Raw genomic sequence first — 50,617 nt, 5'->3', positions numbered from 1 at the left:
ACCAGAGATAAGACGGCAAAGGCATTTCATTTTTCTCCACCTGAGTTACAATTGATTGCAACAGTCGCTCCTGTTTTCCACTATAATAGTTGCTCCATTCGCTAAAATTCAGATACTGTTTTCCATTGGTAATATGCAATTCAATGAACATTCTACCAGGCTGGATATAATCAAACCATTCATATTTTGTATTATTACTGTGGCAGTTATAACAGGAATTTTCCAAGATTTTACTTACTGCTTTTGGCGAATTATATACTTTTATAAAATCAGTCGCTTGAACCCGCCCATGATACACATAGGAGCCAGGCTGATAAAACTGAATAATAACAAGCACCCCCAGAACAGATAGGGCTATCATCTTCCACTTGGGTCTTTGTTTCATCTTATTGTTACCTATTTAATGATGATGTTCGTTTGAAACCATTCCTTTGGTCTCATTCATCATACTTTTTTTGCCTTCCAATTGTGCACTGGCATCAATAGAAAAAGCTCCATTTGTTACCACTTCATCACCATTCTCAACACCTGAAAGGACTACATAGCTATCGCCCAATGAAGCTCCCAAATCAATTTCTCTCATTTTGAAAGTGGGGATGGAAGTCCCATGTTCTTTCACATAAATTACCGAGCGTTTGCCTGTCCACAGGACTGCTGATTTGGGAACCACAATATCTTTGCCAGAGCCTCTAACCGGTGCATTAACCACTGCGGTAGCATACATTTCCGGCTTGAGTAAATTTTGGAGATTGTTAACCTCCACTCTTATTTTGGCAGTGCGCGATGCAGCATCCACAATAGGGTTTATGAATACGATTTTTCCTTTAAAAGTCTTGCCTGGCAGGCTTTGCAAAGTATATTCCAACTGGTCGCCGACTTTGAGAAAGGGTAAATCGCTTTCATAAGCATCAAAAACAGCCCATAAACGGTTTAAGTTTGCGATATTATACAACACTGTACCCTGACTGATATAATCACCCTGATTCACATTTTTACTAACAATTACGCCACTTGTATTGGCATAAATAGTTACATAAGGAGAAACAGTTTTTGAACTCAGTACATTGGAAATTTGCTCCTCAGTCATCTTCCACAACTTCATTTTTTCCTTAGCTGCTGCCAGCAAGCCCGGTTGCAGATCGTTTAATTTAGCTGCTTCCAGCAACTCCTGTTGTGCCGTCATCAAATCGGGAGAGTATATTCTGGCAATGGCTTGTCCTTGTTTTACAGGTTCTCCCGTAAAGTTGGCGTATAATGCTTCTATGCGACCATTGACGTGTGAAGTTTGAGAGTGTTGCAAACGCTCGTCAATCTGAATGGTTCCGTACAACTGCATGTCTTTAATTGCCTTTTGATGGCCAACGACCGTAGTTTGTACATTTGCCAATGCAATGGCTTCCGGGGTCATCTGGATGGCATCTTCATCCACTTCATGATTGGAGTGGTCGTTGTGATCGTTTGTTTTTAAAGGAATTAAATCCATACCGCAGATAGGACATTTACCGGGCTTGTCCATTCTGATTTGAGGGTGCATAGAACAAGTCCAGATAGTGCCGCTTTTTTCGGATGCCGCTACCTCTGTTGAATGGTCGTGGGTTTCAGTTCTGCCAAATACCAACCATCCTAATAAAATGCCTGACAACAGAATGAGTACAAACTGTGAGGCTCTGTTTTTAAATATATTTTTTAATTTTTTCATTTCTTTTATTTTTGATATGTATTAAAAGAGGTTAATTTTTCAATTGAAACTGCCATTGAATTATAACCTGCTATGGCTTCGGCTTTCTTCAATTGGTAATCCAACAACTGGCGTTGCACCTGAATAACATTGGTTAAATCGCCTTTGCCCGTTACAAATTCCTGCACAGTCAGGTTGTAAGTGGTAAGTGCCAGTTCTGTTTGTTTTTCATAAAGAGCAATGGAGCGTTCGGCATCGTCCAATTGATTTTTAAAACCATATAAATCACTTTTGAGATTATTAAATGTGTTCTCTCTTTTTTCCTTATTTGACTGCTGCCATAGTACGCTCTCATTTTGTTGTGCATGGTATTTTTTGCGGAATAGAGGTAAAGAAACCGACACCATAGGCATGACCATATCTCTGCCGTTCATGCTCCCCATTTTAAACATCTCTTCATTCGTTTTGCCGATGAGCATATACTGAACGCCAATGCCAAGCATCGGATAGCTCATTTTTTTGTCTTTTTCGGCTTTGGCTTTATATGCCATTATTTCTTTTTCAATCATCAATAAATCCGGATTGTTGGCATCAATTGACTTTAGGATGTCTTCAATCTGAAACAAGAAAGTTGTTTTGAAGATAGCGTTACCGATATTCACCGTTTCGTTCACATCTCTGTTTAAAAGCATATTAAATTTTGCTTTTTCCGACCTTAGTAATGCCTTTAGACTTTCTATGTTATTGTCAACTTCTGCCTGTTCCAATCGTATTCTAAGCACATCCGACATACCGAGTGAGGCGCTACCTGATGGAGAAGAATATTTCCTTAATGCAAGTTCTTCCAGATTTTTTAAAAACTTTTTTTGCTCTAAATTATTATTAATCTGTTCGTTCAATTTTTGCATTTCATACCATTGCAGAGAAACCTGTAATATAAGGTTATCCATTTCAGATTTGTACTGCTGAAACTGTATTTCAGATTCGTAACCTGCCTCCATGCGTGCTAACTTTCTTGTGCCAAACCAGGGAAATCTTTGCATTACACTGAAGTTGGCAATTGAACGACCACCAATTATGTTCATTGGAGAAGGGTAAAATTCTCCGGTAAACTCGGGGTCGTCAAAAGCACCCGCTTGCGGTATTTTCTCCAAATAAGCTTCATAAGCCAATTTTTGAGCCTTCGTTCCCGGGTTATTTTGAACTGCAACTGCTATATAATAATCTAATGAATCTGTTGCCGTGCTTTGTGCCAACAATAGTGTGGGAAAAGCAATGGTTGTTAATACTAACATGATTAAACAACCGATATTTTTAATTTTATTTTCCATTTTATTTCTTTTTTATTTTTCGGTTGGATGTCCTTTGCGAATTGCCCACTCTCTCCACCAACATTGAAATACAGGCACCACAAACATGGTCATGGATTGTATCAACATTCCACCAAATGTGGGGATAGCCATTGGTACCATAATTTCAGCCCCCTTTCCGGTAGAAGTCAATACGGGCAATAGTGCAATCAATGCGGTGGCGGTGGTCATTGAGGCCGGTCGTACCCGTTTTAAACCTGCATAAACAACGGCTTCCCTCACTTCTTCTTTTGTTTGAGGATTGCGGGCAATAAAGGTGTCGTGAATATAAGTACCCATAATGACCCCATCATTAGTTGCCAATCCAAACAGTGCGATAAAGCCCACCCAGACCGCAATACTCAAATTAATGTCGTGCATCTGAAACAAATCTCGCATATTCATACCTCCGACTGAAAAGTTCATAAACCAGGGTTGACTGTATAACCACAACAAAATAAAACCACCTGCAAATGCTACAAACACACCTGAAAAATGAATGAGTGAAGCCGTTACGGTTTCAAACTGAAAATATAAAATCAGTAAGATGGCAAGTAAGCTGATTGGAATAACAAGCATCAGCCGTTTGGTGGCATGTTCCTGTTGCTCGTAGTTACCGGCAAATTTATAGCTCACACCTTTGGGCAATTTTAATTCACCCGAAGCTATTTTTCCTTTCAATATTTTATCTGCTTCGTGTACTACGTCAACCTCCGCTTTTCCGCTGATTTTGTCAAAAATTACATACCCGATTAAAAAGGTGTTTTCGCTTTGTATCATCTGAGCGCCTTTTGCGTACCCTATATGGGCTACCTCTTCCAGAGGTATCTGCGTTCCCGTTCCGGTAGGAATTATTATTTTTTTCAATGCCTCGGGATGGTCTCTCAGTTCACGTGGATAGCGAAGCCTTACCGGAAAACGTTCCCGACCTTCTACGGTAGTGGTTAATGTCATTCCGCCAACAGCCGAACTTATCACTTCCTGTAAATCTTCTACTGTGATGCCGTATCTCGCCATTTTATTTCTGTCCAAATGAATCTCCACATAAGGTGCACCGATAGCACGATCATAAAACACAGTAGATGGGATAACAGATGGAACTCCTTTTAGAGCCGTTTCCAATTCTTTTCCGGCAGTTGCAATAGACTCCAAATCCGGTCCTGAAATTTTCAACCCCATGGGTGCACGCATTCCTGTAGCAAGCATAACTAATCTTGCTTCTATGGGTTGAAGTTTGGGAGCAGAAGTCATCCCCGGTAAATGCGATGCGTTGACGATTGCCTGCCATATATCGTCAGTTTTCTTTATTTCAGGTCGCCATTGTCTGAAAAATTTGCCGTTTTTATCTGTGATTAAACTGTCTTTAGGTATTTTTCTGAACCCGCTTTCAGGATTGTATGTTTGACCCCCGATTAATTCATATTCTCCTTTTTTATTTACCTGAAATCGCTCCCGGTGTCCTTCTTCATTTAAAATGTATTCCGGAATGTAGTTGATGGTATTTTCAAACATTTGTGTGGGAGCGGGGTCTAATGCAGAATTTACACGTCCCCATTTTCCAACCGTAAGTTCTACCTCGGGAATATTTTGAATACGCCTGTCCAAAGTTTGAATATATTGCAGATTCTGTTGAACACCTGTATGGGGCATAGTTGTGGGCATCAGCAGAAAAGAACCTTCGTTTAAACTCGGCATAAATTCCTGTCCCATACCGGGAAACATTTTGGTTGACTTTTGCCAAAAACCAGTTTCCTTAAAACTTTTCCAGCCGGCACTTTCAAAACCTTTGGCGACAAAACCAAAAGTTTTGTCCGTTCCCTGCCAGGCAAGCATACCCCAAAACAATGTCAGGATTGGAATTGCCATAAATTTCCAACGGTGGGTCAATGCCCATCTCAATATCTTTTCATAATAAATAACCAATAACCAAAGGAGTCCGAGTACAAAGGCAATCGCCATAAATACAAATACAAAATTTGTGGATAATTTCGCCTGAGTGCCCAACGGCAGCCATTCTTCTGAAAGATAGGAGAGAACTACTACCAGTGTAATAGCAATATTGACGTAATTGGCAATGCGTTCTCCTTTCCACCGGCTGATGAAAAGGTTATTTAACCCGATAAATGTCAAAGCTACAGCTGCAAAAACTCCGCTGTAAATCCACAAAGCAATACCCAATACCACTAAGATATAATTCATTATCCTTCTTAGTTTTTTCCGTTCAATTTTTATTGAAAAAACATAGTAGGCAATCGTTGGTATCACTATCAATCCTAAAATGAATGCAGATGTAATGGCAAAAGTTTTGGTAAATGCCAATGGGCGAAATAGTTTACCTTCCTGTGCTTCCATAGCAAATACGGGCAGAAAGCTGACGATGGTGGTGAGCATCGCAGTAGTGATGGCGCCCGATACTTCAGAAACGGCTTTTGAGATTAAATTTACAAATGCCTTTCCTTTGCTTTCAATACCTTGTTTCCGTTCTTCTTCCATGTAGCGGATTATGCTTTCCACAAAGACAACCCCCACGTCAACCATCACTTCGATAGCGATGGCAATACCCGAAAGGGCTACAATATTGGCTTCTACTCCAAGATATTTCATAAATATAAAGGTTGCCAATACGCCAAGTGGCAGAATGCTGGAAATGATCAAAGAAGCTCTGAGATTAAACACCAATACGATAACCACAATAATGGAAATCAGTATTTCGTGAGCCAATGCAGATTCCAATGTACCAATAGTTTCATGTATTAAACCGGAGCGGTCATAGAAAGGCACTACGGTAACTTTGGATATAGAACCGTCGGACAACGTTTTTTGCGGAAGCCCGGCTTCCATCTCAACTATTTTTGCTTTTACATTGTCAATTACCTCCAGCGGATTTGCACCGAAACGGGCAACAACAACGCCACCAACAGCTTCCACGCCTTCTTTATCCAATCCCCCTCTGCGTGGAGCTGGTCCCAGATTGACAAAAGCTACATCTTTGATTTTGACCGGAATATTATTCCTTACTGTTACTACGGCATTTTCCAGGTCTTCTACCGTTTTTATATAGCCCAATCCACGCACTAAATATTCAACCTTGTTTACCTCTATCGTTTCAGCACCGATGTCTAAATTGCTTTTCTGAATAGCGGTCATCACATCCATAATTGTCAGGTTGTATGCCCGCAGTGCATCGGGATTGATGTCCACCTGATATTCTTTGATAAAACCACCGATAGAAGCAACTTCCGATACGCCTTCAGCAGACGAAAGGCTGTACTTGGCGTAGAAATCCTGAATGGTTCTTAGTTCATCGGGATCCCATCCTCCGGTTGGCTTGCCTGTTTTTGGGTTTCTGCCCTCTAAAGTGTACCAAAATACTTGTCCAAGTGCAGTTGCATCAGGGCCCAAGGTGGGTGTTACACCAGTTGGTAAAGTTCCTGCCGGAAGGGAATTGAGTTTTTCAAGAATACGGGAACGGCTCCAATAAAATTCTACATTTTCTTCAAAGATGATATAGATAAAGGACATCCCGAACATAGAGGTGCTCCTTATCGTTTTCACTCCGGGCATGCCCAAAAGTGAAGTGGTAAGCGGGTAGGTTATTTGCTCCTGAATATCTTTTGGCGACCTGCCCATCCATTCAGTGGCAACAATCTGTTGATTATCCCCAAGATTGGGAATGGCATCAACAGGGACAGGGTTATTGGGCAACAGATTTTGGTGCCAGTTAAAAGGTGCAGTTACCAAACCCCATATCAGCACGGTGAGTAACAATAACAGGGTAACTACCCTGTTATTTAGAAAGTAATTAATGAATTTGTTCAGCATAACATACGTTTTTATAGTTAGTGAAAGCTATAACTGGTCAAACTCTTTTACCACTTCTCCACAGCCCAACATGGCATTTCCGAAATAAGGATTTTTAACTTCTTTGCTATCGCTTATCCAATCTGCCCCTTTTTCATTACTTGCCATTGGACAATGGATTTGATACAGCTTTTGGGGCGCACCGAAAAGAGTAATCAGGTCCAGTATGTCTTTACTTAAAAACTCTAAATGCTCTCTTTGGTGGTCAATTTTACCTGCATTGTCGCGAATATGTTCTGCGTTTTCTTTTACATCAGCAGCTAATTCCATAAACTGCTTCATTTTGTTGGCAGCAATGCTATTCATGTCCACATTTTCCAAACCGTCAAGAATTCTTTTTCCGGCTTCGGCAGCAGCTTTGCTGTCATCGGATGCAAGTGCATTATTCAATGCCAGATAGCCTGATAAAATTGGTGCAATTCCATCTTTTCTGACTTCTGTTTTTTCAGATGTTACGCTTGTTGTATCAACGGCTGAATCCTCCTTATTTGAAGAATTATTGCAAGAAACGACTGTGGCTGCTATAAGAACCAATGCTATAATTTGAATTTTAATATTTTTCATTTTTCTAAATTTTTAATGTTGTTTATTTTTACTTAATTTTAAAAGTGTGGCATTAAATGCCACTATAATAGTGCTTAGGCTCATCAATACTGCACCCATAGCGGGACTTAAAACAAAATTCGGGTAGAGAACACCTGCTGCAAGCGGAATAGCAATAATGTTGTAGCCTACTGCCCAGATAAGATTTTGAACCATTTTTTTATAAGTCCGTTTGCCGAAATCAATCAATTTTACTACATCTTCGGGATTACTATTTACCAAAATTATATCGGCTGTTTCGGCAGCCACATCTGTACCTGAACCTACGGCAATCCCCACATCTGCTTGTGCCAGAGCTGGTGCATCGTTTACACCATCACCTGTCATTGCTACGATTTCGCCTTTCGCCTGAAACTCTTTTACTTTTTCCTGTTTTTGATGGGGAAGTACATTTGCTAAATAACCATCCATACCTAATTTATCAGCAACAGCTTTGGCTATATACTCATTATCGCCTGTGAGCAAAAATGATTTGATAATCATTTTTCGCAATTCGTCAATTGCCTGTTGAGAGCCTTCACGAATACTGTCAGCCAAAGTAATGATCCCAATTATCTCATTATCTATTAAAACAAAATTTACGGTTTCAGAATGTTGATTGATTTCTTTTGGAATTTCAGGAATTGTATGATTATTCTCTTTGAAATAATTTGGTCCTGCTGCTACAACTTCCTTTCCATTTACACCCCCTCTCACACCAATACCTTGCATATAGTTAAAGTTTTCAGACTTCCATAAAGTAAGATTCTTCTCTTTTAACGTCTGCATCACACCTTTTGCAATATGATGTTCTGAATTTTGCTGAATAGCTGCTGCATATTGAATAATTTCATTCGCAGAATATTTATCTGTCATTGGAAAGATATTTTCCACCCTGTGAGAACCTTCGGTAAGTGTTCCTGTTTTGTCAAAAATAACAGTAGATAATTTTCGTGTGGTTTCAAATGCAGTTCGGTTGCGAATAAGTAAACCGTTGGTTGCCGAAAGCGTTGTGGAGATAGCAACTACTAACGGTATAGCTACCCCTAATGCGTGAGGACAAGCCGTTACCATCACCGTAACCATTCTTTCTAAAGCAAAAGCAATATCGCCACTACTGCTATACCAATAAATGAAGGTGCTAATTCCAATGGCAATGGCGATGAAAGTAAGCCATTTGGCTACTTTGTCGGCAAGATTTTGCGTATTGGATTTTGCTTCCTGTGCAGCTTGAACTAGATTGATTACCTTATTGAGATAACTGTCTTTTCCAACGCCAGTTGTTTTTATCTTCAACGCACCGTCACCATTGATAGAACCCGCAATTACTTTTCCATCCACTTCTTTTTTTACGGGAATACTTTCTCCCGTAAGCATACTTTCGTTTACAGAAGAAAATCCTTCAATTACTAATCCGTCCGCAGGAATTTTTTCGCCAGGTTTAATGATAACCTTTTCGCCATTTTTCAGTTCTTCGAGTTTTATTCTTATTGCTTCACCGTTACGCTCTACGGTAACATCGTTTGGTAATAAGGCTACTAAAGATTGTAATGCCTTTGATGCTGCCATTTGAGAACGCATCTCTAACCAATGTCCCAAAAGCATAATGACAATAAGCGTTGCCAATTCCCAGAAAAAGTCCATACCCTGCAAGCCAAAAACAACAGCAACGGAATAGATGTAAGCAACAGATATGGCTATGGCAACAAGTGTCATCATTCCTATGGCTTTGGCTTTGATTTCGCCAATCATTCCTCTAAGAAAGGGCATTCCTCCATAGATATAAATGGCTGTTCCCAACGTTAGCAACACATATTTATCTCCCGAAAAAGAAATATGAAATCCTATCCAAAGTTGTATCATTTCTGAAAGCAAAAGGATTGGAATAGTCAATATCAGCGATATCCAAAAGCGTTTCATAAAATCACTTGTATGGTGTCCTTCGTGTTTGTTATAGCCATTTTCTGAATGATGGCTATGATTAGAATGTTCTTTGTGTGTGTGATGAATGTTCGATTGATTTTTAGAGCTACCCATCGGCACTAAATCCATTCTGCAAAGCGGACATTTACCCGGTTCGTCCTTTATCACCTGTAGGTGCATCGGGCAAGTATATTTTTTCATCGTTTCATTGATTTAAAAGTGTTAACAATTACTTTAATGTTTCTACTGTGCTACCGCAAGTCAACATTTTTGAACCGTAATACGGATTTTTGATTGCATTTTCTTTACTTAACCAATTTGCGCCATTGCCACCGTTTGCCATTGGACAATGTTGGTAGTAAATCGGGGCATCCTTCCTAGACACTTTTGCCAATTCATAAATATTCGTTGATAGAATGACAAAGGCTTCTCTTTGTTTGGTAATATCTTTGGAAGTAGCCATCTTTTCGGTATTTGCCGTTAAATCTTTCATTACTTTCATCCAAACTGTATGTTCGTCAGTCGAAAGTTTGGTCATCTCTACCGCTTTGATAGCTTTTAGCAATTCTGCAGCTTTTGTAGATGAAGTACCTGCATCGGCTTTTACCAAAGCATCTTTTACGGCAAAATAACCTTCAAAAACAGCTTTTAGTTGGTTTATTTCCTGCTTTTCGGTTGTTGCCGTATGGTTTGAATGGTCGTGTGTTTCAGTTTTTGAGTTTTTAATTTGAGCATTACTAACTCCGAATGACAGCATTACCAATGCGGTCATTAAATATTTTAATGATTTACTCATAATGATAACATTTTGAGAAGCGGAATTTGTGAACTCCGTTTAATTATTGAAATTTCTAATTTTTATTAATATACTAATTCTGAAAGCATTTATTTTGCTTTCAACAGAACAGTCCTATGGCTGTTAAGTCAAGAATTTAGCTTATTTTTGGCGGTTGCCAAATAGAACGGAAACCCGAAGAGATGTAGGTTTCTGTATAGAAGAAATTCAGTTTTTTAGCGTAGAAAACGCTATGTTTCAGTTCGGGAAAAATAGGTAGTGCAATAGTGATGTTTATAGTTGGGCAATGGCAAGATGAATTTCCACATTGTCCGTTACAGTCGTCATCGTTTTTGTCATCTTGTGAATGACTTTTTTTGCAACAGTCTTTCGAATTACCTGTTTGTGAAGTGCTTTTCTCGCAACAAGATTTTTCTGTTTTTTCAGTCTTTTTTCCACAAGCATAGGTTAATGTTGGTGTCAGAAAGAAACCAAGCATCATAATCAGCAATATGGAAATTTGTCTTGTCATAAATTCAACAACGCAAAGTTACAAATATTATTTTATCGAGCGTAGGTAAAATTCAAGCTCTTTTGGTTTTTTAGTTTGAACTTTGCGTGTCGGCAAAAAACCAAATGTGCTTGAATGTGCGGTCGGCTTTTTTACAATGAGGCATAACGGTTTACGTATTGGCGATGGTGGGGCATTTGAAAAACTTCAGCTCAATATTTGTACAAATGCACAATAGAAATACAAATGTCGAGTTTACAACTGTCAGCCCCACTATTGCCAATACGATGTACCTGTTGCACGACTCAAAAGTAAAATAAAAATTAGAATACAAAAAATGTCATAACAATTTGATAATTAGTTAAATATGTATATTTTTGCACTATGCAGGGACATAAAAAATTCAATCCGCAACTCTTTTACGAACTCAGCTTAGACGGCTTGGTTCCTCAAGACAATTTCTACCGCAAAGTAAACCGTGAATTAGAGTTTGGATTTTTATATTCCGAAACCAAAAAATACTATGGTACAGAAGGTCAGCAGAGCATTGATCCGGTAGTTTTCTTTAAGATATTATTAGTTGGCTATTTGAACAATATCAACAGCGACAGGGCTTTGCTTCGCTATTGCAGCAACTGCTTAGATGTGCGATTGTTTTTAGGTTACGACTTGAATGAAGAGTTGCCTTGGCATTCCACTATATCAAGAACAAGACAGCTATTGGGCGAAGAAGTATTTCTGGAATTGTTTCGTAAAATACTTTCAAAATGTGTAGAAAAAGGGATGGTACGCGGCAAACGCCAAGCAGTGGACAGCGCCTACATTAAAGCCAATGCCAGTATGGATAGTTTGGTAGAAAAGCTTGTGGTGAGCGAAGTCGAATCAGAAGTATTGGAAGATGCCTCCGCCTTAATAAAGAACTGAAAGAAAACAGTGAGTTTAAGGTAACAACAGAAAGGAAAAAGTTGGTAGAGCGGCATCACAAATGGAAAGAAGAAGCCTACAAAGGCATGCCCGCAACACCAAGAGCGAGCGCAAAAGATGAAGACGGGAAGAAATACGCCCTAAATTCCTTTCCAACCACACGCATTATTCACCCACCGGCCCGGATGCGAAAATCAGTGTAAAAGCCCGAAAGCCAGCAACTGAATTACGCAGGACAATTAGCCGTTGATGATGCCCACCATGTGATTACAGGCGCTTGTGCCAGCACTGCAGGGAGTAAAGACAGTGCAATTTTTTCCAGAAGTAATGGACCAAACCATAGAGAACTTTGAACAAAATCATTTGCAGTTAGATGAAGTTTTGGCTGATGCCGGTTACAGCAGTGGTGAAGCATTGCAGTATTTAGAAGAAAAACAATATCAATGCCTACATCCCCAAACTTTGGTCAGTACAAAGCAGAACGAGAAGGATTTATTTACAACAAAGAACAGAACCAATATGAATGTTATTAAAACAGGCGGCAACAAAGCCATACTCACCTTCAAAGGCATTAAAACCGATAGCAAAGGATATCAAAAAGAAAGTATATCGCAGCAGCGAAAGGTAGTTGTGGGAATGTCCTTTGGGAAGCTTGTTGTGGCAAGGTAAGTAAGTTCAAGAAAAATCGATGACAGCATTCATAAACCGCTCTACGACAAGATGCATGCAAAGCTGAACAAAGACAAAAACTACACCCGTTTTCTCACCAAACGCAGAAGTAGCACGGTAGAACCGTTTTAGGCACACTCATCAACTTTATGGGCATGAAAAAAGTATATGCACGGGCATGAAAGCAGCCAATAAACATGTGTTGATGGCAGCTTTAGCCTACAACCTGAAAAAACTATTGAAATTTGTGCCTAAAAAAGTCCGGAGCAATGCCCAAGAATTAGCAGTTCCGCAAGGAATATTCGGGTTTATTGAAAACACGCTGCTCCAAATTGAAATAAGTCTTTTTAGCGCCACCCAAAAACACAGCTATTTTTCTCTGCTCCTCAACTAAACCTTGCTTAAATCGCTTCTAATAAAGCCGTTTTTTAGGCGTTTTTGATACTGGTTTGCTTAATGAGGTGGTTGTGCAACGGTTACCCATGTTAGCGGTTCGTTGTTGTTTTCGTGTATTTTTTTATTCGTGATAACCCTTTTTTACTTGTCGTTTTGAAATCCACCAATAATTTCCACAAGGGTCAATTATACCCGATTGTCTGTCTTCGTATGGCATATCTGCTGGTTCAAATTCAATTTTCGCTCCATTGTCAACGGCTCTTTGATGAACAGCTTCTACATCGTCAACGAAAAGATAAAGTGCTGTTCTCATTCCTTCAAATTGTTCTCTGGCTTGACTAATCATAAAGCAAGTGTCGCCTATTTGCAGAATACAGTTTGCTATATCTCCATTGGTTGGGTTTACAGAACGGTTAATTTCTTTCGCAAAAAAGGCATTTTTCAGAAAGTCAATTAAGAGTTGTGGTTTGTCAACAAAAAGATATGGAGTAACTGTATGAAAGTTGTCAGGTTTGTATGTATTAAGTATGTCGTTCATTTTTTACATTTTTAGGTTTAGAATTTACTTATCTTTTTTATTCAGTCATTTTTAGGGGTGCGTTTTTCTACAATGACCGCTAACTCCTAAATATGCGCAATACTAAATCAAACCTTCCATTCACGCAAGTGAATTTATTTTTTGACAGAAGTCTGGATTCTGCTTCATTGTTATTGATTATATTTGCAGATATTTTTAAAGCGAATAAAATTAGATATTTAGTAGAGGAAAGAATATGGATATTAAGAATTCGAAAATTGATTTGATAAACCCCAATAGTATTGGAGTTGTTTTTGAGGCCGGAAAACACAAAGGACAAAGTGTAATTTGGATTCGGTTTGAAAAAGACATGAAATTAGTAGCCCAGTTGAAAAACATGTTACCTATGAGGTGGTCACAATCTCATAAATATTGGTATATGCTGAATAATAAATCAAATAGAAACCGAATTGGGTGGGAAAGTAATGTGGTGGGGGATGAAGTGCTGAACAAAATTGGGGAAGTTAATAAAGCTGAGTTTACTAAGTTTCAAAACCTATTGGAACTTAAATCTTATTCGCCCAATACGAAAAGAACATATTCTACTGAGTTTGCCCAATTTCTTGGGGTATTAAAAAATGTATCGGTTTCCCAAATAACACCGGAACGCTTACAAAGTTATTTTTTATACTGTGTGCAGGATCTTAAATTGTCTGAAAATACCATTCATAGTAGAATCAATGCTATTAAATTTTATTTTGAACAGGTATTGCACAAGGATAAGATGTTTTTTGATATTCCTCGACCCAAAAAACCTTTTCAACTCCCCAAAGCACTAAGTATGAATGAAGTAAGAAAAATTATTGAGATTACTCAAAATAGTAAACACAAGCTAATCCTCAAACTATGTTATGGCATGGGACTTCGTGTAAGTGAGCTTGTGAATCTCAAAATGGAACATATAGACAGTCAGAACAAGATTGTTTTGATAAAAAATGCAAAAGGGAAGAAGGATAGAATGGTAAAATTGCCTGATTCTGTTTTGGAAGAGATGAGGCAGTATTATTTGGAGTATCGTCCGGAGGATTATTTGTTTGAAGGAAAAAACGGTGGGCAATTTTCTGTGAGAAGTGTGCAGCTTGTGTTTAAGAATGCGATGAAAAAAGCTGGTATTAAGAAAACTATTGGAATCCATGGATTAAGACATAGTTATGCAACTCATTTGCTGGAAATGGGTACTGATATAAGTTTGATTCAAAAACTCTTAGGACATAAAGATATTAAAACAACCTTGATTAATACTCAAGTTACGGATAAAAGTATTACTAAAATTAAAAGTCCATTGGATAATTTGTAGATTTATCATTTCATTTATAAAGCTTGCCCCGCGAACGCATTCGTCAACACAGCCGAGTGTTGTTGGTGTTATTGCCAAGCAGCCCCGGTTGGAACAAGCCAACTAAGACGGGATGTGCTTATCCAATTTTAAATGCTTGCGTAAGTATATCAGCAAGCTCTTTCTCATGTACGGATTTTAATCCGGTTGAAGGGCTGGCACTGGCTTTGCGTCCAATGTATGCAAGAGGGTTGCTCAATTCTTGTTGCATCATATAAGTCCATGCGCCCATATTTTTGGGTTCTTCTTGCACCCAATAAAATTTGGCATCTTTATAGGACTTCATAATATCTTCAATTTGTTTTTCAGGAAGAGGGTATAGCTGCTCTATGCGAACAATGGCAACATCTTTGCGATTATCTTCTGATTGTTTTTGGAGTAAATCATAATACACTTTGCCGCTACAAAACAAAACTTTCTTTGCTGTTTTTGCTGTTGCAAATACATCTGTAATCACTTCTTGAAACTGTCCTTGCGTAAAGTCGGCTAATTTGCTGACACACAGTGGATGTCTTAATAAACTCTTAGGTGTGAAGATAATGAGAGGCACTCTAAAATTGCGTTTCATCTGTCTTCTGAATACATGGTACAAGTTAGCAGGCGTTGAACAATTAACAATCTGCATATTGTAGTTTGCACACATTTGCAAAAATCGCTCAGGTCTGCCCGAAGAGTGTTCAGGTCCTTGTCCTTCATAACCGTGTGGAAGCAACATTACAAGCCCGTTTTGTCGTCCCCATTTAGCAAATCCGGCAGATATATATTGGTCTGTGATTATTTGACCTCCATTTGAAAAATCTCCAAACTGAGCTTCCCATAGTGTTAGTGTATTAGGCGTAGCAGACGCATAACCAAATTCATAAGCCAACGCTGCATATTCGCTGAGCAAGGTATTATAAACAAAGAAATGTCCTTGTTTTTCGCTCACATGACGTAATGGGATATATTCTTCCTCAGAATCTTCTTTTTTTACTACGGCATGTCTATGAGAAAAAGTGCCTCTTTCAGAATCTTGTCCGGCAAGGCGTACTGAGTAACCTTCGTCAAGTAGGGTTGCATAACCCATCAATTCTCCCATTGCCCAATCATAGTTGTCAATTTTTATCATCTCTTGTCTGTGATGATAAACTTGTTCAATCTTCTTGAACAAAGGGTGGTCTTCAGGGATTGAAGTTGTTTTCCGTGCAATTTCTATCCATCTTTTCGGGTCAAATTTTGTATCAACCGGTTTGTTAAAAGTTTGGGTGCCGGGTATGTCAAATTTAGCCCATTGATTTACCACACCTTGTTCTACCTCTTTTATTGGCTTTTTTGCAGTTCGTACTATATCCAATTTTTCTTGCAATAGACTTTTGAACTTGATTTCCATGTCTTTTGCAAGTTGGGCATCAATCTCTCCGCGTGCAAGGAGTTTGTTCTTGTATATTTCTCTCGGATTGGGATGCTTTGCAATGATTTGATATAGCAAAGGTTGGGTAAAACGTGGCTCATCTCCCTCATTATGACCATATTTTCTATATCCTAATAGGTCTATGAAAATATCCGAATTAAAATGATTGCGATAGGACATGGCTATTTTAATAGCGTGTACAACCGCTTCTACATCATCTCCGTTCACATGCAATACCGGACAATGTGTAACTTTTGCCACGTCTGTACAATAGGTGCTGGTTCTGCCGTCAAGGTAATTGGTAGTAAAACCTACCTGATTGTTTGTAACAATGTGAATTGTACCCCCGATTTTGTTTGCTTCAAGTCCACTCATTTGAACGGTTTCATACACGATGCCCTGGCCGGCAAGTGCCGCATCTCCATGAATGATAATGGGACAAATTTTGTCAAAATTTCCTCTGTATCTGTTGTCCAATTTGGCACGTACCATGCCGCCAACAACCGGAGCAACGGATTCAAGGTGAGAAGGGTTGGGAGACATGCTCAAATGAACTTGTTTGCCGCTTTCTGTTACGACATTGGATGAATAGCCAAGATGGTATTTTACATCGCCTTCAAAGATTTCATTGTTATAATCCTCTGTTTCAAATACTTTTCCTTCGAATTCGGAAAATATTTCTTGATAGGTTTTATGAAAAATATTTGCCAACACATTCAAACGCCCTCTGTGAGCCATTCCTATAATAAATTCATCTACACCCAACTCCGAACCGTAATGAATCACAGAGTCTAATGCCGGTATTAAACACTCAAGCCCTTCAATGGAGAATCGTTTTTGTCCGATATATTTGGTATGCAGAAAATTTTCAAAAACAACAGCCTGATTTAGTTTTTCAAGAAGACGGGTTTTTTCTTTTAGGCTGAGATTAGGTTGGTTTTTGGTGGTTTCAAAAATATTCTTCAGCCAATTGAATTTATCGGTATTACGTATGTAAATATATTCAATTCCGATTGATTCACAGTATGTGGTTTGCAGATGGGCAATAATGTCTTTGAGTTTAGAAGGTCCAATACCCACATCTACACCGGCATTGAATGTTTTTTCTAAATCTGCTTCTTCCAACCCGAAATTTTGAATGTCGAGGGTGGGAGTGTATTTCCTGCGGTCTCTGACGGGGTTGGTACGGGTAAATAAGTGTCCGCGTTTGCGATAATCGTTTATCAAATTTAATACATTGATTTCTTTCAATGCATCTTCCGAGATTGCTTGATTAGACAAGTCTTTCCCTTGACCTAACTCAAATCCTTCAAAGAATTTTTGCCACCCGAAATCTACGGATGTTTTGTCACTCTGGTATTGTTTATAAAGGTCGTCTATATAGTTTACGTCAGCGTTGTACAAATAACTTTTTACGTTCATTTCGAATTATAAAATATTATGGTCGCAAATATAGCTAATATATGAGTGACAACTAAATGAAATAAGGGGCTTTGGTACAAAACCACTAAAAGAACTTATGTAATTCTCTTGTGTAGTCTTATATGTGGATTTTAGCCCACTATTTCCTTTGCAGTCTGGATTAATTTAGCTTTGACAGTGCTATTGACCGCATATAGCGGAGGTCTTACGTCTGCTTCGCAAATTCCCATATAGTGCAATATTTCTTTAATACCACCGGGACTGCCGTCTGCAAAAATGAGATTCATGCTGTCTAATAATTGATAGTGTAAGGTGCGTGCTTCATCCATTTTATTTGCCAAAGCTGCATGTACCATTTGTGCAAATTGTTTTGGAAATGAATTGCAGATTACGGAGATAACCCCATCCATACCCATAGCAATAAAAGGAAAAGTGAACGCATCATCGCCACTGATAACCATAAATCCTGAAGGTCGGTGTTTGATAATTTCCATACATTGAGCAAAATTGCCACTGGCTTCCTTCACGGCACAAATATTCTTGTGCTCTGCAAGTCTGAGAGTAGTTTCAGCATTAACGTTTGATCCTGTTCTGCCCGGTACGTTATAAAGGATAATGGGGAGTGGGGAAGCATCAGCCAAAGAGCTATAGTGATGAAAAATACCTTCTTGATTGGGTTTATTGTAGTATGGGCTTACACTCAAAATAGCTGAAAATCCTTTTAAATCCAGTGTTTTCAATTTGTCCATTACACCCATTGTATGATTTCCTCCTACACCCAGTACCAGAGGAAGTCTATTGTTGTTTGCTTCTTTCACAGTATCCACAATCAGATGGATTTCATGCTCTGAAAAAACAGGACTTTCGCCCGTTGTACCCAATACAACTAAATAGTCTGTACCATTGCTGCATTGATGTTCAACTAATCTTTTGAGCGCAACTGTATCAATGCTTAAATCCTTCTTAAAGGGTGTAACAAGTGCCACTCCGGCACCTTTTATTTCATTCATTTTTCTAATTTTATTTTGGTTAAATAATTACCTGACATGTGCAGAAATTCTTCTGTAGTAATTTCTCTATCTATTGAGCCAAATGTAATCCTATATAGCGGTTTGCGTGTCAATTCGGCTCTGCCTATCTTTATTTGTGCTTTACTTTTTTTGATAAAATTTTCAAGTCTTGGATTTCGATTCTTCAAAAAAGAAAACAAGAAATCATAATTCATGCCCGCTTGTCGCTTTGTCAAAGACGAGACCGGTTGTTTCATCAAATTGAAATCTTTTTTGCAAATATGAATATCAAAGGATTTGACGAAAGTGCCATCCGGTACTTTTTTGAAATCATGGTAAATCAGAAAAAAGACATCTTTTCTTTCTGCCTTCAATTCATTGGCAAACTCTTGAATCATTTCAATGTCTTGCTTGGGCAAAGAAGTTTCATAAACAAACAAAAAAGACCGTACTTCTGCAAAACCAGCCATGTTTTAGATATTATGCATCAATATTTGCGTAGCGTGCATTTTTTTCAATGAATTCTCTGCGTGGTGGCACTTCATCTCCCATTAACATGGAGAATGTATGATCGGCTTCTGCTGCGCTTTCAAGCGTAACTACTTTAAGTGTTCTGCGAGTAGGGTCCATCGTAGTTTCCCATAATTGTTCCGAGTTCATCTCTCCCAAACCTTTGTATCGTTGAACACCCACTGTGTCAAGACTTGCATTACCGGCAAATTCACGTATCAAAGCATCTCTTTGAGCGTCTTCCCATGCATAAGCTATGTTTGTTCCTTTCTTTACTTGATAGAGTGGAGGGGTAGCTATGTAGATATATTTGTTCTCAATCAGTTTTTTAAAGTATCTGAAAAATAACGTTAAAATCAAGGTTCTGATGTGTGAGCCATCAACATCGGCATCGGTCATGATAATTACTTTGTGATAACGCAAGTTTGAGATATCCAATTCCTTATCATCTTCTGCAGTTCCTATTTTTACGCCCAGTGCGGTAAAGATGTTTTTAATCTCTTCGTTTTCGTAAATCTTATGTTCAAGGGCTTTTTCTACATTTAGGATTTTACCTCTCAAAGGAAGGATTGCTTGAAAGTTTCTATCTCTGCCTTGCTTTGCCGTTCCGCCTGCGGAATCTCCCTCAACAAGATATATTTCACATTTGTCTGCGTCAGTCCAAGAACAGTCGGCAAGTTTACCCGGTAGTCCCATTCCGCTCATCGCACCTTTGCGTTGAACCATTTCTCTTGCTTTCCTGGCAGCATGTCTGGCAGTTGCAGCAAGTATTACTTTGTTTACAATGGTTTTGGCATCACGAGGATTTTCTTCAAGATAGTTTTCCAAGTATTCGCCTACGGCTTGATCAACTGCTCCCATCACCTCATTATTTCCTAACTTTGTTTTGGTCTGTCCTTCAAACTGAGGTTCTTGAACTTTTACCGAAATAACTCCGGTCAAGCCTTCGCGGAAGTCGTCTCCGCTTATTTCAAATTTAAGATTCTTGAGTAAGCCTTCTTTTTCTGCATAGGATTTTAAGGTTCTGGTCAATGCTCTGCGAAATCCGGCTATGTGAGTACCTCCCTCTATGGTGTTGATATTATTGACATAGGAGTGAAGATTTTCGCTGTATCCTGTGTTGTATTGAAACGCGATTTCAACCGGTACACCGGCTTTTTCTGTCTCACCGTAGATAGGAGTAGAAGTGATTTTTTCTCTTGTATTATCAAGGTATTCAACAAACTCTTTCAATCCGCCTTCTGAGTGAAATGTTTCTGTTTTGAAATTACCTTCTTCGTCTTTTTCTCTTTCATCAATCAAGCTGAGTGTAATTCCTTTGTTCAAATATGCGAGTTCACGCAGTCTGTTGGCAAGAGTTTCGTATTTGTATTCAGGTGCATAGAAAATACTTGTGTCGGGTGTGAATGTAACGATTGTGCCTCTGTAATCGGATGTTCCCACTTCTTTCACATCATATAAAGGTTTGCCAATGTTGTATTCTTGCATGTATTTTTTGCCGCCCAAATGTACTTCAACGGTCATGTGCGATGAAAGCGCGTTAACACAAGATACACCCACACCGTGCAGTCCGCCTGAAACTTTATATGAATCTTTGTCGAACTTACCTCCGGCATGCAAAACCGTCATTACCACTTCGAGTGCAGAACGTTTTTCTTTTTCATGCATTCCAACGGGAATACCACGTCCATTGTCTTTTACCGAAATAGAATTTCCTTCTAAAATTCTCACCTCAATATTGTCGCAATGTCCTGCGAGTGCTTCGTCAATGGAGTTATCTACCACTTCGTAAACCAAGTGGTGTAAACCTTTTGGTCCTACGTCTCCGATATACATTGCGGGTCTTTTTCTAACCGCTTCTAAACCTTCTAAAACTTGAATGCTCTGCGCACTATAATCTTTGCTTGATTCGTTAGTCATTTGATGTTTTTTTTCTGCGTAAATTTTAAGATTGTAAAAGTAGTTTTAATCCTTGATGTGGCAAAGGATGTAGGACTATATATATCCACATTTTGTGGATAGTTTTTGACGGAGAAAGGGGAGTTTTTGTCTTGTTGAAAATAAGCTGCTAAAGAGCAAAAATCATCAGAGTGATAAAGGACATCATAATTTTGCTTGATAAAGAACCTTTGTGTGCTGTATCAATATTGGGTTTTAACAAACTGTAAATACCTATACCTATAAAAAAAGCACCTCCGCTGAGTGTTATAATTGCCCATGTAAAAGATGAAATACCGGTAGCAATGGGCAGATTGAAACGGTAGAGCAGAATGCTGCCAAACAAAATACTCAAGATGCCTGTAAACCACATAGAACGTTCTATACCCAGCAAAACAGGAAGAGTTCTGTACCCGGCTTCTTTATCTCCTTTTATATCTTCTATGCTTTTGTAGTTTTCTCTTAAAAATGTAGCAGCCGTTGCAAACACACCCAAGCCTGATGCTATTGGTGAGGGTTCGTCAATCAAAATATTGCAGAGCACGAAAACACTGCCCACACAAGCGCTTACAAGAAGATTGCCGATTATGGCTGTTCTTTTGACATACCAAGCATATAGAAACAAAGCAATGTTGATGATAAGAACAATGAATACCAATCCTTGTATTTGTGCTAAGTAGGCAATGAGTAATGAACAAAAAAGCAGTGTGAAATAAAATACGAGTGCATGAGTCAATGAGATTTTGCCGGAAACAAGGGGACGTTTGGGACGATTGATTGCGTCCGTCTTGCGGTCAAAAATATCATTGATTACATAGCCCGCAGCAGCACTAAGCAGAGTGCTGAAAATTAAATAGAAACTTTGTACAAACTCAGTGTCAGTAATCAAATGAATCAACAGTGCGATTTGACCCAAAACAATAAACAGCAGGTTGAGCGGTCTGATCAGTTGCAGTCGTGCAAGCATTGTTATTATTTTTTGCGGGAGGGTTTGATAGGGTAGTCTGCGCGTACTTTGCCTCGGCTCATGTCTTTGAGCTTGTTTTGGAGGAGTTTTTTTCTAAGCGGATTGATTTTATCGGTAAACAAAATTCCTTCTATATGGTCATATTCGTGTTGAATCACACGTGCAGCAACGCCTTTGAACTCTTTTTCGTATGTTTTGAAATTTTCATCCTGATACTGAATTCTGATTTTTGCATTACGACTTACATTCTCACGAATACCAGGTATGCTCAAACACCCTTCTTCAAACTTCCAAGGTTCGTCCCATTCTTCCAGAATTTGTGCGTTGATAAACGATTGCTTAATCCTTTCGTCTTTATCGGCTTCTTCCCATTTGGTTGTATCTATCACAAAAAGTCTTACGGACAACCCAATCTGTGGAGCAGCCAGACCCACGCCATTGGCAGAATACATGGTTTCAAACATATTGTCTATCAATGTTTTTAGCTCAGGATAATCTTGCGGAATTTCACTTCCTTTTTTTCTCAAAACATCGTGTCCGTATGTGTAAACAGGTAAAATCATGAATTTTTTTCTAAATAGGACTGCAAAATTAGGGCGGCACTCATGCTATCCAACATCTTTTTGTCTTTTCTTTTTGACTTTTTGACTCCAAATGCAATCATACTTTGCTGAGCCATACGCGATGTGTAGCGTTCGTCTTCGAAAGCAATAGGCATATTAGGGAAGATTTGTTTGAGCTTGTTGGCAAATTGTTTCACTTCGATTTGCATCTCTTGTATAGCACCTGATTCGCTGAACGGTTCTCCGACTACAATGAGTTCCACAGTTTCCTTCTGGAAATATTCTTTCAGAAAATCAAAAAGTTTGGGATTGTCAACAGTTGTCAATGGGTTTGCAATAATTTTGAGCGGGTCGGTAACTGCAATTCCAACTCTTTTTAATCCGTAATCTATGGCAAGGATTCTTCCGCTCATCTTATTCTACGTGCAATTTTAAGGTTTCGGTCAGCAAGTTCAGCAAAAGTAGGGCGCTTGTCAAATAAATTTATTTGTGCTTTTTGTGCCAGTTGTCTGAACGCATAATCATAAGATGTATCGGTCAAATATAATTTTTCTACTACAATAATGAGTAGAAAAGTGTCTTTGGTCTGTTCTAAAACAATAGTTGTGGGGTTGTCGTCAGTAAAAAAATGCTGCTCAACAAGAAAATTTCCGGTCTTTTCAACCAAAGTATTTGGTATTGTTGGGTTGTACAAAAGATTACCTTTTTTGAATTCCTTATTTGGCAAACTTTTATTGCAGCTCGTGAAAATGGAAACAAGTAAAAGTATAAGAATGATTGCCCCGTAGTGTTTTTTCATGCTTAATGGTGATTCGTAACAATAATTTTCCGGGTTGACCATTCTCCGTCCAATATTCGAACTATATAAAGTCCGTCTAACAAATTGGAAATATTGATGGGTTGCTGAGCGCCAATTTTTCCTTCAAATACTGTTTTGCCTAAAATGTCAGATACTATGACTTCGTACAGTTCATCGTATTTTGTACCTTCATAGAAAAGTATTCCATCTACCGGATTGGGATAGAGCAGTTTTTTGCCATATTTATAAATAATTCCTTGGGTGCTTAATGATAATTTGATTCCGGCATACGCGTCTGTTTTACCTATACCCCAAATATTATTTCCGAATGGAGGAATTAATTCACCTGTTTTACTGTCTTGATAGGCAGTTTTCATGAGGATCGACATAATCTGTGCAGGTGATAATTCGGGATTGGCTTCCAATAATAATGCAACAACCCCTGTAACGCATGGTCCCGACATAGAGGTTCCGCTCAAGCGTGCAAAGGGATATGTTTTGCTTTTAAAATCAACGGTTTTGACCAAGGTGTAAGGCTGTGTGGTATAGGTAGAAATGGAAGATAGTACTTGATAACCGGGTGCACTGATATTGGGCTTGGGTAGATTGTCTATCGTAGGTCCGTGACTGCTGAAATCTGCAATAGCACCGGGCGTTGTGTTATTGCCGGATCTATACTCTGCTATATGTGCAGCAACCGAAATAACATAAGGAGTGCTGGCGGGGTCACTCACCGCAAAGGAATCATTACCCTTTTCCCATCCGGGCTGAGAAGATAGAAAATTTAGTCCTGTATTGCTTGTGCTGCCGGTAGTTTGAATAATATTCCAATAGTGAACGGTACCATTTTCGGCTTTCGAACGCAGTACGATTTTCCATGTATCATTGGTTTTGCGAATGGTGAAACTCATTTTGGGTTTATGATTCAAAGGGTAAGATTTTTCCGTTTGCACTTTGAAATACATGGAGTTCCCAAAAAGTTTGATATTGTCTTCAAAGTTTATATTGTCGTTTGAATTGAAATAATTGCCGGTATAGATTCTCGTATTACCATTGTAAATATCCAATGCACATTCAAATGATTTATCGGGTTCGCCCCAAGCTAAGACATATTGTCCCCAATAGTTGGGGAATGAAGTATTCAAAGGGTAGAAATTGATTTGTGTTGTCATTTCGTCACCGTGAAAGGTTTTGCGAATATGCATTTTGCTGTTGCCATTGTTCCCCGCTGAAGCCACAAGCACTACACCTTTATTAGTGTATTCTTTAATTACTTGGTGATAAATACCAAAAGTATCCAGTGTAGCCATGTGATAACTGCCAAAACTCATGTTGATTACCAGTCGCTTACCTCTTTCTTTAGCCATTTCATGTAGCCAATCCACACAATCTAAAAAAGTACTTTTCTTCCAATCGGGTTGTACCAACAGAAAATCGCAGTCATAAGCCATTCCAAACAGTTGAATGCCTGCACCTCCGCTACCTGCAATACCTGCAACGTGCGTTCCATGCGTTTCATATATACTTCCATAAGCGGTGTCCGAACCGGCAGCCAGCAATTCGTCTTGTCCAAATCGTACCGTGCCGTAACCATATTTAGCTGGTGCGGGTCCTGAGTTTTTATATTGATCCCAAGCTGCAATAATGCGGTAACGGCTGAGCGAAGTATCATAAAAAATAGGGTGTGTATAGTCAAAGCCCCAGTCTATAATGCCGATAATGACATCTTTTCCCGAATAAGCTTTTGGTAAATCTATTCCCAGATGAACGGAATCTGCTCGAACATCTCCCACAGCCCTATCCAAAAAAGGTTGAAAATCAGCAGGCAATTCAAGATAATCTATACCGGGCAGAGTTTCTATTTGTTTGACTGTTTGTAAAGGAGCCTTTATACTGATTACTTTTCCCATTTTTGATGAAATAATAATACCTTGATTAATAAGTGCTTGTTCATCAAATTCAGTATTGACCAAACCTTGCAAATTAATATACCAAATACCGTTCATCGTAAAAAAGCATTTGTATTCATCTTGCAACTCTTGTGAGATAGTATTGCCGGAAGATTCTATGAAAATGTAATCTTTGACAATTTTTTGAAAGAAATCCTTACTCTCATTGCTCAGTCGGACTTGTGCATGAAGATTAGGCAGTATGAGGAGAAAGGTGAGTAAATGTAGAGTGTATAGGCGTATTGTATTTAATTTCACGCCTCAAAGGTAACTTGAATTTTGAAAAAATATTCTTGATGTATATCCGATATTACTTTTGTTCGTCATTTTTCTTGCCTTGCTTTTTCTCTGTTTTCTTGGAATCCGAAGAGGGTTTATGACTTTTGAAATCACCTCTGTTCCATGCTTCAAAGAATTGTGCCCAAGCAAATGGATTCATTAATGTGATGGAAGGCATAGTGCCTTGGTAATATTGTTTCTGATTCTGGTAGCGGATATAGGCTTGATAATTTTCTTTTTCATCCATTCCCATTTTAAAAGCAGCGTCTTTAAATGCCTCTCGTTCAAGATTTTTTTTGGCAATATCCATTTTATCTTGTGGAATGTTTGCGGTCAGGAAAAATTGATCAAAAGTATTGCGGTTGGGAACAGGACTCACGACAACACCGTTCAAATACACAGTGTCCGAAGTTAGTGATTCAATAATATGATATTTATAATCGCTAAGGGTGTCGGGAATAACAAAGAATGCTCGTTTGTATTGAATGTGAGAAAAGAAAACTGTATCTCCTTTTTCAGCAACAAAGGAAAACTTGCCCGAGAAATCGCTGTAATCTCCATAAGGTTTGTCTTTGACAATGATATGTACAAAAGGAATGGGTTTGATACTGTCTGATGTAACAACAATACCTGTAAATTGTATGTATTTGTTTTGTTTTACTGAATCTTTGTGGTTTTGAGAGTAAGCGGAGAAATGGAGCCAACCGGCAAAAACAAATAAAAGTAAGATACTTCTGAATAGTGAAATCATAGGTTTCAAATTTACAACATTTTGATTTGTGCCAAACAAAAAAGGTCGCCATTTCTGACGACCTTTCCTATTTAGTAGCCCATATAAATAAAGTGTCGAACCTTTTTAAGCACATGCACAATCAGTATTCGTATCTTTGCGACATACAATAATTGATATGGACGAACAGTTTTCGGACATCATACAACTCATTAAGCAATCACGGACAAATGCCTTGAAATCTGTTAATGCCGAACTGATAAATCTTTATTGGAATGTAGGCGAATACATAAGCAAAAGGGTTGAAAGTGCAGAATGGGGGCAGTCGGTTGTAAAAGAATTGGCAGAACACATACAACGCAACGAGCCTGAAATAAAAGGTTTTTCAGATAAAAATCTTTGGCGAATGAAGCAATTTTATGAAGCCTACAAAGAGTTTCCAAAACTCTCGGCACTGCTGAGAGAAATCAGTTGGACGAACAACCTCACAATTATAGGCAGGACAAAATCGGAAGAAGAAAGGGAGTTTTATTTACGTCTTACCATTCAGGAAAAATATAGTTCACGAGAATTGGACAGACAAATAAACAGTTCTGTTTTTGAACGAGTTATGATAGGCAACGCAAATCTTTCGACAGTGCCGAGAGAATTTAATACCGACATGACAAAGGCATTCAAAGATAGTTATGTATTTGAGTTTCTGAACCTATCACAACTACATAACGAAAGTGATTTGCAAAAAGGATTAGTAAAGCAGATGAAGAACTTTGTCCTTGAATTGGGCAAAGATTTTATTTTCATTGATGAAGAATTTAGGGTACAGGTAGGTAACAGAGATTTTTACATAGACTTGTTATTTTATCATCGGGACTTACAATGTTTGGTAGCCTTTGAATTAAAAGCAGACGAATTTCAACCCGAACATTTGGGGCAGTTAAATTTCTATTTGGAAGCATTGGACAGGGACGTAAAAAAGAAAAACGAAAATCCAAGCATTGGCATATTGCTTTGCAAAGGAAAAGACAGTGAAGTGGTTGAATATGCATTGAGCCGCAGCCTTTCGCCTACAATGGTTTCCGAATACCAAACACAACTGCCAGACAAAAAATTGTTACAACAAAAATTGCACGAACTGTTTGAAAGCAATGAATAGCCATTTATTTTACTTCATTCAGTATAAATAAATCCATTCACGGGATCATTCAGCTCAAAAAATAGATTCTAAGCACGGCTAGCAGCATTGTCGCATTTCTTGAAAAGCAGATAGTCCTGCAAATTTGCCTTTCTGGTGAGTTTTTACCGTGAGGTTGTGACTTTCTATGCTATTAGAGCCGAATTGTTTTTACCCGATAAACAGCTTTTACATTTGTATTGCTGCCTGCTATTGGTGGTCTTTCCGTTTTTGATACAGCTTTCGCCTGCACAGCAAGGACATTTTAGCCCACCCTCCAAACTGATACTTTACCGTCAATGAAACATAAAAGGTCATCATTTCTGACGACCTTTCTTGTTCAGTAGCCCGTAGGGGAATCGAACCCCTCTTACCAGAATGAAAATCTGGTGTCCTAACCGATAGACGAACGGGCCATTGTTCATCCCTTTTTGAGGAGGTGCAAAAGTAATATTTGTTTTATAACTAACAAGGAGTGTTCGAAAATATTTTTTAAATTATAAATAACCTTTGCTATACATGGGTCTTAGGTTGCTCAGTATGTCATGTAGCTGATTGGAAAAATACATTTGCGACATGGTGCTATGCGATACAATTCGCTTAATGTTTGAGGGATAAAATGGGAGTTTGCACTTCTTGGCTCCCGTTACCGGCACGGTCAAATAGCCGGCATTGAAACATTACGGAATCAGGGGTGTAGCCTGGAAAAGGTGTAGCCGGGATTCTGACTGTAAATGTGCCTTTGATTGATTTGTCTTTGCCTTGCGGTGTGAGCGAAGGCAGACGTTGGTTGAAATTCAATGTGTCATTTGCGCTCAATGGAATGATGTACGAATGTGGCTCTCCGTCTTGAATTTCAAAATAACGAATGATGAAATCAGAGCCGGAAAGGGTGTCAGATTCCGGTATGCCGATATCTCCGTCTGCATCTGCATAGCTGAATGTGAGAATGATGATTGAATCAACGGGCAAAATTGGATGGGGAAGGACTTGTGCGGATGTGAGCGATAGTTCCGGTGTGATAGAATTTGACAAGGGTTCTTTATTGCAACTCATAACAACAAAAAGACTCCAAAGCAATGTTATCTTTGCCAACGCAATTTCTATGTATCCCGACTTAAACGACATTCTGAATGCAAAACTAAGCGATAATCACGATTTTAACCGAGTTGCACTTACTTTATTTCTCTGGCAGTACGAGCATAATAAGGTGTATCAACAATATGTCAATTTGATAGGAGTAAATCCTCATAAAATCAACCATTATGCGCAAATCCCATGTTTGCCTGTTGAGTTTTTCAAAGAACATAAAATCGTTTCAGGTCAATTTGAGTCTGCATGCACGTTTACCAGCAGTCGAACAAGCGGACAAGGCTATAGCACGCACTATGTCAAGAGCATAGACGATTACCTCACAACGACCGAATTGTGTTTTCAGCCTTTTTTGGGAGATTATAGAAAATATTGTCATTTAGCCTTGCTGCCATCTTATTTAGAACGTGAGGGTTCATCGTTAATAGCTATGATGCAACATTTTATTGACAATTCACAATATACCCAAAGTGGTTTTTATTTGAATGAATTTGAGGAATTGGAAAAGTTGCTGCTAACCAATGAGGATGATGGTATTCCTACTGTCTTGTGGGGTGTAACCTTTGCTCTGCTTGATTTTGCAGAAGTGTTTCAAGGAAAATTATCAAAGACTGTCATCATAGAAACCGGAGGAATGAAAGGGCGCAGAAAAGAACTAACAAGAGCTGAACTATATGCAGTCTTGAAGCAAAAATTAGGAGTTAGCAACATTGCATCCGAATATGGCATGACCGAAATGATGAGCCAGTGTTACAGCAAAGCCGAAGGATTGTTTCACTGTCCGCCCCATGTAAGAGTGCTGGGCAGGGAATTGAACGACCCTTTTGAGATTGCGGAATTTGGACGAAATAAAGCTGTCAATGTAATTGACTTGGCAAATGTACATTCATGTGCATTCTTGGCTTTATCGGATTTATGCAATATACATCAGGATGGCTCGTTTGAGATTCTTGGCAGGGTTGATATGAGCGAAGTAAGGGGGTGTAATCTTATGGTCAGATAGTGGAGCGACTGTTATTAGGTATATATTTGGACACGAAAAATGGTTTTAAAAAATAAAAGAAAAATTGTCAATGACCCGGTCTATGGTTTTTTGACTTTGCCTTCTGATTTAATTTTTGATTTGGTTGAACATCCGTATTTCCAAAGGCTTAGAAGAATTAAACAACTGGGGCTTGCGGATTTGGTTTATCCCGGAGCAACTCATACAAGGTTTCATCACGCATTGGGTGCTTTGCAACTCATGTGCAGGGCATTGGATGTACTCAAACAAAAAGGTAATGAAATTACGGATGAAGAATACGAAGCTACTTGTGCCGCCATTTTATTGCATGATATTGGTCATGGACCTTTCTCACATGCTTTGGAATATATTTTAGTTAAAGACCTTCACCACGAACGCATCTCAACTTTGATGATGGAAAAAATGAATGAGGAATTTGATGGCAAATTATCTCTCTGCATCAAGATTTTTAAGGATAAATATCCCAAAAAGTATCTTCATCAACTTATCTCCAGCCAATTAGACATGGATAGACTTGATTATTTGAGCAGGGATAGTTTTTATACCGGTGTGAGCGAAGGTGTTGTGAGTGCAGATAGAATCATCAATATGCTCAATGTGAAAGACAATCAGTTGGTGATAGAAGAAAAGGGAATTTACAGTATAGAAAAATTCATCATTGCTCGCAGACTCATGTATTGGCAAGTTTACTTACACAAGGCAGTTGTATCTGCGGATATTCTCTTAAAGCAAGTGTTGTTGAGGGCGCGGACGCTGGCAAATGAAGGGAATGTTATCTATGCTACTCCGGCTTTACAAACATTTCTATATAACAAACCTAACGAGAAAAAGTTTGAAGACGAAATTGAAGTTTGGCTTGAACGATTTGTCTTGCTTGATGATGCAGAGTTGGATGTGAGTATCAAACAGTGGCAATTTGACTCGGATAAAATTTTATCTTTCCTTGCAAAGTGCTATGTTAACAGACACTTACCTAAGATTGAAATTTCTACTCATCCATTTTCAGAGAAAGAATTATTAGACAAACAATCTGAAGCAATTCATAAATTCAAAATAGATTCCCAATCGGTATCCTATTTTATTCAAACCGGCATTTTAGAAAACAATGCATATATGCAAGACAGTCCGGAGTCTATTAAAATTATCAGGAAGAATGGGGCAGTGGTGGATGTAACTGAAGTATCCGATAATTACAACTTGTCTGCTTTGCAAAAAACAGTCAGAAAATACTATTTGTGTTATTTGCGCTAACAGTTCCAACAAAATATTCAATTACTTATTGTGATTGAAGCCGTCAACTTCGATTAATATCGATTTAAAAGATATTGGGAGGCTATTCTTTCTAATTTCGCACCGATATATTTTTCAGCTATGAACTTACCTCCATTAAAAGGCAAACAAAAACGAGTATTGATTGTGGGAGCAGGATTTGCAGGATTGAAGTTAGCAAAACGACTCCCGATAGACTTATTTCAAGTCATTTTAATAGATAAAAACAACTATCATCAATTTCAACCTTTGCTGTATCAAGTTGCAACATCGGGACTTGAGCCAAGTAATATTTGCTTTCCACTTAGAAAAGTTTTTCAGAAAAAATGGAATGTTTATATGCGCTTTACGCGAGTAACAGGTGTAAATCAAGCAAACAAAACCATTACAACGGAAATTGGAGAGATTCCCTACGATTATTTGGTTTTGGCGTATGGTGCAGTTACCAATTTTTTTAATAATTCAATCATAGAACAAAATGCATATTCAATGAAATCGGTGTCAGAAGCTTTGTTGCTCAGAAACACACTTTTGCAGAATTATGAAAAAGCATTGAATGCTTCTACTGCTGTGGAGAAAGATCAGTTATTGAATGTTGTGATTGTGGGGGGAGGTCCCACGGGCGTGGAATTAGCAGGGGCAATCTCCGAAATGAGAAATAAAATCCTGCCAAAGGATTATACAGAGATTAATTTTCAAGATATGAAAGTGTATCTCATCGAAGCAAGTCCTAAGTTGCTGGGAGCCATGTCAGAGAAGTCAGGTAACACTGTACAAACATATTTAGAAAAGTTAGGAGTTACAGTGATGAAAGGTATTGCAGTGAAAGACTTTGACGGGAAAAAAGTTGAATTGAGTGATGGGAATTCATTGCACAGCAATACATTGATTTGGGCGGCAGGAGTTAAAGGGAGTATAATACAAGGCTTGCAGGATGAGTTATACTCTAAGAGTTTGAGATTGATAGTAGATGAGTTTAATGCAGTAAAGGGAACAGAAGGTATCTATGCCATAGGTGATATCGCCCAAATGGAAACCGAACAATATCCAAAAGGACATCCACAGGTAGCACAAGTAGCACTGCAACAAGCAGACAATCTTGCCCGCAACATGGTGAATTCGCTTACTGCCAAACAAATGCTTGCATTTGAATATCAGGACAAAGGAAGTCTCGCCACTGTCGGCAGAAATAAAGCAGTTGCGGATTTGAAGAAATTAAAATTAAATGGATTTATCGCTTGGTTTGTATGGATGGCAGTGCACCTTTTATCCATCATTGGTGTTAAAAATAAATTTTTTATTGTGATAAATTGGGTTTGGCAATATTTCACCTATGACCCATCTTTGCGTCTAATTATCAAAGCTAAAGACAAGAAGCAGTAATGGAAAACATCTTATCGGATGAATACTTCATGGAGATAGCACTCAAGGAAGCTCAAAAAGCTTTTGATGATGATGAGGTTCCCATTGGAGCGGTCATTGTTCATGAAAATAAGATAATAGGAAAGGGCTATAATCAAACCGAAAAGCTCAAAGACATTACGGCTCATGCGGAAATGATTGCCATTACGGCTGCTTCCGGTTATATAGGCAGTAAATATTTGGAAGAATGTACCATGTATGTTACGCTCGAACCGTGTGTGATGTGTATGGGTGCGCTGAAAGCCTCACGTATTACTAAAGTTGTATTTGGAGCATCTGAGCCTAAAACCGGATTTTCTGTTTTCCTGCCTTCTCAATTTGCAAATAAGATTAATATTGTAGGGAACATTAAACAGCAAGAATGTGCTTTACTAATGCAAGATTTTTTTAAAAATAAAAGGTAATGAGAAAAGCATCACTTCAAATATATATCATCTCTTTACTTGCAATTTTACTGATGAGTTCTTGTGCTTTTGAGATGAGCAAACGCAGGTATAGCAATGGATGGTCTGTCCGATTTTCTACCTCAAAGCAAGCACCGGAGAAAAAAAATACACCAAAGGCGTGGAAGTCAGTTGCTATTAGTTCGTTACAGCCTTATGATGCATTTCAAGATAGTTCTATTCCAAAAACAAGTCCCATAATTCAAGTCATTCCTAAGGACACGATTAAAAGAGTCATAGGTAGGATGTCTGTGGTGGATACAATCCAACCTAAAAGAGATTCGGATACACTTGTAAGCGATCAAGAAGATTATGTGCCCGGATATGAAAATGCAAAAAAGAATATAGAAAAAGTAAGCATCGCAACCGTGATTGTTTTTGTACTTGCATTAACTGCGGTCATTTTAGCAGGAACCCTTGTCAGTGTTGGTGTTACAACAGCAGTTTTACATCCATTTTATCTCACTATGTTTATACTCACCGGTGTGTCTATTTGGCGTTTTATAAAAATGGGTAAAGTAATGTCATTCCTATATCGCGAAGGACCTCGATATTACGATACTGAAAATCCTGTTCATGATGCAAAATTAAAAAGACGTTTTCGCATGATGGTGAATGCTTTATTTATAATGCCATTAGCTTCATTATTCATGGCGATAATATTGCACAAAAGGCTGAAATCTAACTCTGACGAATTGGATAGCGAACTCAATTATTTATTGAGAAATAAAGCAGGATGGTATATTTTTTATTCCGTTTTAGTCTTGCTTCTCTGGACGTATTTGTTCTATCTTTCGTATCCTTACTTATTTATCACTTTGTTTAAATTCATATAACAAAAAAACCCATGCTTTGACATGGGTTTTTTGTTATGATATTTTAAACGTATATTATTCGATACTGATAATTTTCACATCAAAAATAAGTGTGGCATTGGGAGGGACAACTCCTTGTGCTCCTTGTGCTCCATAACCTAAAGCAGGAGGAATAATGAGAATAGCTTCTGTACCGGGGTTTAGAAGCATCATGCCTTCGTCCCAACCTGGTATTACTTGACCTGTACCCACTTGGAATTTGAATGGCTCATTTCTGTCGAGTGAAGAATCAAGTTTTCTTCCGTCCGGTAGGGTAAGTGTATAATGACAAGTAATAGTTTGTCCGGCTTTTGCAGTTGCGCCTTTGCCTTGTTTTTTGATTACATATTTCAAACCGCTTGGAGTTGTTTTTGCACCTTTAGACATTTTAGCAATAGCTTCGTCTGCTTTCTTTTTGAGCTCTGCTTCACGCTTTGCATTTTTTTCGGCTACATGGGTTTTTTCATATTCAAACACTTCGGCAGCTTTGAAGTTCTCAGCATCTTTGCCTATTCTGATAATAGAAACATGTTCCATTACATCCCCTTGTTGAACAGCATTTACAACTTCTTGTCCGTCTATAACATGCCCAAAAACAGTGTGTTTTCCGTCTAACCAAGGAGTAGCAACGTGTGTAATAAAAAATTGGCTACCGTTCGTGGCAGGACCTGCATTTGCCATGGAGAGGATTCCGGGTCCGGTATGTTTTAAGTCATCTGCAAATTCATCTTCAAAACTATATCCGGGTCCACCCGCACCTGTTCCTTGTGGATCGCCACCTTGAATCATGAAATTGGCTATAACACGGTGGAATTTTAGACCGTCATAGAAAGCCTGACCGGCTCCAAAACTATTGTTTTTGATAGTGCCTTCGGCTAATCCTACAAAGTTGGCAACAGTCATAGGAGTTTTCTTAAATTCAAGCTCCAGCAAAATGTCTCCTTTGTTTGTCTGAATCTTTGCATACATACCTTCTTTGAGGTTTATTTCTTTATTGTTGTTCATAACGTAATACTGATTGTTCTTTTTAGTAACCTCCACTTTTACAGGTGTTTTGTCCGCAGGACTTGTGGAACTGCTTTCAGACACCGGTTGTGCAGATGTAGGGGAATTAGAATTCGCAGTAACTTCATTGGTTACCGGCTCTACTTTTGTGTTGGCACAAGCCGTCATACATAGTATGGCTCCGGCAATGGCATAAGTTAAAAAATGTTTTCTCATAAATTTTTATTTAAAATGCAATAATTTCTTCTTTGTCAAAATACTCGATAATATGCTGCTTCAAAAATAGCTCTTGTTCTGATATATCAAGTATAGGAATTGATTTAATTGATTTCCATTGGGGCCAACCTTCTGTATCAATACCTTCTAACTCATAATAACCTGAATAGCTCAGTATTTTACAGGTTGCAATGTGCATGAGCGAAACTTTCTCATCCTTAGAAAAATTTTTTTCTAACAGCACTCCAAACTCTCGCACACCAATAATAAACAGAATCGCATTGAGGTCAGGTTGTTTGTGTTCAAAACGTTCTGAAATGAAATTGGTTACTTGTCCCCATTTTTTTAATAACTCACTACTCATTTCTTTTTTTTCTCTAATATTGCCTACGTGTTGTTAGGTATTGATTGTTGGACAGATATAAGGCTGCAAAGAAATGAAAATCATAGGTCAGATTTTAAATAGAGGTAAAGAAATTTCTACGGCTTTATTGCTAAATAAGGTGAAAGCGGGTACGTCTCAAAAAAGAACTTTAAAAAAGCTTTTGACAAAAGCCAAAAATACTGCATTTGGAAGGCACTATAATTTTAGTGCCATTCTTGAGAGCAAGGATGTTTACAAAGCATTTTCTCAGGAAGTACCACTTTCGGATTACTCCAAAATGTTTCCATGGTGGCAAAGAGAATATAATAATGAAGAAAACATTACCTGGCCCGGCAAAGTGGAATATTTTGCACTGAGTTCGGGAACTTCTGAAGGTGCAAGTAAATATATACCCGTTACAGCTGATATGTTAAAGGCTATCAAAAAAGGCGGTATTAGACAGATTGTAAATATTGCATTAACAGATTTGCCTAAAGATTACTTAGCTAAACATTATTTGATGATTGGCGGCAGCACTGATTTACACTTTAATGGAAGTGTGTTCTCCGGTGATTTGAGTGGGATTACAACTCAAAATGTTCCCTTCTGGATGGAACGTTTTTCCAAGCCCAGCATGGAGGTGAGAGGTACTAAAAATTGGCAAGAAAAGATAGATAAAATTACTTCGGATGCCAAAAAATGGGATGTAGTAATGGTAGCGGGTGTTCCAGCATGGATTCAACTACTTTTTGAGAATATTATCAAGACATATAACCTCAATAATATTCATGAAATTTGGCCTAATTTGTCTGTATTTGTTCATGGAGGGGTTGCTTTATCTCCTTATAGAAAAAGTTTCGATGCACTGATGGGCAAACCCATTATGTATTTTGAAACATATCTCGCTTCGGAAGGGTTTGTTGCTTTTCAGCACAAACTTAATTCAAAAGGTATGAAACTAATCTTTAGAAATGAAATGTTTTATGAGTTTATTCCTTTTGATAGCAATAACTTTAATGTGCATGGGGAGTTGGTAGAACATCCTACTGTTGTTCCCATTACTGAGGTAGAAGAAGGAGTCGAATATGCAATTTTGCTTACTACTTGTGCTGGGGCATGGCGTTATATGATTGGCGATGTGGTCAAATTTGTGGATGTAGAAAATTGTGAAATTAAAATTACAGGAAGAACTAAACATTTTTTGAGTATGTGTGGTGAGCACTTATCTGTCGGCAATATGAACCAAGCGCTTCAAATCGTATCAGAGAAATTGAACACAAATTTTATTGAGTTTACGGTCAAAGGAGTTCCTTACGAAAATTTCTTTGCTCATCAATGGTATATCGGTGTAAACGGTGATAATGTAAATGAAGATGAAGTTAGAAAATTACTTGACGACACTTTGAAATCGCTCAATGACGACTATGCAACCGAAAGGCTTCATGCTTTAAAAAATATTATGGTTACTTTAATACCTAATGACACTTTTCTTCAATGGATGGAGCGTCAAGGAAGAACAGGGTCGCAAAACAAATTTCCGAGAGTCCTGACCGATGAAAAATACAAGGATTGGCAAGCGTTTTTGAATGAGTGTCATGGAGTAAAAGTTGGTTAAATATTACTTTGAAAAACTATTTATTCGTTAGTATTTCATTACTTCTAATGGCTTGTAACCCTTACAAGGATAAGTATATAAATGCTGATAACCTGCCATTAGTGTGGGATAAAATCAAACAAGGCAAAAGTCTTTCCGCTTCGCAGAGAGATTTCTTTGAGAACCTTTTTGAGATTAATCAAGGCAGAAAATCTTATCAAAAATATCTGGCTAATTTGATGACAGGCTCAAAACCGGAGGACTTGGATGAGATTATGCTCAATGAGCTTGACTTTCAATATGTAAGCAATAAAATCTTTAAGTTGTTGGAATCAAATAAGGTAACTTATGCAGCAATTTTAAATGAAATTGCAAAATCAGATTCATTGAATGAGTATTATTCTCAGCAACTTTCGCTCGTGTATGCTGAAATTGACTCGGTTTGTATTGTGTTAGATAAAGAGAAGGGTAGTGAGTTACAATATCACAGACCGGATGTCCTTTATGGTTATTGTCCGTATATGGATGACAATCACCCGCTTTATAAGAAAGCTGAAACAATCAGAAATAAGAGAGATTCTGAAATTGAATCTAAGTGCTCAATTCTGTCAAGAATCCGGAGATTAGAAAGTGAGTTAATAAGCGGATTATGATTTAAACAAATGCTAATTGAATAAATTTGTAATGTGAATGGATAATTTTTTTGGGGATATTAATGCCGAAGGTAAGCTTGTATTAAGCAAAGATGAAATTGCACATTGTATGCGTGTAATGCGCAAGCAAGTAGGTGATAAGATAGGTGTGTTAAATGGCAAAGGATGTTTGTGGGAAGCAGAAGTTGAACTCAACACTAACAAAACCGGAGAAGTAAAAATGCTTGCTGAAACTCACGCAACACCCACACTCAATTATAAATTTCATTTGGCAGTTGCGCCCACCAAAAGCGCGGATAGAATTGAATGGTTGCTTGAAAAAGCCATTGAAACGGGCATTCACCGGCTTACACTTATCTATACACAACGCACAGAACGCAAGCATACCAATGTGGAAAGACTTGAAAAAATTGCGGTTGCTGCCGCAAAACAAAGCGGACAATTATTGTTACCTGAAATCAATGAAAGTAAGTTTTTGGATTTTATTCAATCCTGTAAAGCCCAAGCCAAATTCATAGCCGCTTGCCCTGACTTGGATGGGATACAACCCTTGTCTGCTTTGAAAGTACAAAAAGAGATATGTATCTTAGTGGGTCCTGAAGGTGATTTTACACCCGAAGAATATCAAAACGCAATTCAGGCGGGTTTTCAGCCCATTAGTTTAGGCAAACAACGTTTCAGAACTGAAACTGCAGCATTGATGGCTGTAATGGCAAAGTTTGCCTATGACAACTAAACATGTTGCCAGCCTTGCGCCTCTAATTTATGTTTATTGCCATTGCGCGAAATCATACAGATACCTTCGCTCAAATCAGTTGCATAACCAATTATACTAATATCCGCATTGTTTTTTATTTTATCATAATCTTCCTGCTTCAGCGTGAATAGCAACTCATAATCCTCGCCTCCATTGAGTGCGCAAACAGTGGGGTCTAAACCCAGTTCTCTGGCTTTGTCAAATGTGGCTTGGTCAATCGGCAGTTTGTCTTCATAAATCACAAAGCCAAGTTCAGAATGTTTGGATAAATGATGCAGTTCGCTACTGATTCCATCTGAAACGTCAATCATTGACGAAGGGGTGATATTTAACTTGTTTAGAAGAGAAATAATGTCAACTCTTGCTTCCGGTTTCAATTGTCTTTGAAGGATATAATCATTGCCTTCCATGTCCGGTTGTACATCAGGGTTTTCCATAAAAAGACGCTTCTCCCTTTCTAATAACATATACCCGGTATAGGCAGCTCCTAAGTCTCCGCTAACACAAACCAATTCTGCCTTTTTTGCCCCTTTGCGATAAGTGATTTTGTTTTTGTCCGCAAAACCAATGGCTGTAATGGAAATAAAAAGGCCCTTGCTGGAGGATGAAGTGTCGCCACCCACTAAATCTACTTCGTAATGTTCACAAGCTGCATGGATTCCCGCATATACTTCCTCAATGGCTTCGAGCGTAATCTTGCTGCTCAAACCAATGGAAACCACAATCTGAGTGGCTTTGCCGTTCATGGCAGCTATGTCAGAAATATTGCTTGATACAGCCTTGTAGCCCAAGTGTTTCAATGGTGTATAAACGAAATCAAAATGAACGCCTTCTAACAAAATATCATTGCTCACAAGCATATACTTTTCACCGCAATCAATCACGGCTGCATCATCTCCGACTCCTTTGATGGTAGAGGGTTGTGTGTTATGAAAAATTCCTGTTAAGTGGTCTATTAAACCGAACTCGCCCAATAATTCTATTTTTGATTTTTCCTGATTTTCAAACATTTGATTGCTTTATCTTCGTGTTTGCAAAATTAGTCTTTATGTTCCAAATCTGTTTTTGATGGAGAAAGTCAAAATAATAAATAGCATCATCCATTCTGTCTATCCGAATCTTTGCCCCGGATGTGAAGCTATTTTGCCTCAAAACAATTTGATTATTTGTCCTGATTGCGAAATGGAGTTGCCTGTTACTGATTATTATATGATGAGCGATAATCCTGTGGCAAAGATATTTTGGGGTAAGCTTGATTTCAAGAATGCTGCATCATACTTGAAATTTAATAAGAAGGGAATAGTTCAAGGAATGATGCATCAAATGAAATACTATGGCAATAAAGGGGTAGGGGTATATTTGGGGCGTAAGTTTGGTGAAAAACTAAGAGAAACTGCATTTATAGAGGGCATTGAGGGTATTATTCCGCTACCATTGCACCCAAAAAAATTGGTGCAAAGAGGTTATAACCAATCAGAGTATATCGTGAAAGGAATGTCGGAGGTGTTGGGATTGCCCATGATGAACCATGCAGTAGAAAGGGTGGTAAACAATATATCTCAAACCAAAGTTTCCGCTTCTGAAAGACATAATAATGTTAAAGACATTTTTCGTATCACAACCAATCATGGACTACAAAACAAGCACGTGTTGATTGTGGATGATACTATTACAACCGGTGCAACATTACTATCCTTAGGGAGTTGTTTACAAAAAGAAATAAACTGTACGATATCCTTTGCTACAATTGCTTCTGTGGTGTAGTCTTTAATTTCTTTTTCCAATAGTAATAAAAGGGCAGACCGGAGAAAATAAGAAACATCCCGGTAAGTGACTGAGTGGGTGAGTCAATGAAAGTAACTGCCAGCAATATGACACAAAAAACGGAGAAAATAATGGGAATAATAGGGTATCCGAGAGTTTTGTAAGGTCTGATTCTTTCTTTGTCTTTATACCTAAGTATAACCACCCCAAAAACAATGAGTCCATAAAAAGAGAAAGCAACGATTACAACCAAGTCGGTCAGCAAATCAAAAGAGCCGGAAAAAACCAGCAAACAAGCCCATACGCATTGTAAAACAAGGGAGTTATGTGGTGTACTGTATTTGGAATGAGATTTTTTAATTTTTTCAAAAAATAGCCCTTTATGTGCCATTGCATAATAGATTCGGGCAGAAGCGAGTATAGTAGCATTGGTGCAGCCAAATGTTGCAACCAATATCATGGCGCTAATCAAGCCGGCTCCCCCTGTTCCAAATATTTTGTCTATGACAAGCACGGCAGCAATTTTGTTGGTGTCGGCAGTAGTTTCTCTAATAATATCATCAATGGGCATGACATACAAATAGGCTGCATTTACTAATACATATAGGGAAACAATGAGTAACAATCCTATCGAAACAGCCTTAGGAATATCTTTCTCGGGTTTTTCCAGCTCTTCTCCCACAAATCCCAATGCCATCCAACCTTCATAAGCCCAAAAGGCATGTCGCATTGCAATAATGATAGCCCCCAACATACTCCAAAAACTTAATTCTTTGATAGAAATAACTGAAGAAGGTTTTGTGAGGGTAGCAACACTGCCAACTTTGCTTCCAAAAGCAAGCAACGCAATGAACAAGATACAGCAGATGATAATAAAAGTAAAGACCATGCTGAGATTACCACCCCATTTGGCTCCTCTGATATTGACTAAGGTCAGAATAACAATCAAGGCACAAGAAATGAGTTTTGCGCCAATATTATCAAAAGGTTGAATATCCAAGATTGAGAAAGACGCAATTTCTTCAGGCAAATGTGGCAGTGGAAAAAAAGTACCTATGGCTCCTGTAAACACGTATGCAATAGAAGCAATGGCAGCAGTCTGAATTACTGTAAATGATGCCCATCCATATAAAAATGAAACCGTTTTGCCATAGATTTTTTCAAGCCATGCAAACGGTCCACCTGATTCCGGATACATAGAGCCCAACTCAGCAATACTCCACATGCCAAACAAAGTCAGCAAACCTGCAAGAGCAAATGCTGCCACGACTAATAGGGGAGAGCCGAGTGATTCAGACATGGGAGCTACTTTTTTGAATACTCCCGACCCGATAATAGAGCTGATTACTATGACGATTGCCATTCGAAGACCGAATGACTTTTTCAAACCTTTATGGGTAACATTTTCCATGATTTATGTTGCCCTGCGGCTTGTTTTAAGAGACTATTCCTCTTTGATTGTTTGGTATTTTTCTTCCAACACACGCTTCATTGAATCCATTTTCTCTTGATCCTTCTTCATCATGTCATTCACTTCGGTCTCTTCTTGTGAATTCAATTTTTCATTTCCTCCGGAGCACGAAGAAAATGTTATGATAGCAACCCATGATATGGATATTAAAAAAAACTTTTTCATTTGAGGATGGTTCTTGATATAACCACTTTTTGTACTTCGCTTGTGCCTTCGTATATCTGTGTAATTTTGGCATCACGCATCAGCCTTTCAACATGATATTCTCTAACGTAGCCATATCCTCCGTGTATTTGAACGGCTTCGGTAGTAACTTTCATTGCTGTTTCTGCAGCATAAAGTTTAGCCATAGAACTAGCTAATCCGTAATCTTGATGTTGATCTTTTAGCCAAGCTGCTTTTAAACAAAGAAGGCGGACAGCTTCTATTTCAGTAGCCATATCAGCCAATTTGAATTGGATGGCTTGGTGGTTCATTATTTCTGTTCCAAATGCTTTTCTTTGTTTAGAGTAGGCAAGTGCCAATTCATAAGCACCTGATGCGATTCCTAGTGCTTGAGATGCAATGCCAATTCTTCCTCCGGCAAGCACTTTCATGGCAAATTTAAATCCGAAACCGTCTTCTCCGATTCTGTTTGCCTTAGGTACTTTGACATCAGTAAACATCAGTGTATGTGTGTTGGAAGCTCTGATTCCCATTTTATCTTCTTTTTTGCCAATGTGGAAACCTTCCCAACTTTTTTCAACTATAAATGCGTTGATCCCGTGATGTCCTTTATCCGGATGAGTTTGTGCAATTATAATATAGGTATCTGCCGAACTGCCATTTGTAATCCAGTTTTTGGTTCCGTTCAATAAATAATAATCTCCTTTGTCTTCTGCTGTTGTTTTTTGAGAGGTAGCATCAGAGCCGGCTTCAGGCTCTGAAAGACAAAAAGCACCATGCACTTCGCCTTTTGCTAATGGTACAAGGTATTTTTGTTTTTGCTCTTCTGTTCCATATTCTTCCAGTCCCCAACAAACAAGAGAGTTGTTTACACTCATACAGACACTCACCGAGGCATCTACTTTGGATATTTCTTCCATTGCCAGAACGTAAGAAACTGCATCCATTCCGCTGCCACCGTATTGAGGCGAAACCATCATTCCCATAAAACCTAGTTCTCCCAGTTTTTGAATCTGTACTTTAGGGAATTCTTCTTTGATATCTCTGTCTATTACACCGGGAAGTAATTCAGTCTGTGCAAAGTCTCGAGCTGCATCTCTTACTGCTTCTTGTTCTTCTGTTAATTGGAAATTCATATCATTTTTTTGTGGTGCAAATGTAATTTAATAACTCAAAATATTATCAACTGTTAGCTGATAATTCAATCATAACTTTGTTTTTTTCAATCGCTTGTTTGTCAGTTATGTGTATCGCTTTTACTACCCCATCAATAGGGCTTTTAATCACGTTTTCCATCTTCATAGCTTCCAAAATCAATAAAGAATCACCTTTGTTTACCTGCATGCCCGGTTCAACCAATACTTTGAGAACCAGTCCCGGCATAGGTGCTTTCACTTCACCAGCACCTTTGTTTAATAATTTGTCCAATCCTAAGTCTTTGAGCAGTTCATCCATTGGGTCTGCCAGATTTAAAACTAGTTTTTTTCCGTTGATGCGAAGTGTAACTTTTTTATTTTCTTTATCTAATTGAACTACAGCTACGCTGTATGAATGGTTGTTTACATTCAAAAAAGCCAATTCAGATTTCTTAATCCATTTAAAAGTTTGTACTATGGCTGTATTGTTAATTTTTACTCCGCCTCCCTTGTTCGAGTATGCTACAGTTTTATCGTTGAGTGTGATTTTGTAATCCATTTATAATTTTATAAACTTGGCTGCAAAGATGTGTTTTCCGTTGTTAAGTTTCAAGTAATAAACACCTGCCGACAATGTTTCAGTGGCTATGGTAAAAGTTTGCTTTTCAGCAGTAGTTCGTGTCTCATAAACAGTTTTTCCATCCGATGAAATAAGAGTGATAGTGTAGTATGAAGCATCATTCAAATCAATTTGGATAAACTTATCGAATGGGTTTGGGGATACTTTAATATTGTCAGAAACGGCAATAACAGAAGTTGAAGTATTTGCAACTACATAAAAATCAGAAATTAATTTATTGTTGTTAGGAATTTGGTCTAAGGCATAATCAATTTTTGCATGGATTTTATAATGAGCATCCTGTTCAAAATTTATATTGTCAAAGAAATTGTTGAAAATAAGTGTTTGTGTGGCTGATTGCACTAAATTGGCAGAAACGGACTGTGAATCTGATTTGAGAACATTATTTTGTGAATCTAATAAATAAACCTTTAAAACCACACTGTCGGGCTGCTCGCGACCGTTATTAGTAACTTTGACTGCTGCATAAGTTGGAATGTTTTTGTCAATAATAAGCGTGTCATTCTGTTTGGGTGTAACAATTTCGCTTACTTCTAAATCATTGTTCAGGATACTTTCAAAAGTAAATGTTAGGGTATCATTGAATGGGTTTTGATCTAAGGACTGATAGCCGGAAGCTTGCACCGTATATGTACCTGTCATGGTAGGATAATAGGGCGGAAACTCAATGGTGTCAAGTCCTCCAAAAAGTGAGGGAAGAGATTTGCGGATATAGTTATATATGATTGTATTATCCGGTGTCCAAATCATAACTGAGATAAAAGCAGAATCAGTGAGTAATCTTGAATTGTTTTGAATAACAATGCGAGGACTATATGAACCTCTGTTTACTTCAATTTCTTCGCTTGGGTTGTTCTTGATTTTATCCCAAATTTCATAATCAAAAGTCTTTTGGACTGTGTATGAAATAATGGCTGTATCGTTGTTCAGACTTTCATCTGTCCCTAAATTAGTATATGATTTAACAGAAATGCTGCCTTCGGGTCTTGCGTTGAATGTGCTGTCAAAATCAAGATACTTAGTGTTATTGGCAGCAATGGTAATGTTTTTAAGCAGAGTCTGTATAACGGCTCCTGTACTGTCATAGCTTTGAAAAACAACTTGAAATGGCACATTTTGGTCTTTAAATCCGTTATTTCGAACCAAGACCCTTGGGCGATAGAGGTATGAAAGGTGCAATGCACTGTCATTTTGAGGGCTTTCAATCGATACTACTTCCACATCATTCTCAACCCCAACTTTAAAATATATTGTTAAAGTATCATTACTCCTGTCTTGGTCTGTGCTGAGAGCCGTTTGGAAAAATGCTCGATAATTTCCTTGAGGTGGATTATTGAAAGATTTAGGAAATGAAATGCTGGTTGAGTCTCCAATAAATACCTGCAACATGGCTGTATCTGTATATACAAGCGTATTGTCTTTGTATATAAAACAATAGGCAGGGAAATAAGTCAATTGATGAAACTCACCCTTGTTTTTAACATTCAATTTGGGTTTAATGGCTGTGATATTTGCAGGATAGTTATATAATGAAATAGGCTCTATCGCAAAGTTTGCAGCTACATCATTTTCCATACCCACAATAAAATACCTAATAATGGTATCGTTGTGTAGGTCGTTGTCACCTGTCATTTTGGTATAGGTTACGAACTTATAAGTACTTGTTTTGGGTGCAATGAATTCGCTGAAGCCAACTGTTACACTCTGTCCGCCTTTGACTGATTTAGTTGCTATGTCTTGCCACATCAAAACATTATTAGAATCATAAATTTGTCCATATACCTGAAAGGTTCTGTCATCAAATCCAAAGTTATCCGCTTTGACAGTCGGGAAAATTGTATCTATATTGTATTGATAGGTTCCTCCATTAAATGGGGTAAAAACAAGTGTCATTCCTACATCTGAATATTTGCCGGCTAAAACGTGGGCATTCAGTGTGTCGTTTTGCGTAAATTGATCAGTGGTGAGTTTGGTGATAATTTCAACGGTATAGTCACCTGTGGTTGTAGGGAAGAAGGATTTGTCAAAAGTTACTTTACGGTTGTTGCCTGATGATAAGGTGTCAAACACTGAGGAAGAGTATATCAAAGTACCTCCATAGTATTTGATGTTACATATAGTCTCAAACGGGATAATTTGATCGTTGGTTCCAATATTTCGAATGGTTGCTTGCGGTGCCAGCGTGTCAAAAGTGCCAAAGACCAGTGTGTCTTTAGGAAAGTCAAAGGACACTGGCGTTATGTCATTATCCGCTTGAATGCGGGGCTCAATCATAAACCTAAATGGAGCATCAGGACTGAAATCATTCCATGTAGAAGAGCCAACGGGTGAAGTTTCAAAGAAAGTGCCATTTCTCACTGGGTCTTCGTATTGAAACCCAAAGGCAATATTGTTTGTGCCTATTTGTCGTACCCCAACAAAGAAAGTACCATTGACAGAAACGGGAGGCCATACAGGCATAATATATTCTCCCGGTTTTGAGGTTTGGGAATCAGATTGCCAGAGCAGTGTACCTGGCTTTCCTTGCGGTCCGGTTGCATCCCAAATCCCGATTCTAAAAGGCTCATTCCCGAAACCGAACATGACACTGATTTGGTTAATCGCCTTCTTTTGAGATGAAATAAATTTGGCTACAAAATCACCGGTGCCACCGTTAAAACCTATTCCTCCGGGTGCCGGTGGTTCTTTTAGGTTTCTGTATGAATATGTAAAAGCAGTGGCTTCACGAAGTCCGTCAATGGTGTCGTTGCTTGCAATGCCATCCGGCTCTAGCAATACTATCAGGGTGTCCATCCCTATATAGTGAAGGTTCCTGATAGGAAAAGCAAATAAGTCTTGTTCACTTGCTTTTAGGCTGAATGTCAATGTGTCAATAAAAACATTAGCCCCATAACTGTATAAATAAGCGTGGTGTCCAACCACATCATGTTTCCCGGAATTTAATAATAGCACTTTGACAGTGTCCGGGTTGCCCAAAGGTACAGGAATTTTACCCAATGAATACAATGCCGAAACTCCAATTTCAACATCATATCTCGGATAATTTATCCTAATCATGGGTTTGCGTTCATTGCTTGAACTTAAAGTGTTACTGGGCGTAAGTGTGTTAGTTGCCGAATAATACTTATTTTGGTTGGAAAGATAACCTGATTGGGTAGAAGCATTGTCATAGTACCAATTGATTTGGGCGGTTTGAGTATTGGGTTGGGTGTATTCAACCAGAATTTCAAAATTTTGTCCTAAAGTAGTATCCCAATAGTAAGGGGAGCTAAAAGTAAATGTGATAAATCCTCGTTTGCCGTTCATTACTGAGTTTGGATTGTTGTCATACACTTTGACAAAACCAAGCCCGCTGATTTCACTTGACCACGACAAACTTCCTGCGCCAAAATCTGTTTGTGAGGTTGGTCTGATATAAATTTTGAGGTTATTACTTCCTGTTAAATCATCTGTATTGTCTTTGAAAAAGCTAACAGACCAAATGCTATCACCATGTTCTAACTCTCCCAGTAATGATGAACTGTATATATATGCAAAACGACTCACCGAATTCACACTCGTTGTAGTGTACATCGGACCATAAGCATTAGATGTGAACGTACCCGAACCGATAGTGGTGCTCTGCGAGTACACAATGGAAGGCAGTGTGATAAGGAAAAATAAGTATAATTTCAGTAAATATTTAATCATATTTTGGAGCGTCTGATTGAGTTTGAAGCAACAAATATAATGAAAAACTGATGCATGATTTTTTTGATAGTGGAATTTGAATAGGAATAATCCCTTTTTTGTCAAATGTGGCACAGTTATAAGTTAACAAAGTGCCCAATAATAATCGTTTGGAAGAAATGCAATTAAATTTCTCAATCCATAGTCCAAAATATACATTTGCAGTCTTGTAACAATGTCGGGCATGCCAATATAATCCAACCACAAGACTAAATCAACAATGAAAAATAAAACAGCGAATCCTATTTTAGTACAATCAATGCGAGGCGAGGTTGTCGAGAGTTTTCACAGAGGGGTGATATGTGTAATAAACAAAGAAAAAAAGATTGTTTTCAGTCTGGGAGATGTGGAACAAGTTTGCTATCCGCGTTCGGCAATGAAATTTTTTCAACACATACCTTTCTTTTCACGTGGGGGAGCAGAAGAATTTGATTTAACATTGGAAGAAATTGCTTTGATATGCAGCTCGCACAATGGTGAAAAGCAACATGTTGAAACAGTAAAAAGAATATTGGCAAAGGGTGGTTTTACTGAAAATGATTTGGAATGTGGTGCTCAAATGCCTGAGTTGTCAAGCGACCAGGCAGATTTAATAAAAAGCGAACAAAAACCAAGTAGTATTCACAATAATTGCTCAGGTAAACATACCGGATTTTTGCTTTTTTGCAGACTTCTTGGTGTGGACCACAAAAATTATATTTCACCTGAACACACTATTCAAAAAATCATTGCAGAAACCTGTTCACGTTACTACGAAACACCGATTTCGGATTCACATATTGGGATTGATGGGTGTTCTGCGCCTATTTTTTCATATACTGTTTATAAACAAGCGGTTGCATATCAAAACTTGATTAACCCTATAGACTTTCCTGAAAAAGAGCAGAAAGCCTGTGCTGTAATGATAGAGGCAGTAACCACGTATCCGTTTATGATTGCCGGTACAAAGAGATATTGCACTGAGTTAATGGGTGTTGCCGGTGATAATGTAGTTGGAAAAACAGGAGCAGACGGAGTGTATTGTATGTCAATTTTCAACCAAGACTTAGCTGTTTGTATAAAAGTAGATGATGGTAAAATGGGAATTCAATATGTAGTTGCACAATCTTTACTCTCAAATTCAGGGTTAATTTCAAAAGCACAAGCAGCTATTTTGGAAAGGTTTGTTCATTATGAAACAAAAAATTTTGGAGGTTTGATTGTGGGAGAAATCAGACCCAATCCCGAACTCAATTTTAATATAAATCAATCCCAAACCGCTTGATAATATGTTTGTCAGCGGTTTTACAATTATCCGTAATGGTGTAACAGGAGGCTATCCGGTCTCAGAAGCCATATTGTCTATCTTGCCTTTGGTGGACGAAATGATTGTGGCTGTAGGAAAGTCAACGGATGGCACACTAAGTTTGATTCAATCCATAGATTCTGATAAAATCAAAATCGTTGAAACTGTTTGGGATGACACTTTGAGAGAAGGCGGTAAAGTACTTGCTGTTGAAACAAACAAAGCATTAGAACATGTCTCCCCTAAATCAGACTGGTGCTTTTATATTCAAGCCGATGAATGTGTACATGAGGATGATTATGACAACATTAGAATCAGTATGCAGAAATGGCTCAATGACAATTCGGTTCAGGGTTTGGTCTTTGAGTATTTGCATTTTTATGGTTCTTATGATTTTCTTGCTGACTCGCGTAAGTGGTATAGACACGAAGTGAGAATTATCAGAAACAATCCACAAATCCGCTCCTATATGGATGCGCAAGGTTTCAGAATTGCTAATCAGAGATTACCGGCAAAAAAAATAAACGCTCGCATTTTTCATTATGGTTGGGTAAAACATCCCCAAGAGCAAATGTCTAAACAAATTCAGGCACGCAAACTGTGGCATGACGACCAATTCATTTTCGAAAAAGTAGCAGTTGAACAAGAGTTTGACTACGGGAAAATTGATTCTATAAAGAGGTTTACGGGTTCACATCCCAAAGTATATCATGAACGAATAGCCAAACAAAACTGGACTTTTGACCGAGACCCCAATATCACTCACCTATCACTTAAAAATAAAATTTTAATGAAAATAGAAAAGCTAAGCGGATGGCGCATCGGTGAGTTTAGAAACTATAAATTAGTATAAACCCATAGAGGATATTGATTTTTGCTCATTTCAATAAAAAAAATCAGTATGAAACTTATCCATTAAAATTGCAATTCAATTATTCACATGAAAAAAACGATATTCATTTTTCTAAGTTGTTTTCTATATTTTGGGCTTAAAGCTCAAACTCCAAGTAATTACAATCAACAACCGGTGCTTGCCAATGAAAATGGTGAAATTCCAACTTTGATTCTGGTCAATTCTGCAATTAATGAGAGCGAATTAACTCAATTGCATATCAAAGTTGAGACCAAGGCGGGTAACGTGTGGAGCGTGCTTGTTCCACAATCACAGCTTGCATACTTATCGGGGGTAAAGGGTGTAGAAGCCATTGAGCCTGCACTCAGGCTGAATGCAACGCATGCCAAAATGGATTCTGTGCGCAAATTGATGAGAGTGGACCAAGTTCACGATGGGATAAACAATGGATTGCCACAGAATTTTACCGGCAAAGGGGTCATTGTAGGAATTGTTGATATTGGGTTTGATTATAAGCATCCTGCATTTTATGCAGCAGACAGTGTTACCTATAGGGTAAGTCGGGTATGGCAGCAAAATCATGATGAAGGAACACCACCCTCAGGATATGATTACGGTTCAGAACTTATCGGGAAAGAAGAAATCTTCACAGACCTTGACTTGAACGGAACGCATGGTACACACGTTGCCGGTATTGCGGCAGGTAGTGGCATAGGCTCGCCTGACCTCAAGTATCAAGGACATGCACCTGATGCAGAACTTGTTTTTGTGAGTATTAAATATTTTAATGAGCAATTGCCGGGAAGTGCCATGAGCGATTATCTGATTGCAAACCCTGCCATTATTGATGCCTATAACTATATTTTTAATTATGCCAAGTCGGTGGGTAAACCTGCTGTTATCAACCTAAGCTGGGGAATGCACACGGGTCCGCATGATGGAACTTCTTTGTTCGATTTGGCTACCAATAATTTAATTGGCGAAGGCTTGATTCTGGTGGGTGCCGCTGGCAATGAAGGTACTAACCCTATGCATTTTGAAGCTGAGTTGAGAGGAGATACTGTAAAAACTATTGTAATTGAGAATGAACGATTTTCATATCCAAAAGAAGAAGTTTATGTGGATATGTGGGGCAGTGGGAACTCTGTTTTTTCTGTGTCGGCACATTTGATTGATACAACAGGAAATATTGTGTACGAAAGCGCTTATCTATCCTCATCAAAAGCAGGAACTGACACCAAATTTTTTGACACAGATTCCGGAAAATTTTCAATTATCACTTTTACCAATTCTTATTATGTGCCCAACGGGAAACCTAATATTCGCTTGCTTCTTACCAATCCGGACCCGGCAAAATACAATATTGGTTTGTCTATCACATCACCTTACTCCGATGTTCATGCTTGGAATTCAGGGGGGATTTATCGTTATACTTCAGGACGATTTGTGAACCAATACAATCAAATTAATTTTTCATCAACATACAAAGCCGGCAATACAGATTATACAGTAGGGGAGAATGGTGGGACTTCCAAGAGTGTTATTACTGCAGGCGCAATGACTGCAAAGAAC

General features: G+C 38.3%; 44 protein-coding genes, 1 tRNA gene and 1 pseudogene (1 of these 46 only partly in view). 17 read left to right on the top strand and 29 right to left on the bottom strand.

Annotated elements, in window-relative coordinates; genetic code table 11:
- The 8 genes and pseudogenes from M9892_12125 to M9892_12090 all read right to left on the bottom strand — a co-directional run.
- Nucleotides 1–385 (bottom strand): heme-binding domain-containing protein (locus tag M9892_12125; protein ID MCO5255096.1); only part of this gene is annotated, 385 nt, incomplete at its 3' end.
- A 15-nt stretch (nucleotides 386–400) separates the two neighbouring features.
- A complete protein-coding gene (locus tag M9892_12120) occupies nucleotides 401–1,699 on the bottom strand; it encodes an efflux RND transporter periplasmic adaptor subunit (GenBank protein ID MCO5255095.1) in 1,299 nt (432 codons plus the stop codon).
- Between the two features lie 5 nt (nucleotides 1,700–1,704).
- Nucleotides 1,705–3,009 (bottom strand): TolC family protein, encoded by a 1,305-nt coding sequence (locus tag M9892_12115; GenBank protein ID MCO5255094.1) that lies wholly within the window; start codon nucleotides 3,007–3,009, stop codon nucleotides 1,705–1,707.
- A gap of 12 nt (nucleotides 3,010–3,021) precedes the next feature.
- Nucleotides 3,022–6,849 (bottom strand): efflux RND transporter permease subunit, encoded by a 3,828-nt coding sequence (locus tag M9892_12110; protein MCO5255093.1) that lies wholly within the window; start codon nucleotides 6,847–6,849, stop codon nucleotides 3,022–3,024.
- A gap of 27 nt (nucleotides 6,850–6,876) precedes the next feature.
- Nucleotides 6,877–7,452, bottom strand: coding sequence for a DUF3347 domain-containing protein (locus tag M9892_12105; GenBank protein ID MCO5255092.1), 576 nt, complete (start codon nucleotides 7,450–7,452; stop codon nucleotides 6,877–6,879).
- A gap of 12 nt (nucleotides 7,453–7,464) precedes the next feature.
- Nucleotides 7,465–9,594 carry a heavy metal translocating P-type ATPase gene (locus tag M9892_12100; protein ID MCO5255091.1) on the bottom strand — a complete coding sequence of 710 codons (2,130 nt, stop codon included), beginning with the start codon at nucleotides 9,592–9,594 and terminating at the stop codon, nucleotides 7,465–7,467.
- Between the two features lie 28 nt (nucleotides 9,595–9,622).
- Nucleotides 9,623–10,051: pseudogene (locus M9892_12095) on the bottom strand (DUF3347 domain-containing protein).
- 274 nt (nucleotides 10,052–10,325) lie between these two features.
- The gene (locus M9892_12090) at nucleotides 10,326–10,700 is read right to left on the bottom strand and encodes a hypothetical protein (GenBank protein ID MCO5255090.1); all 375 of its coding nucleotides are present in this window, start codon (nucleotides 10,698–10,700) and stop codon (nucleotides 10,326–10,328) included.
- A gap of 363 nt (nucleotides 10,701–11,063) precedes the next feature.
- Here M9892_12090 and M9892_12085 point away from each other — a divergent pair, with 363 nt between their 5' ends.
- The 3 genes from M9892_12085 (at nucleotide 11,064) to M9892_12075 (ending at nucleotide 12,666) form a co-directional block, all read left to right on the top strand.
- Nucleotides 11,064–11,603 carry a transposase gene (locus tag M9892_12085; protein ID MCO5255089.1) on the top strand — a complete coding sequence of 180 codons (540 nt, stop codon included), beginning with the start codon at nucleotides 11,064–11,066 and terminating at the stop codon, nucleotides 11,601–11,603.
- A gap of 306 nt (nucleotides 11,604–11,909) precedes the next feature.
- A complete protein-coding gene (locus tag M9892_12080; GenBank protein MCO5255088.1) occupies nucleotides 11,910–12,272 on the top strand; it encodes a hypothetical protein in 363 nt (120 codons plus the stop codon).
- Nucleotides 12,273–12,450: 178 nt separating this feature from the next.
- Nucleotides 12,451–12,666: a hypothetical protein gene (locus M9892_12075; GenBank protein MCO5255087.1), complete on the top strand. Its 216-nt coding sequence runs from the start codon at nucleotides 12,451–12,453 to the stop codon at nucleotides 12,664–12,666.
- A gap of 123 nt (nucleotides 12,667–12,789) precedes the next feature.
- Here M9892_12075 and M9892_12070 read toward each other — a convergent pair whose 3' ends face one another.
- On the bottom strand, nucleotides 12,790–13,206 hold the full coding sequence (locus M9892_12070; protein ID MCO5255086.1) for a VOC family protein: 417 nt from the start codon (nucleotides 13,204–13,206) through the stop codon (nucleotides 12,790–12,792).
- Between the two features lie 235 nt (nucleotides 13,207–13,441).
- On the opposite strand from M9892_12070, the gene M9892_12065 reads away from it, so the two are divergent.
- Nucleotides 13,442–14,542 carry a site-specific integrase gene (locus M9892_12065; GenBank protein MCO5255085.1) on the top strand — a complete coding sequence of 367 codons (1,101 nt, stop codon included), beginning with the start codon at nucleotides 13,442–13,444 and terminating at the stop codon, nucleotides 14,540–14,542.
- A gap of 118 nt (nucleotides 14,543–14,660) precedes the next feature.
- Here M9892_12065 and M9892_12060 read toward each other — a convergent pair whose 3' ends face one another.
- The 10 genes from M9892_12060 to M9892_12015 form a co-directional block, all read right to left on the bottom strand.
- Entirely contained in the window at nucleotides 14,661–17,393 is a 2,733-nt protein-coding gene (locus M9892_12060; GenBank protein ID MCO5255084.1) for a 2-oxoglutarate dehydrogenase E1 component, read from the bottom strand.
- A gap of 131 nt (nucleotides 17,394–17,524) precedes the next feature.
- Nucleotides 17,525–18,403, bottom strand: coding sequence for a 4-hydroxy-tetrahydrodipicolinate synthase (dapA, locus tag M9892_12055; GenBank protein MCO5255083.1), 879 nt, complete (start codon nucleotides 18,401–18,403; stop codon nucleotides 17,525–17,527).
- Complete coding sequence (locus tag M9892_12050) at nucleotides 18,400–18,873, bottom strand: hypothetical protein (GenBank protein MCO5255082.1); 474 nt, start codon at nucleotides 18,871–18,873, stop codon at nucleotides 18,400–18,402. Before M9892_12050 ends, dapA begins: the two co-directional genes overlap by 4 nt.
- 10 nt (nucleotides 18,874–18,883) lie before the next feature.
- Nucleotides 18,884–20,833 carry a DNA topoisomerase (ATP-hydrolyzing) subunit B gene (gene gyrB, locus M9892_12045; protein ID MCO5255081.1) on the bottom strand — a complete coding sequence of 650 codons (1,950 nt, stop codon included), beginning with the start codon at nucleotides 20,831–20,833 and terminating at the stop codon, nucleotides 18,884–18,886.
- Between the two features lie 148 nt (nucleotides 20,834–20,981).
- Nucleotides 20,982–21,818: a geranylgeranylglycerol-phosphate geranylgeranyltransferase gene (locus M9892_12040; protein ID MCO5255080.1), complete on the bottom strand. Its 837-nt coding sequence runs from the start codon at nucleotides 21,816–21,818 to the stop codon at nucleotides 20,982–20,984.
- Between the two features lie 5 nt (nucleotides 21,819–21,823).
- On the bottom strand, nucleotides 21,824–22,381 hold the full coding sequence (gene def / locus M9892_12035) for a peptide deformylase (GenBank protein MCO5255079.1): 558 nt from the start codon (nucleotides 22,379–22,381) through the stop codon (nucleotides 21,824–21,826).
- On the bottom strand, nucleotides 22,378–22,794 hold the full coding sequence (ruvX, locus tag M9892_12030) for a Holliday junction resolvase RuvX (GenBank protein MCO5255078.1): 417 nt from the start codon (nucleotides 22,792–22,794) through the stop codon (nucleotides 22,378–22,380). The genes def and ruvX overlap by 4 nt, the downstream gene beginning before the upstream one ends.
- Entirely contained in the window at nucleotides 22,791–23,180 is a 390-nt protein-coding gene (locus M9892_12025) for a hypothetical protein (GenBank protein MCO5255077.1), read from the bottom strand. Before M9892_12025 ends, ruvX begins: the two co-directional genes overlap by 4 nt.
- A 2-nt stretch (nucleotides 23,181–23,182) precedes the next feature.
- Nucleotides 23,183–25,387, bottom strand: a complete 2,205-nt coding sequence (locus M9892_12020) for a S8 family peptidase (GenBank protein ID MCO5255076.1) — start codon at nucleotides 25,385–25,387, stop codon at nucleotides 23,183–23,185.
- 52 nt (nucleotides 25,388–25,439) lie between these two features.
- Nucleotides 25,440–26,159, bottom strand: a complete 720-nt coding sequence (locus tag M9892_12015; protein MCO5255075.1) for a carboxypeptidase-like regulatory domain-containing protein — start codon at nucleotides 26,157–26,159, stop codon at nucleotides 25,440–25,442.
- A gap of 157 nt (nucleotides 26,160–26,316) precedes the next feature.
- On the opposite strand from M9892_12015, the gene M9892_12010 reads away from it, so the two are divergent.
- Nucleotides 26,317–27,291 carry a PDDEXK nuclease domain-containing protein gene (locus M9892_12010; GenBank protein ID MCO5255074.1) on the top strand — a complete coding sequence of 325 codons (975 nt, stop codon included), beginning with the start codon at nucleotides 26,317–26,319 and terminating at the stop codon, nucleotides 27,289–27,291.
- A gap of 362 nt (nucleotides 27,292–27,653) precedes the next feature.
- On the opposite strand, the gene M9892_12005 is transcribed toward M9892_12010, so the two are convergent.
- Together M9892_12005 and M9892_12000 are read right to left on the bottom strand one after the other, a co-directional pair.
- Nucleotides 27,654–27,725 (bottom strand) — tRNA-Glu (locus M9892_12005).
- Nucleotides 27,726–27,909: 184 nt separating this feature from the next.
- Nucleotides 27,910–28,437 (bottom strand): hypothetical protein, encoded by a 528-nt coding sequence (locus M9892_12000; GenBank protein MCO5255073.1) that lies wholly within the window; start codon nucleotides 28,435–28,437, stop codon nucleotides 27,910–27,912.
- Here M9892_12000 and M9892_11995 point away from each other — a divergent pair.
- The 5 genes from M9892_11995 to M9892_11975 all read left to right on the top strand — a co-directional run bounded on the left by M9892_11995 (nucleotide 28,415) and on the right by M9892_11975 (nucleotide 33,395).
- Nucleotides 28,415–29,404 (top strand): acyl transferase, encoded by a 990-nt coding sequence (locus M9892_11995; protein MCO5255072.1) that lies wholly within the window; start codon nucleotides 28,415–28,417, stop codon nucleotides 29,402–29,404. The two genes, M9892_12000 and M9892_11995, sit on opposite strands and share 23 nt — an antisense overlap.
- Nucleotides 29,405–29,443: 39 nt before the next feature.
- Nucleotides 29,444–30,676, top strand: coding sequence for an HD domain-containing protein (locus tag M9892_11990; GenBank protein ID MCO5255071.1), 1,233 nt, complete (start codon nucleotides 29,444–29,446; stop codon nucleotides 30,674–30,676).
- A gap of 120 nt (nucleotides 30,677–30,796) precedes the next feature.
- Nucleotides 30,797–32,077 carry an NAD(P)/FAD-dependent oxidoreductase gene (locus M9892_11985; protein ID MCO5255070.1) on the top strand — a complete coding sequence of 427 codons (1,281 nt, stop codon included), beginning with the start codon at nucleotides 30,797–30,799 and terminating at the stop codon, nucleotides 32,075–32,077.
- Nucleotides 32,077–32,520, top strand: coding sequence for a nucleoside deaminase (locus tag M9892_11980; protein MCO5255069.1), 444 nt, complete (start codon nucleotides 32,077–32,079; stop codon nucleotides 32,518–32,520). Before M9892_11985 ends, M9892_11980 begins: the two co-directional genes overlap by 1 nt.
- Complete coding sequence (locus tag M9892_11975) at nucleotides 32,520–33,395, top strand: hypothetical protein (protein MCO5255068.1); 876 nt, start codon at nucleotides 32,520–32,522, stop codon at nucleotides 33,393–33,395. The genes M9892_11980 and M9892_11975 overlap by 1 nt, the downstream gene beginning before the upstream one ends.
- Nucleotides 33,396–33,449: 54 nt before the next feature.
- On the opposite strand, the gene M9892_11970 is transcribed toward M9892_11975, so the two are convergent.
- Nucleotides 33,450–34,418: a peptidylprolyl isomerase gene (locus M9892_11970; protein MCO5255067.1), complete on the bottom strand. Its 969-nt coding sequence runs from the start codon at nucleotides 34,416–34,418 to the stop codon at nucleotides 33,450–33,452.
- A gap of 226 nt (nucleotides 34,419–34,644) precedes the next feature.
- The gene (locus M9892_11965) at nucleotides 34,645–34,998 is read right to left on the bottom strand and encodes a hypothetical protein (protein ID MCO5255066.1); all 354 of its coding nucleotides are present in this window, start codon (nucleotides 34,996–34,998) and stop codon (nucleotides 34,645–34,647) included.
- A gap of 73 nt (nucleotides 34,999–35,071) precedes the next feature.
- On the opposite strand from M9892_11965, the gene M9892_11960 reads away from it, so the two are divergent.
- Genes M9892_11960 through M9892_11950 form a run of 3 tightly spaced genes read left to right on the top strand, consistent with a single transcriptional unit; the run spans nucleotide 35,072 to nucleotide 37,981 of the window.
- Nucleotides 35,072–36,613 (top strand): GH3 auxin-responsive promoter family protein, encoded by a 1,542-nt coding sequence (locus M9892_11960; protein MCO5255065.1) that lies wholly within the window; start codon nucleotides 35,072–35,074, stop codon nucleotides 36,611–36,613.
- An 8-nt stretch (nucleotides 36,614–36,621) separates the two neighbouring features.
- Nucleotides 36,622–37,245, top strand: coding sequence for a hypothetical protein (locus M9892_11955; GenBank protein ID MCO5255064.1), 624 nt, complete (start codon nucleotides 36,622–36,624; stop codon nucleotides 37,243–37,245).
- A 37-nt stretch (nucleotides 37,246–37,282) separates the two neighbouring features.
- On the top strand, nucleotides 37,283–37,981 hold the full coding sequence (locus M9892_11950; protein MCO5255063.1) for a 16S rRNA (uracil(1498)-N(3))-methyltransferase: 699 nt from the start codon (nucleotides 37,283–37,285) through the stop codon (nucleotides 37,979–37,981).
- Here the strand turns inward: M9892_11950 and thiL are convergent.
- Nucleotides 37,978–39,012 carry a thiamine-phosphate kinase gene (gene thiL / locus M9892_11945; GenBank protein ID MCO5255062.1) on the bottom strand — a complete coding sequence of 345 codons (1,035 nt, stop codon included), beginning with the start codon at nucleotides 39,010–39,012 and terminating at the stop codon, nucleotides 37,978–37,980. The genes M9892_11950 and thiL overlap by 4 nt on opposite strands.
- Before the next feature lie 58 nt (nucleotides 39,013–39,070).
- Between thiL and M9892_11940 the strand changes: the two genes are divergently transcribed.
- A complete protein-coding gene (locus M9892_11940; protein MCO5255061.1) occupies nucleotides 39,071–39,766 on the top strand; it encodes a ComF family protein in 696 nt (231 codons plus the stop codon).
- Here the strand turns inward: M9892_11940 and M9892_11935 are convergent.
- From M9892_11935 to M9892_11915, 5 genes are read right to left on the bottom strand one after another with little or no spacing between them, the layout of a single operon-like run.
- The gene (locus M9892_11935; GenBank protein ID MCO5255060.1) at nucleotides 39,744–41,153 is read right to left on the bottom strand and encodes an amino acid permease; all 1,410 of its coding nucleotides are present in this window, start codon (nucleotides 41,151–41,153) and stop codon (nucleotides 39,744–39,746) included. The two genes, M9892_11940 and M9892_11935, sit on opposite strands and share 23 nt — an antisense overlap.
- Nucleotides 41,154–41,210: 57 nt before the next feature.
- Nucleotides 41,211–41,402, bottom strand: a complete 192-nt coding sequence (locus M9892_11930; protein MCO5255059.1) for a hypothetical protein — start codon at nucleotides 41,400–41,402, stop codon at nucleotides 41,211–41,213.
- Nucleotides 41,399–42,538 carry an acyl-CoA dehydrogenase gene (locus M9892_11925; protein MCO5255058.1) on the bottom strand — a complete coding sequence of 380 codons (1,140 nt, stop codon included), beginning with the start codon at nucleotides 42,536–42,538 and terminating at the stop codon, nucleotides 41,399–41,401. The genes M9892_11930 and M9892_11925 overlap by 4 nt, the downstream gene beginning before the upstream one ends.
- A 46-nt stretch (nucleotides 42,539–42,584) precedes the next feature.
- On the bottom strand, nucleotides 42,585–43,097 hold the full coding sequence (locus tag M9892_11920) for an acetyl-CoA carboxylase biotin carboxyl carrier protein subunit (protein ID MCO5255057.1): 513 nt from the start codon (nucleotides 43,095–43,097) through the stop codon (nucleotides 42,585–42,587).
- Nucleotides 43,098–46,868 (bottom strand): T9SS type A sorting domain-containing protein, encoded by a 3,771-nt coding sequence (locus M9892_11915; protein ID MCO5255056.1) that lies wholly within the window; start codon nucleotides 46,866–46,868, stop codon nucleotides 43,098–43,100. It lies immediately after the preceding gene.
- A 259-nt stretch (nucleotides 46,869–47,127) separates the two neighbouring features.
- Between M9892_11915 and M9892_11910 the strand changes: the two genes are divergently transcribed.
- The 3 genes from M9892_11910 to M9892_11900 form a co-directional block, all read left to right on the top strand.
- Nucleotides 47,128–48,171 (top strand): asparaginase, encoded by a 1,044-nt coding sequence (locus tag M9892_11910; GenBank protein ID MCO5255055.1) that lies wholly within the window; start codon nucleotides 47,128–47,130, stop codon nucleotides 48,169–48,171.
- Nucleotides 48,172–48,175: 4 nt separating this feature from the next.
- On the top strand, nucleotides 48,176–49,045 hold the full coding sequence (locus tag M9892_11905; GenBank protein MCO5255054.1) for a glycosyltransferase family 2 protein: 870 nt from the start codon (nucleotides 48,176–48,178) through the stop codon (nucleotides 49,043–49,045).
- Nucleotides 49,046–49,132: 87 nt separating this feature from the next.
- A protein-coding gene (locus M9892_11900; protein ID MCO5255053.1) for a S8 family peptidase crosses the window boundary here: on the top strand, nucleotides 49,133–50,617 show its 5' portion. The gene runs 696 nt beyond the window's last position; 1,485 of the gene's 2,181 nt are visible here — the first part of the coding sequence; the start codon lies at nucleotides 49,133–49,135; the stop codon falls past the right edge of the window.

This window comes from Bacteroidota bacterium, from assembly GCA_023957335.1.
In the GTDB taxonomy this organism is placed as follows: domain Bacteria; phylum Bacteroidota; class Bacteroidia; order NS11-12g; family UBA955; genus JALOAG01.
The sequence above is the reverse complement of the archived record's forward strand: the minus strand, read 5'-3'. Positions and strand labels throughout refer to the sequence as shown.

Bases quoted from the DNA above. Each gene is read 5' to 3' on its own strand.
- M9892_12000 (MCO5255073.1), bottom strand. From the start codon at position 28,437: ATGTCGTTTAAGTCGGGATACATAGAAATTGCGTTGGCAAAGATAACA.
- M9892_12120 (MCO5255095.1), bottom strand. From the start codon at position 1,699: ATGAAAAAATTAAAAAATATATTTAAAAACAGAGCCTCACAGTTTGTA.
- gyrB (MCO5255081.1), bottom strand. From the start codon at position 20,833: ATGACTAACGAATCAAGCAAAGATTATAGTGCGCAGAGCATTCAAGTT.
- M9892_11940 (MCO5255061.1), top strand. From the start codon at position 39,071: ATGGAGAAAGTCAAAATAATAAATAGCATCATCCATTCTGTCTATCCG.
- dapA (MCO5255083.1), bottom strand. From the start codon at position 18,403: ATGAATGAAATAAAAGGTGCCGGAGTGGCACTTGTTACACCCTTTAAG.
- M9892_11960 (MCO5255065.1), top strand. From the start codon at position 35,072: ATGAAAATCATAGGTCAGATTTTAAATAGAGGTAAAGAAATTTCTACG.
- M9892_11965 (MCO5255066.1), bottom strand. From the start codon at position 34,998: ATGAGTAGTGAGTTATTAAAAAAATGGGGACAAGTAACCAATTTCATT.
- M9892_11985 (MCO5255070.1), top strand. From the start codon at position 30,797: ATGAACTTACCTCCATTAAAAGGCAAACAAAAACGAGTATTGATTGTG.
- M9892_12070 (MCO5255086.1), bottom strand. From the start codon at position 13,206: ATGAACGACATACTTAATACATACAAACCTGACAACTTTCATACAGTT.
- M9892_12050 (MCO5255082.1), bottom strand. From the start codon at position 18,873: ATGGCTGGTTTTGCAGAAGTACGGTCTTTTTTGTTTGTTTATGAAACT.
- M9892_11990 (MCO5255071.1), top strand. From the start codon at position 29,444: ATGGTTTTAAAAAATAAAAGAAAAATTGTCAATGACCCGGTCTATGGT.
- M9892_12060 (MCO5255084.1), bottom strand. From the start codon at position 17,393: ATGAACGTAAAAAGTTATTTGTACAACGCTGACGTAAACTATATAGAC.
- def (MCO5255079.1), bottom strand. From the start codon at position 22,381: ATGATTTTACCTGTTTACACATACGGACACGATGTTTTGAGAAAAAAA.
- M9892_12025 (MCO5255077.1), bottom strand. From the start codon at position 23,180: ATGAAAAAACACTACGGGGCAATCATTCTTATACTTTTACTTGTTTCC.
- M9892_12090 (MCO5255090.1), bottom strand. From the start codon at position 10,700: ATGACAAGACAAATTTCCATATTGCTGATTATGATGCTTGGTTTCTTT.
- M9892_11925 (MCO5255058.1), bottom strand. From the start codon at position 42,538: ATGAATTTCCAATTAACAGAAGAACAAGAAGCAGTAAGAGATGCAGCT.
- thiL (MCO5255062.1), bottom strand. From the start codon at position 39,012: ATGTTTGAAAATCAGGAAAAATCAAAAATAGAATTATTGGGCGAGTTC.
- M9892_12040 (MCO5255080.1), bottom strand. From the start codon at position 21,818: ATGCTTGCACGACTGCAACTGATCAGACCGCTCAACCTGCTGTTTATT.
- M9892_12085 (MCO5255089.1), top strand. From the start codon at position 11,064: ATGCAGGGACATAAAAAATTCAATCCGCAACTCTTTTACGAACTCAGC.
- M9892_11910 (MCO5255055.1), top strand. From the start codon at position 47,128: ATGAAAAATAAAACAGCGAATCCTATTTTAGTACAATCAATGCGAGGC.
- M9892_12115 (MCO5255094.1), bottom strand. From the start codon at position 3,009: ATGGAAAATAAAATTAAAAATATCGGTTGTTTAATCATGTTAGTATTA.
- M9892_11980 (MCO5255069.1), top strand. From the start codon at position 32,077: ATGGAAAACATCTTATCGGATGAATACTTCATGGAGATAGCACTCAAG.
- M9892_12010 (MCO5255074.1), top strand. From the start codon at position 26,317: ATGGACGAACAGTTTTCGGACATCATACAACTCATTAAGCAATCACGG.
- M9892_11975 (MCO5255068.1), top strand. From the start codon at position 32,520: ATGAGAAAAGCATCACTTCAAATATATATCATCTCTTTACTTGCAATT.
- M9892_11905 (MCO5255054.1), top strand. From the start codon at position 48,176: ATGTTTGTCAGCGGTTTTACAATTATCCGTAATGGTGTAACAGGAGGC.
- M9892_11995 (MCO5255072.1), top strand. From the start codon at position 28,415: ATGTATCCCGACTTAAACGACATTCTGAATGCAAAACTAAGCGATAAT.
- M9892_11920 (MCO5255057.1), bottom strand. From the start codon at position 43,097: ATGGATTACAAAATCACACTCAACGATAAAACTGTAGCATACTCGAAC.
- M9892_11915 (MCO5255056.1), bottom strand. From the start codon at position 46,868: ATGATTAAATATTTACTGAAATTATACTTATTTTTCCTTATCACACTG.
- ruvX (MCO5255078.1), bottom strand. From the start codon at position 22,794: ATGAGCGGAAGAATCCTTGCCATAGATTACGGATTAAAAAGAGTTGGA.
- M9892_11950 (MCO5255063.1), top strand. From the start codon at position 37,283: ATGGATAATTTTTTTGGGGATATTAATGCCGAAGGTAAGCTTGTATTA.
- M9892_12015 (MCO5255075.1), bottom strand. From the start codon at position 26,159: ATGATTTCACTATTCAGAAGTATCTTACTTTTATTTGTTTTTGCCGGT.
- M9892_12065 (MCO5255085.1), top strand. From the start codon at position 13,442: ATGGATATTAAGAATTCGAAAATTGATTTGATAAACCCCAATAGTATT.
- M9892_12105 (MCO5255092.1), bottom strand. From the start codon at position 7,452: ATGAAAAATATTAAAATTCAAATTATAGCATTGGTTCTTATAGCAGCC.
- M9892_12100 (MCO5255091.1), bottom strand. From the start codon at position 9,594: ATGAAAAAATATACTTGCCCGATGCACCTACAGGTGATAAAGGACGAA.
- M9892_11970 (MCO5255067.1), bottom strand. From the start codon at position 34,418: ATGAACAACAATAAAGAAATAAACCTCAAAGAAGGTATGTATGCAAAG.
- M9892_12110 (MCO5255093.1), bottom strand. From the start codon at position 6,849: ATGCTGAACAAATTCATTAATTACTTTCTAAATAACAGGGTAGTTACC.
- M9892_11930 (MCO5255059.1), bottom strand. From the start codon at position 41,402: ATGAAAAAGTTTTTTTTAATATCCATATCATGGGTTGCTATCATAACA.
- M9892_12075 (MCO5255087.1), top strand. From the start codon at position 12,451: ATGAAAGCAGCCAATAAACATGTGTTGATGGCAGCTTTAGCCTACAAC.